The organism is Caproicibacterium lactatifermentans, assembly GCF_013315815.1.
Classification (GTDB): domain Bacteria; phylum Bacillota; class Clostridia; order Oscillospirales; family Acutalibacteraceae; genus Caproicibacterium; species Caproicibacterium lactatifermentans.
This window is the reverse complement of sequence record NZ_CP046051.1, coordinates 1,716,753-1,774,423: the sequence shown is the minus strand read 5'-3', so window position 1 is coordinate 1,774,423 and position 57,671 is coordinate 1,716,753. Positions and strand designations below refer to the sequence as shown.

Genomic DNA, 57,671 nt, shown 5'->3' with positions numbered 1-57,671 from the left:
GAAGAAAGAGAACTCTGCAGCTGCCGGACGGGCACAGCCCAGCAGAGAGGCACCCAAAATAGTAGAACCGGAACGGGAAGTGCCGGGAATCAGCGAAAGGCACTGGAATAAGCCGATTTTTAGGGAAGTTCGGTTGTCAATGGCGTCCGAGGTGCGAAAACGCAGCTTTCTGTGGTGGTTTTCGATAACGATAAAAAGAATGCCGTATATAATTAGGGCAATGGCGACGACAACCGCATTGTAAAGATGTTCATGCAGAAAGTCGTCGAGCAGTACTCCGACAATGCCAGCCGGAATCGTACCAATGATAACTTTCAGCCAAAGCGACCAAGTGCTCTTTTTCTGCTGTGGTGTTTTGCGCCTGCTGAAAGGATTCAAGCGGTGCCGGTACAGCACAAGCACCGCCAAAATAGAGCCAAACTGAATGACGACCAGGAAAAGGTCTATAAATTTCTGTCCGCCGTGGTACATGGCAGGGTCCATCGGCCAGAAAGAATCAAACAGAATCATGTGTCCTGTGCTGCTGACAGGGAGCCATTCGGTAATCCCTTGGATAATGCCTAGAATGATTGCCTTGAAAATTTCAAGTATCTGCATAATGTTTCCTTTCTGCTGTGAATTCGGCAGCTTTAGGGAGCAGCCGGAAGCAATAAAGCGGTTTTATTATAGCATACTGAAAAGAAAAAGAAAATGCCTTTTGTATACCCCCCATGTTGTTTTTATGGTGTGTACAATAATATGTATATTTGTTTGGCCGTAGGACAGCCACTACAGAAAAGCAGAAAAAAGGCCAGCGCCCACAAAGGACGCTGACCTTTTTCTGTACGATATACAACAGGTATCGAAAGTTTCGTTTTTGAAACCGGATTTACATGAGAGCCGGTGCAATGCCTTTGAAGAGGCCAACAAGCAGGCAGGCAAGAACCAGAAGCAGTATGCACCATTTGAAGATACCCTTGAGCAGCTTGCTGTCCTGACCAGCCAAACCAACAGCTGCAACTGCAGTTGCGATGCACTGTGGCGACATAATCTTGCCGATGCCAGCGCCCAGGGAGTTCGCAGCAGCCAGCCAATATGCAAGAGCTGTGGAGCCTGGAGCAAGTGTCTTTGCAGCCTGTACCTGCAGGGAACCAAGCAGAACCTCTGTGTTGGTGCCGCTGCCGGTAACGAACGCACCGATTGCTGCAATGATAGGAGCAACGAACGGATAGAACTGACCGGTCAATGTGACAAACAGGTTAGCCATATCTTTAATCATGCCAGAGTAGGTCATGATTTTTGCCATAGCCATAACGGACATGATAGTGATAATGGTCTTAACCATTTGTTTGCAGGTAGCGCCCAGTGTAGAAACCATGTCGTGACCGGAAACATGCTGTACAATACCACCGATGATAGCAGCGATGAAGATAAGCACACCAGGAGTGTTAATCCAGCTGAAGGATGTCGGTGTTTTTGCCATGGTGCTAATCATGACGGAAGTCTTGAACTGGCCGAGGAAATGGTTAATCGGCGGAACCAATTTGGATGTGAAGAGAAGAAATACGAAAATCAGGATGAAAGGAAGCCATGCGACAATCGGCTTCATAGTGGACACTTTTTCAGCCACTGCACCGCCTTTGCCTTTTTCGGCGTTCATATCATATTCGGCAGGAATAGGCTTGTCTTTACGGGCACGAGCCATCAGAATGGTGCAGGCCAGAGAAACGATGCAGCCAACGATAACAGTCAATTCCGGGCCAACGAATTTGGAAACAATCAGTTCCGGAATAACAAAGCTGATGCCGGAAACCAGCGTAATGCCGACCACGCCTTTCAGGGCTTTCGGTCCGCCGCCGCCGACAATGACCATCAGGAACGGAATCAAAATCATGAACGGAAGCATCTGAGCGATTGTTATGAAGGAAATGGTGGTCGGAATCATGCCGGCGCCGCCAAAAGCGGCTGCAGTAGAGCTGATCAGTGTTGTGGTTGGGATACCAACGGAACCAAAGGCTGTCGGGAATGCGTTTGCCAGCATACATACCAAACAAGCAATGACGGGGTTCATGCCCATGCCGGCCAACATGCTTGCTGGAATTGCAATAGCGGTGCCAAAACCAGCCATACCCTCGAGGAAGCCGCCGAAGCACCAGCCGATAAGCAGGATAATAATACGCCTATCTGCGGAGATGCCGGTCAGCATCTTCTTAATAACATCCATAGCCCCACTGCGCAGCGACAAATTATATGTAAAGATTGCTGCGATGATGACTAGGATGATAGGCCATAGCGCGGAAAGGAAACCTTCCAACGCGGAAGAAGCCATGCCGACAACGGGCATCTTCCACATGGCCAGCGAAAGCACTATGGCAATAAACATGGCGCTTACGCACGCCCAGTGACCGGGCATTTTCAGCGCGGTCAGAGCTACGATGATCCATATAATAGGAACTAGAGCTATGATGGATTGTAACATAGAAATCAGGACCTCCTTAAACTCCTCTGTGGCAGCATCATATGCTGCCAAAATTTATTTTCGCTAGTATCAAATACTACTAGCAATATACATAAAAAAGTTGTATAATGGGTTTGCAAAAGTTCACAATGAAGCGAATGGAATATATTCGACTTTTTTCTCGCCCCATACCATACTTGTCAGAATGGATAAAAATGAATGTTCGTAAAAGCTCGCTTTTGCTGTAACCGACAGTTTTTCAATAACGTTATTATATGCCCATGCTGTGAAAATGTCCATAATTTTCTGCAAGATATATATTTTTTTTACTATATACACAAACACGGGCCTTTAAAATTGTGAGAAAGTGAGAAATTCCAGTTTAGGGATTGCATTTGAGCGTATTTGTGATAAAGTTTTAGGGAAGCCAGCAAGTGGTTTGACCAATCCTTTGGAAGATTCACCGCTTGCTGAACGACTGGAACCATTGTTACATCATTAATTAACGCACCATTCAAAAAATCCGGAAGAATCCGGAACAAGCAGGAAGAAGCATGACGCTTCTTACCGAAATGGAGGGAAAAAAAGAGATGAATACAATTAAGATTCCCTTTGGAAAATCTGGCATGACGCTTCATACGGATCTGTCAAAGGCCGAAGTCCTTACTTCTCACATTGGTGAGATGAAGGCTACCGGTTCGGAGGACAACCTGGTACAGGAAGCAATGGCTCATCCGATTGGCTCCCCACGCCTGTGCGAACTGGCTAAGGGAAAAAAGACCTGCACAATCATTATCAGTGACCATACCCGTCCAGTGCCCAGCAAGCATATCATTCCCTTTATGCTGAAAGAACTGCGGGAGGGAAATCCGGATATTGACATCACTTTGTTGGTGGCAACCGGTTTCCACCGCCCTACAACAAAGGATGAAATGGTGGCAAAACTTGGCCAGGATATTGTGGACCATGAGAAGATTGTTATTCATGACAGCCGCAACCCCGATGCCAATATAAAGATTGGTGTGCTGCCGTCCGGAGCTCCCTGTGTGGTTGACAAAGTCGCTGCAAATGCGGACCTGCTGGTGTCCGAGGGCTTCATTGAAACGCATTTCTTCGCTGGCTTCTCCGGCGGCCGCAAGAGTGTGCTTCCCGGTGTCAGTGACCAGGTTACGGTTTTGGGCAACCACTGCTCCAAGTTCATCGCTTCTCCGTATGCTCGTACAGGTGTGCTGGAAGGCAATCCCCTACATGAGGATATGTTGGAAGCAGCAAGACTTGCCAACCTGAAGTATATCGTCAATGTTATCATTGATGAAGACAAAAAGGTCGTTGCAGCATTTGCCGGTGATTCCGTTCAGGCACATCAGGCTGGCTGCAACCTGCTCAGCAAGTACTGCAAAGTCAGCCCGAAGCAGAAAGGCGACATCGTCATTTCCAGCAACGGCGGCTATCCGCTGGACCAGAACATTTACCAGAGCGTTAAGGGACTGACTGCTGCTGAAGCAGCAGCCGCCGACAACGCGGTGCTGCTTATGGTTGCAAAGTGCAACGACGGTCACGGCGGTGAGGGCTTCTACAATGCGCTGAAGAATTGTTCTTCTCCTGAAGCACTGGCCAAAGAAATTCTTGCTACTCCACAGAACAAGACAAAACCGGATCAGTGGGAATATCAGATTCTCTGCCGCATCCTTTGCCATTATCATGTCATTTACATTACTGACCCGGCACAGCGTCAGGTCATTGAGGACATGAAGATGGAGTGGGCACCGGACATTGACACAGCACTGGCACGTGCCCGTGAGATTAAGGGCCAGGATGCGCATCTGGTAGTTATTCCGGATGGTATTTCTGTTATGGTTCTGTAACAGAAATAACGAATATTGACTTTTATTTTAGCAAATAAGACTTACTTTTATAAATTTTTTAAGAATTAACACGAAAGAGCAACAATTATACTTGATAATTATTGTTTTAAGAATTATCCTTAAGGAGGAGCTGTTATGGCTAACTACAATTCCGTCACACCCGAGATTATTGCTGAACTGGAAAAAGCTGCACATGGTCATGTTGTTACCGGTGCGGATGTCAACCCAGACTACGCAAAGGACGAGATGCCGATTTACGGCAGCCGTATGCCTGACGTATCTATTGATGCAACCAGCACAGAAGAAGTTTCGGCTATCATGAAGGTCTGCTATGAGAACAACATTCCGGTAACTACACGTGGTGCAGGTACTGGTCTGGCTGGCGCCTGCGTCCCGATTTGCGGCGGCGTTGTCATCTGCACGACCAAAATGAACAAGATCCTTTCCTATGACCTGGACAACTTTGCTGTTACCGTACAGCCTGGCGTTCTGCTGCAGACACTGGCTGATGATGCCCTAAAGCATGGCTGCATGTATCCGCCGGATCCGGGCGAGAAACTGGCTACTTTGGGTGGCAACGTTTCCACCAACGCTGGTGGTATGCGTGCTGTTAAGTATGGCGCTACCCGTGATTATGTCCGTGCTATGACTGTTGTTCTGCCGACTGGTGAAATTGTCCACTTCGGCGCAACTGTTTCCAAAACAAGCTCCGGTTACAGCATGACCAACCTGATGTGCGGTTCCGAAGGCACTCTGGGCATTATCACAGAAATGACACTGAAGCTGATTCCGGCTCCGCAGGCAACCATCAGCCTGATGGCTCCGTTTGAGGATCTGGCAGCCTGCATTTCTACTGTTCCGAAGTTCTTTAAGCGCCACTTCCATCCGCAGGCACTGGAATTCTTCGAGAAAGAAATCCTTGTTTCTTCTGAAGAGTATCTGGGCAAGCAGGTGTTCCCGCGTAAGATTGAGGGCACCGATGTAGGCGCTTATCTGCTGGTAACCTTCGATGGCGACACACAGGATGAGCTGGATCCAATCGTTGAGAAGGCTGCAGAAATGCTGCTGGAGGATGGCGCACTGGATGTTTTCGTTGCTGATACAGCACCGAAGCTGAAAGATATCTGGGCTGCTCGTTCTTCCTTCCTCGACGGCATTGAAGAGCAGACAAAGCTGCTGGACGAATGCGATGTGGTTGTGCCTGTCAATGCAATTGCTGAATATGTTGGCTTTGTTGCAGATGTTAAGAAGAAGTTCGACTTCTCCGTTAAGTACTTCGGCCATGCTGGCGACGGCAACCTGCACATCTATGCTTGCTCCAATGATATGGATCCTAAGGAATTCAACAAGCAGGTTGATGAGTTCATGAGCGCTATCTATAAGAAGGCTATGGAACTGGGTGGCCAGATTTCCGGCGAGCACGGCATTGGCCTTGGCAAGACAAAATACCTGGCAGAGGCACTTGGCCCGGTCAACATCCGTCTCCAGCAGGGTATTAAGAAAGTATTCGATCCTAAGCTGATTCTGAACCCGGGTAAGGTCTGCTACAGACTGTAATCCGCTTTTCACGTTGGCTTTTGTAAGCAAATAGTTAGGAGTGTTGTTATGAATATTTTGGTATGTGTTAAGCAGGTACCGGACACCACTGAAATCAAAATTGATCCTAAGACCAATACTTTGATTCGTGACGGCGTACCCAGCATCGTAAATCCATTCGACGGGTATGCACTGGAAGCTGCCGCCCGCATCAAAGACAAGAACCCCGACACTAAGATCGTGGTTATGTCTATGGGACCGAGTCAGGCAGAAGCTGCTCTGCGTGACTGTTTGGCTATTGCGGCCGATAAGGCTTATTTAGTAAGCGACCGCGCTTTTGGCGGTTCCGATACACTGGCCACCAGCTATATCCTCAGTTCTGCAGTTAAGAAGATTGAAGAACTGGAAGGCAAATTTGACGCTGTCTTCTGCGGCAAGCAGGCTATTGATGGCGATACTGCACAGGTTGGCCCGGAGCTGGCTGAACATCTGGGCTATCCGCAGGTTACCTATGGCCTGGAGGTTTCCCTGGAAGATGACAGCCTTCATGTACTGCGTGAAGCTGAGGACGGCACCGAAATTATCGGTGTTAAGTTGCCCTGCGTGGTAACATTTACCAAACCGAGCTTTGACCCTCGTTTCCCCACCATTAAGCGTAAAATGGCCGCTCGCAGAGCAAAAATTGAGCAGCTGTCTGCGGCAGATCTGACAACAATTGACCTTACCCGTGCTGGTTTGAAGGGCTCTCCGACTAAAGTTAAAAAGTCCTTTGTTCCGCCGCGCAAAGAGGCTGGTGTCGTCATCAAGGAGGCAACTCCTGAGGACTCCGCCCACAAACTGTTCCAGACGCTTAACGATGCACACGTCATTTAAGGAGGGCCATACATGGAAGCTAAGAGCAAAGACCTTTGGGTTTTTATTGAAACAAAGGAAGACGGTTCTGCCAAGAACGTTGGTATCGAGCTGTTAAATCCTGGCCGCGAACTGGCAAATAAACAGGGCGGCAAGCTGGTGGCAGTTGTCGTCGGCTATAATACAAAAGCAGCTGTTGAAGAAGCAGGCAAACATGGTGCAGACCAGATTATTGTGGTAGACGGCGAAGAGTACAAAGTTTTCTCCACCGATGCGTACAAGCTTGCTATGCTGCATGTCATTGAGAAGTATGCACCGACCACCATTTTGATTGGTGCTACACCGGAAGGCCGCGACTTTGCGCCGCGCCTGTCCTGCAACTTGAAGACTGGTCTGACTGCAGACTGCACCGGCCTCGACATTGATGACGAGACTGGCAACATGATCTGGACTCGTCCAACATTCGGCGGCAACCTGATGGCTTGCATCATGTGCCCGGACAACCGTCCTCAGATGGGCACGGTGCGTCCTGGCGTGTTCAAAAAGCCTGCTGAAACCGAAAACAAGGCAGAAGTTATCACAGAAGATTTCCATGTCACTCCTGACCAGATTCGTACAGAAGTCCTGAAAGTTATGAAGGAATCTGCAGCTGACTTTGTTGACCTCGAGGGTGCGGACATCATCGTATCCGGCGGCCGCGGTGTTGGCGGTGCAGATGGCTTTAAGATACTGAAGGATTTGGCAGATGCTCTGGGCGGCGTTGTTGGCGCTTCCCGTGCAGCTGTTGATGAGGGCTGGATCTCTCACTCCCATCAGGTTGGCCAGACTGGCAAAACAGTTGGCCCGAAGCTGTATATTGCCTGCGGTATTTCCGGTGCGATTCAGCATGCGGCTGGTATCACCGGTTCTGATGTGATTGTAGCAATCAACAAGGATGCAGACGCACCGATTTTTGATATAGCTGATTACGGTGTTGTTGGCAACCTGTTTGATATTGTCCCAGTCTTCACTGAAGAGGTTAAGAAGCTGAAAGGCTGATTCCATTTAGAAAAGGGGTACTGTATAATGAATTTTAAGTTCACCGATGAAGAAAAAGACATCTTACAGATGGTACACGATTTCTGCGTCAAGAAAGTTGGCCCTCGTGCCGGCGAAATTGATGAGCAGGAGAAGTTCCCGGAAGAAACCTGGCATGAACTGGCTGAGATGGGCATGACTGGCCTGCCTTATCCGGAAGAGTACGGCGGTGCAGGTATGAGTTATCTGTGCTACATCGCTGCAATTGAGGAAATCTCCAAGTTCTGCGCAACAACCGGTACTGTCCTTTCTGCACATACTTCTCTGTGCACATGGCCTATCTTCACCTATGGCACCGAAGAGCAGAAGAAGAAATATCTGTCTGATCTGTGCACCGGCAAAAAGCTGGGCGCATTTGCTCTAACTGAAGCGAATGCTGGTACAGATTCTGCTATGCAGAAGACCGTTGCAGAAGACAAAGGTGACTACTGGCTGCTGAACGGCAACAAGGTATTCATTACCAACTCTGGCTATGCAAATGTCTTTGTGGTATTTGCAATGACTGATAAGAGCAAAGGTACCCATGGCATTTCTGCCTTCATCGTCGACCGTGACACTCCTGGTTTCACCGTTGGCGCACATGAGAAGAAGATGGGCATCCGCGGTTCTTCTACCAGCGAGTTGATTTTCAACGACGCAAAGGTCCCGAAGGAGAACCTGCTGGGCGGAATCGGCAAGGGCTTCAAGGTCGCTATGACGACTCTGGACGGCGGCCGTGTAGGCATCGGCGCTCAGGCTGTTGGTATTGCACAGGGCGATATCGACCAGACAATTCCTTACATCAGCGCTCGTATGCAGTTTGGCAGACGTATCAGCCAGTTCCAGAACACACAGTTCCAGATGGCTGGTCTGCAGACTGCTACTGATGCAGCTCGCCTGCTGGTTTATCGTGCAGCACAGGCTAAGCAGGACGGCGAGCCTTACAGTGAGTTGGCTGCTATGGCGAAGCTGGCAGCTTCTAAGGTTGCGGGCGACGTTACTCGTGAATGCCTGCAGCTGGTCGGCGGCTATGGTTACACTCGTGACTATCCGTTCGAGCGTGCAATGCGTGATGCTAAGATTACTGAAATCTACGAGGGCACTTCTGAAGTGCAGCGTATGGTTATTGCAAAATGGATGGGTGTTAATTAAGATTCATTCCCTGAAAGTTGCATAAAGGAAGGCCGTCGGCAGCAGTGATGCCGTCGGCAGCCTTTTTGTATGTTCCTGTAAAATAAAAAGGGTAGGCCCTAAAAAATAGGACCTGCCTTTTTTATTTTGAGGGAACTTCATTATCCAGATAAATTTTGGAACCGGTTGCTCCGCGCTGTCCTTGATATTTTCCGTGATAAGGGTGCTCGGCCTCATTATCCAGTTGCTCCAGTACCAGCTGGCCGATGCGGCGGCCGCTTTGCAGCTCAATCGCGCATTTGTTGGCATTGAACAGCTCCAGCGTGATTTCTCCTTTAAATCCGGGGTCTACCCAACCGGCATTCTGAATGAAAAGTCCCAGTCGCCCAATAGAACTGCGCCCTTCTACAAAAGCGGTCAAATTATTTGGCAGGCAAATGTATTCTAATGTGGTAGCCAGCACAAACTGACCAGGGAGAAGAATATATCGGTCCGCTTGGATTGTTTTGTACGAAACGGCTTTGGTCATCTGCACGATTGGCTCACTTACGTCTTCTACAACCGTAAAAGTATTGCCAAGCCGAATATCCACACTCGCGGGCTGCACCTGTTCCTTTTCCAGCGGTGATATCTTTAAGGCGTTGTCCTTCAACAGCCGCCGTATGCTTCTGTCAGAAAGTATCATTATACCCCTCTTTTTCACTTTTCTCAGTTCTTATTATACAGGATTTTAAACCTATTTGTAAATGTGTAATCAATCAGTCACCAAAAATTTTCTCGAATATGTCCAATGATGTGTGGGACAACTTGTAAATCAGTTCATGATTTGCAGGACAAAACGAATATTGCTTCAGCTTATCCGGCGGTACCCACAGCAACTTATTATGGACATACGTCTGTTCCTTGCCGCATACCTTTTTTACAAAGAAGAAAATAAGGCGAACGGTGCGGTCAGGATATGCGTAAACAGTCCGGTAGCAGACAGAGAGAGGCTTGACAACAATGCCGAGTTCTTCGCGGCATTCCCGAACTACGCACCTTTCAGCCGTTTCGTTTGATTCCTGCTTTCCACCGGGAAATTCCCAGAGCAGTGGGCAGGAGTCGCCGGCCTTTCGCTGGCTGATTAGAAGCTTTTGGTGTTGATAAAGAATTGCTGCGGAAACACTGCACATAAGAGCCTTCCTTTCAAGGTGGTTCGTTGATTGCTGATAAGTTTTAGAATTTTTAACTTTCTTCTTAATGATAGTACAGAATTAACAAAATGGAAAGAACCGTTTTGGAACAATATACGAAAAATGGGAATCGCTTTTCATTTTACGACAATAGTTCTGATAAACAACTAAAGTCCGTCGTTTTCTTTAAAACCGGCGCTTTAAATATTAAAATATTGTGCTATAATTATAAATGGTCTGATATGAAGAACTTACCAACATTTTTCATAAAAGTTTTACAGGGATGGGGCGTGATTATTTTTGGCGAAAGAAACAATCGATGCCATACGAAACGTTGAGATGCAGGCGGAGCAGGCGGAAAAGGATGCAAAAACAAAGGCAGAACAGATTGTCCTGCAGGCAAAGAAAAATGCGGCAGACCTGCTGAAAAGCACAGAGCAGTCGGAAAAAGCCAAGGAGGCACAGACACTGCAAATCCTGAAGACGCAGGAGGCAGGCATGCTGCAGGAACAGATGAAGGAAACAGAAAAACAAACCGCCGCTCTGCGGCTGGCAGCAAAGGATAAAGAGAAGCAGGCGGTTCAGACGGTCCTAAGTATGCTGGCCGACTGAGAGAAACTGCCCCAAGAAGAGGAGTGATGCACTTATGGCTGTGCTGCCGATGAAGCGGGTGCTCATCTGCGCACTGAATCAGGACCGAAAGCCAATTTTGGAACAGCTGCAGCGGCAGGGCGTTGTACAAATCGAGGACAGCGCGCTGGAAGATGACATCTTTACAAAACAGGACCGGTCAGAAGCGCAGACAGCTTTCCGAAAGAACGCAGATATGGCCGCAAGGGCGCTGGCAGTGCTTGACAAATACGCGCCGCAGAAAAAAGACCTGAAAACATTGATGAACGGCAGACGAAAAATGCCTGTAAAGGTGTACGAAGAACATGTACAGAAGCGGGACCAGACCATGCAGGTATGCCGAAAGATTTTATCACTGGAAAAGGAGCGTGCAGAAAATGCGGCGGCGCTGCCAAAACTGAAGACACAGATGGTGGCGCTGGAATCGTGGCTTTCCTATGACCTGCCGCTGGATTACGATGGGACAAAAGCAACAACTGTTTTTGCAGGCACGCTTCCCAGTGCAGTGACATTAGAAAATATTTATCGCCAGCTGGCGGAAGATGCGCCGCAGGCCGAAAAGGTGGATGTGCAAATTATCAGCACCAGTCAAGTGCAGACCTGTATTTTTGTTGTCTGCTCAAACAGCGATGCCGCGGCAGTGCAGGACGCACTGCGCAGAAGGAATTTCTCCAAGCCTCCGGCTACTTCTGTCAATCCAGCAGAGGCAATGAAAGAACTGCAGCAGAAAAGCCAGCAGCTGCAAAGCACTTCTGTGGAACTGGAAAAGCAGCTGAAAGAAAATGCGGTAAACCGCAAAGAAATTGAGTTTGCTGTGGATTATTACCATATGCGTGCGGATAAATACGAAGTGATTGGCAGGCTGTCACAGTCTAAACGGACCTTTGTCCTGCAGGGATATATCCCGGCGAAGAATGCACAGAGACTGGAGAACTGGCTGGAGTCACAGTTCGATGTCATTGTGGAATACACCGAACCCGGTGAGAAAGATGATATCCCTATTTTACTGCAGAATAACGGTTTTGCCGAAGCAGTGGAACCGGTTGTGGAAAGCTATTCGCTGCCGGGAAAAGGCGAGATGGACCCCTCCATGCTGGTGGCATGTTCCTATTATATTCTGTTTGGTATGATGCTTTCCGACGCAGCGTATGGACTGATTATGTTGATTGGCAGCGGGATTGCTTTAAAAAAGCTGAAGGATATGTCAGAGGGACTGCGCAAAACGTTGAAGATGTTCTTTTTCTGTGGCATTTCCACCACCGTCTTTGGATTTTTATTCGGTTCTTTTTTCGGGGATGCAGTCAATGTGATTGCCACTACGTTCTTCAACCGGCCGGATATTCGTTTGCCGGCTTTGTGGTTCGAGCCACTGAACCGACCGATGAAAATGCTGGTATTCTGTTTTGCGGTCGGCATTCTGCATTTGTTTGTCGGTTTGGGTGCCAAATTTTATATGTATGTTAAAAACGGGGAAATCTGGGACGGCATTTGCGATGTCATCTTCTGGTATATGATGGTTGGAGGTGCGATTGCATTTCTGTTGTCCCTGCCGCAGTTCACTTCCATGATGGGCCTGACCTTTACGCTTTCGGCGCAGGCAGGAAAAATCGTTGGAATGATTGCACTGGCAGGTATGTTCGGTATTATCCTGACCGGTGGCAGAGAGTCACGCAACTGGGGCAAGCGGATACTCAAAGGTCTGTACGGCGTGTATGGCATTACTGGATACCTGAGTGATATTCTTTCCTATTCCCGTTTGCTGGCTCTAGGCCTTGCCACCAGCGTGATTGCGACCGTCTTTAATAAGATGGGCAGCATGCTCGGAAACAGCGTGGGCGGCGTCATTGTTTTTATTGTCGTCTTTATTATTGGCCATACGATGAATCTGGCAATCAATGCACTGGGTGCGTATGTACACACCAACCGCTTGGAATTTGTGGAGTTCTTCGGTAAATTTTATGATGGCGGCGGCCGTCCCTTTGAGCCGTTTGCCGTTCATACGAAATATTACAAAATTGAGGAGGACGATTCAGAATGAATAACATGGGAGTTTTCTTTGCACTGCTGGGTGCGGTTTTGGCTGCACTGCTGTCCGGCATTGGCAGTGCGAAAGGTGTAGGAATGGCTGGCCAAGCGGCCGCAGGAGTCTGCACAGAGGACCCGTCCAAATTCAGTAAAGTTTTGATTTTGCAGCTGCTGCCGGGCACACAGGGCATCTACGGCCTGCTGATTGCGTTCCTGACCATGACACAGATTGGCATTATGGGCGGCAGTGCCAATATTTCTCTGGTGAAAGGTCTGCTGTACTTTGCAGCCTGCCTGCCGATGATTATTGTCGGGCCGATTTCAGCAATTCATCAGGCAAGGACAGCCGTTGCATCGATTGAAATGGTGGCAAAGAAACCAGACCAGTTTGGCAAGGCCATGATTTTCCCGGCAATGGTCGAAACATACGCAATTCTGGCACTGTTGATTTCCATTCTTGCTATTTTCGGAATTTCTGGTCTGAAAATGTAAAAACACAGCAGAATATCATCCCGTACACCTTATAAAACGCAATATAACTTTTGCAGAATGGGTATGAGTCATGACTGGTTTAGAGAAAATTTTAGAAGATATTCAACAGCAGTCCAGCAGGGGAATTTCCAAAATGCTGGACGAAGCGCAGAAACAGGCGGACGCGATTATGAGGGAAGCCGATGCCAAGGCAGAACAGATTCGGCGGAAATACTGGAGGGAAACCGAAGAGAAAACGGTGGACAGCCGGGCTAGGTCAAAATCCGCCGCACAGCTGCGGCGGCGGCAGGCTTTACTTGCCTGTAAACAGCAGCTGATTTCTGCAGTGTTGGAAAAAGCACTGCAAACCGCCGATACACTGCCATCAGAACAGTATTTTACTGTCATTGTAAAAATGGCTGCCAAAGCTGCACACACGGGCAAGGGCGAGATTTGCTTCAGCCAGAAAGATTTGGACCGCCTGCCGGAAAAATTTGAAGAAACACTGAATGCAGCACTGCCGCAGGGCGCTAGTCTGACGGTTTCACAGCAGCCAGTCAAAATGAAAAACGGGTTCCTGCTTTCTTACAATGGAATTGAAGAGAATGGCTCCTTTGAGGCAGTCCTTGCAGCAAGGCACGAGGAACTGCAGGATAAAGTACGGAGCGTTCTGTTTTCATGACAGCGGAGAACACTAGAAGAAAAGGAGGAACCGGCGATGTCTGAAAACAGCTATATCTATGCAGTTGCGCGCATTCGCACCAAAGAGATGCAGCTGCTGAATGCCTCCTTTCTGGAACAGCTGCTGGCCGCGCCGGACGAGGCACAGTGTCTGCGCCTGCTGCAGGAGCGCGGCTGGGGCAGCGGCAGCGCGGAAGAAGTGCTGACACAGGAGCACCAGAAAACGTGGGACCTGATTGCTGAGCTGGTGGGGGATATGTCCGTATTTGATGTATTCCTGTACCAAAATGATTATCATAATTTGAAGGCAGCCGTTAAAGAGGCCTGTACAGCGGGAAAGCATCCGGGCATTTATATGCAGCAGGGAACCGTCCCGTATACGCGGATACAAAAAGCGGTGGAGGGACGGAACTTTTCCCTGCTGCCGGAGAGGATGCGCGTTGTGGCGGAAAAAGCAATGAACACATTGCTTCATACACGTGACGGCCAGCTGTGTGACTGCATCATTGATAAAGCTGCCTTGGAGGCAATCGAGCAGGCAGGCAAAGATTCCAAAGAGGAGCTGCTGGCTCTGTATGGAGAACTGGTAGTGGTTACGGCGGATATAAAGACCGCTGTCCGTGCACAGAAAACCGGAAAAGACCGCGCCTTTTTGGAACGGTCGCTGGCATCCTGTGACACGTTGGATATCGTTGCTTTGACGGATGCTGCCCTAACAGGGTTCAGTGCCATCTGCAGCTATCTGGAAAAGACGCCCTACGCGGAAGCGGTCCCGGAGCTGAAAGTTTCCGCGGCGGCTTTTGAGCGCTGGTGTGACAACCTGCTGATTCACCGCATTCATCCGCAGCTGCACAATCCCTTTGGCATAGGTCCGCTGGCAGCCTATATTCTTGCGCGGGAAAGCGAGATTAAGACGGTGCGCATCATCCTTTCCGGAAAGCGCAACGACCTTTCGGAAGCATCTATTCGGGAAAGGGTGAGAGAAACGTATGTATAAAGTGGCGGTCATGGGTGACTGGGACAGCATTTACGGATTTGGCGCGTTGGGGCTGGACACTTTTCGCTTTACCGTGCAGGAAAGTGAGCAGGCGGCAAAAACGCTGCGGAAGCTGGCCGGTGAGAACTATGCGGTTATTTATGTGACAGAAGCACTGGCAGCGCAGATGACACGCGAGATTGCGTACTATAAAAGCATGCCGAAACCAGCCATTATTCTGATTCCCGGAATTTTCGGCAATACAGGCGAGGGCCTTGCCGCCGTGAAAAAATCGGTGGAACAGGCAGTCGGTTCGGATATCCTGTTTCAGGAGAAGTAGCACACAGAACATACAAAAGCCAACAATCCGCGGTGTTCTTTTCAGAAGGCGAAAGACTGCATCCTGCGGAAAGAAAGGACAGCTGTTCAATGAGTGAAGGTACGATTAAAAAAGTTGCCGGGCCTTTGGTCGTCGCTAGGGGTATGCGCGACGCAAACATGTTTGATGTGGTGCATGTCAGTGACCAAAAGCTAATCGGCGAAATTATAGAGATTCGCGGGGACGAAGCGTCCATTCAGGTATATGAGGAAACTTCCGGTCTGGCACCGGGGACACCGGTTGTATCGACAGGTGCACCGATGAGCGTGGAACTTGGTCCCGGGCTGATTGGCAGCATTTATGACGGCATTCAGCGCCCGCTGGATGATATTATGAAGGTAACGGGCAGCAACCTTCTGCACAGAGGGGTAGATGTGCCCTCCTTAAAGCGTGACCATGTGTGGCACTTTGTCCCGGACAAAAAGGCGGGGGACCGGGTGTCTTCCGGCGATATCATTGGCCATGTACAGGAAACGCGTATTGTCATGCAGAAAATCATGCTTCCGCCGGGTGTTTCCGGTACACTAAAGGAGATAACAGAGGGCGACTACCGTGTGACGGATACCGTGGCCGTACTGACACAGGCGGATGGCAGTGATAAACCAATTACACTGATGCAGAAATGGCCGGTCCGCCGCGGCCGTCCTTATCAGAAAAAGCTGTCGCCGAACCGCCCGTTGGTGACCGGACAGCGCATTATTGACACGCTATTCCCCATTGCAAAGGGCGGTGTGGCGGCAGTTCCGGGACCTTTTGGTTCCGGTAAAACAGTGGTGCAGCATCAGCTGGCCAAGTGGGCAGATGCCGACATCGTTGTCTATATCGGCTGCGGAGAACGCGGCAACGAAATGACAGATGTTCTGAACGAGTTTCCGGAACTAAAGGACCCAAAGACCGGATATTCCCTGATGGAACGCACAGTATTGATTGCGAATACCTCTGATATGCCGGTTGCCGCACGTGAGGCTTCCATTTATACCGGTATTACCATAGCGGAATATTTTCGGGATATGGGTTATTCTGTTGCACTGATGGCAGATTCCACCTCCCGCTGGGCAGAGGCACTGCGTGAGATGAGCGGACGTTTGGAAGAGATGCCGGGCGAAGAAGGATACCCGGCGTATCTGTCCTCCCGTCTGGCACAGTTTTACGAACGTGCAGGCCGTGTGATTACACTGGGCAGCGGCGACCGTGAGGGCACGCTGTCCGTTATCGGCGCTGTGTCGCCGGCTGGCGGCGATATTTCCGAACCGGTTACACAGGCTACCCTGCGTATCGTCAAAGTTTTCTGGAGCTTGGACGCAAACCTTGCCTATAAGCGGCATTTTCCGGCTATCAACTGGCTGACTAGCTACTCGCTGTATCTTGATTCTTTGGGGGACTGGTTTAATCAGAACGCCGGAGAGGACTGGATGCAGATGCGCGGGGACATCATGCGCCTGCTGCACGATGAATCGGAACTGAATGAAATGGTGCAGCTGGTTGGCATGGATGCCCTTTCCGCGCCTGACCGCCTGAAAATGGAGGCCGCCCGCTCGATTCGTGAAGATTATCTGCAGCAGAATGCTTTCCACGAAGTGGATACGTATGCTTCCCTGCACAAACAATATTTGATGATGCAGATGGTTCTGTCCTACTATAAGCTTTCTAAGCAGGCATTGGAGCAGGGCGCTTCCGTCGATAAGCTGGTCAGCATGCCGGTTCGTGAAAAAATCGGCCGCTTTAAGTATACACCGGAGGACGGGGCAGACGCGTCCAGCCGGCAGGTCATGCGGGAACTGCATATAGAAATTGGGGATATCACGGCGGCAAAGGAGGACTTTTAAATGCCCAAAGAATACAGAACGATTCAAGAAGTTGCCGGTCCTCTGATGCTGGTCCGCGGCGTGGAAGGTGTTTCGTACAATGAGCTTGGCGAAATCGAGCTGGCGGACGGTGAAAAACGCCGCTGCAAGGTGCTGGAAATCGATGACGGCAACGCTTTGGTGCAGCTGTTTGAAGCTTCCACCGGCATTAACCTGGAAAGCAGCAAGGTGCGCTTTTTGGGCCGCAGCATGGAGCTGGGTGTGTCGGAAGACATCCTTTCCCGTGTGTTTGACGGATTGGGGCGCCCCATAGACGACGGTCCAGAAATTCTTCCGGAAGAACGCCGTGACATCAACGGTTTGCCGATGAACCCCGCAGCCCGCAGCTATCCGCAGGAATTTATTCAAACCGGTGTTTCCGCGATTGATGGCCTGAACACACTGGTCCGTGGCCAGAAACTGCCGATTTTTTCCGCTTCTGGTCTGCCGCACGCCCAGCTTGCCGCGCAGATTGCACGTCAGGCAAAGGTCGTTGGCACCAGCGAACCGTTTGCCGTTGTCTTCGCTGCTATGGGCATTACGTTTGAGGAAGCAAATTTCTTTATTCAAAGTTTTCAGGAAACCGGCGCTATTGACCGTACAGTCCTGTTCATCAATCTGGCAAACGACCCCGCAGTCGAACGAATCGCCACACCGCGGATGGCACTGACCGCCGCGGAATATCTGGCATTCCAAAAAGATATGCACGTGCTGGTCATTATGACGGACATCACCAACTACGCGGATGCCCTGCGTGAGATTTCCGCGGCACGAAAAGAAGTTCCCGGCCGCCGTGGCTATCCGGGTTATATGTATACGGACCTGGCTTCTTTGTATGAACGTGCCGGCCGCCAAAAAGGCAAGAAAGGCTCCATTACGCTGATACCGATTTTGACCATGCCGGAAGATGATAAAACACACCCGATTCCTGACCTGACCGGATACATTACAGAGGGCCAGATTATTTTAAGCCGTGACCTGTACCGCAAGGGGGTTCAGCCGCCGATTGATGTGCTGCCGTCTTTGTCCCGCCTGAAGGATAAGGGTATTGGCAAAGGGAAAACGCGGGAAGACCACGCGGACCTGATGAACCAGCTGTTTGCGGCATATGCCCGCGGCAAAGACGCTAAAGAGCTGATGACCATTCTGGGTGAAGCGGCCCTGACCGATGTGGATAAGCTGTATGCCAAATTCGCGGACGAATTTGAAGAAGAGTACATTTCGCAGGGATACCGCACCAACCGCAGTATTGAAGAAACGCTGAACCTCGGCTGGAAGCTGTTGCGGATTCTGCCGCGTTCCGAACTGAAACGGATTAAGGACAAATATCTGGACGAATATTATGAAGAAAAACCTGCCGATAACAAGCTGCAGGAAAAAGCATAAGCTGTATCTTTTATAAAAACAACTGGTACAGCCGCTGTAAAAAGGGGGTACCGCTTTGCCGGCAACCAATGTTAACCCTACACGAATGGAATTGACGCGCCTGAAAAAGAAGCTTGTCACCGCGCTGCGCGGCCATAAGCTCCTGAAAGATAAACGGGATGAACTGATGCGGCAGTTCCTGGATTTGGTGCGTGAAAATATGGCACTGCGGAAAACAGTGGAACAGGGGATACGGGAGGCAAACCGGAACCTTGTGCTGGCGCGCTCCTCTATGTCCGATGAAGCGGTGCGTGTTGCTTTTATGGCACCAAAACAGGAAGTTTCCCTGTCCATTGCAACCAGGAACGTGATGAGTGTTGAAATTCCGGTTTACACGGCACATACCCGCACCTCAGACAGCAATGACATTTATTCCTACGGCTACGCCTTTACTTCCAGTGACCTGGATGATGCCGTTAAGAAGCTGGCGGATTTGCTGCCGGATATGCTGAAACTGGCCCAGAGTGAAAAATCCTGTCAGCTGCTGGCTTCAGAAATTGAGAAAACACGCCGGCGCGTAAATGCACTGGAGCACGTGCTGATTCCACGGATGGAAACAGACATCAAATATATTACGATGAAACTGGACGAAAACGAGCGCAGTTCACAGGTCCGCCTGATGAAAGTGAAAGATATGATGCTGGAAGAAACACATCATTACAAAGAACGTCAGGCATCCCTTTAATAGGACAACACTCCATTTTTAAGACCGTCTGCACTATTTGGTGCAGGCGGTCTTTTTCACTGCCTTGTATTTTATTCGGTAAAGCGGTAGGATGATTTTATTCACATACTATAAAAATAAACGGGAGGAATTTTTATGAACCTGCAGATTGAACAGGGCGATATTACTACTTATGCAGTGGATGCGATTGTTAACGCGGCGAATACCACACTGCTGGGCGGCGGCGGTGTGGACGGTGCCATTCATCGGGCTGCCGGGCCGCAGCTGCTGACGGAATGCCGGGCACTGCACGGCTGCCGGACCGGACAGGCAAAGCTGACAAAGGGTTACCGCCTGCCCGCAAAGTATGTGATTCACACACCCGGTCCCATTTGGCAGGGCGGCACAGCGGAGGAAGAGGAGCTGCTGGCCTCCTGCTACCGCTGCTGTCTGCAGCTTGCGGAAGAAAAGAAATGCCGCACGGTGGCGTTTCCGTCCATCAGCACCGGTGTTTACCACTTTCCGCTGGAATGTGCCGCAAAAATCGCGGTGCGGGAAATCGCCGCTTTTTTGCAGACAGCCGCCTGTGTACAAAAGGTAACCATGGTCTGCTTTGACGGCCGCACCAAGGCAGCCTACGATAACGCGCTGGCAGAGCAGTAGAAGGCCGATACACCGTCGGCTGGACAATAATATTAGTGTACAACAGAAAGAATAATTAAAAGGGCCTGCAGTGCAGCTGAGAAAATAAGAATGGCAATGTTAAATCGGCGGTTGATGACCATGACCGCCAGATATTCACGCAGAACCGCATTTGGGAAATAGTACGGTGCAGTCTTGCAGCCAAGGCCGCGTGCTTTTTTCAGACCGGCTTTTTTGGCATAATAGACCGCCCGATAAATGTGATAATTGTTGCTGATAACCAGACAGGGCAGCTTGGAGGCACTGGTGCCTGTACGTTGTTCCAGTACTTCCCGGGAAAACCGCAGGTTTTCCTCCGTATTTTTGGACTGCGTTTCTTTCAGCAGACGGTCCTCCGGAATGCCGTGTGCCTGTGCATAGCGGTACATGGCTTCGCCCTCCGGCAATGCTTCATCGGCTCCCTGTCCGCCGGAAAGCAGCACGAATGGTTGGCATCCCTTTCTTTCTGCCCGCCGATAATAGCGGATGGCCCGGTCAATTCTGCCAGCAAGCATAGGGGAAACATCGCTGCCATGCAGAAGACCACACCCCAAAACAATTAAACAGCGCACTTTTCTGTATCGGGGTGCGTGGGCGTGCAGCAGGACCAATACGGTCAGAAAGCTAATCATGGTAAGCAGTAAGTAAAATTCACCGATAAAGACAAACGAAAACAAAATAGAAGGGATCGTCTGCTGATAGATTTTCCACCCGAATAGACCACCGGCGATAATCTGCGCAAAAATACCGATTATCAAAAGCAGGGAAAGCATATTGGGCAGGGTGTGCCGTTCTTTGCGCAGCATTTGAATGGCACTGGTAAATAGATAAATACATACAATGGAAATGCCAAACAGAAGCAATAGAGCCAGACCGAGAGCAAGCACAATGCCAACGGCGGCCACCGCTTTTTGCGGGGAGGTCTGCATCCAAAGTAACAGCCCAACCACTGTGCTGTCTAAGAAAAGGTCGAATAAGAAACCGTTTCTCAGCCTGGCTGCTGGTGATAACAGACAAGAAAAAAGGTTAGCAAGACGGCGGCAACTCCGCCGAAGCATGCGGCCAGCATAATCATTTTTAGTTCCTCCTGTTTTTCGGAAACGGTCCCTATAAAGGATCTGCCTCCTCTTTCCTTTTAGTGTACCATATTCTGCCGAAACACGAAACCTTTTTGCAGCTAGTATTCTTTTTCAAGACCATATGTAAAAATGACTAAAAAGTGATTGCTATTTTTACAAATGTGTACTATACTGTTCCATGGCTCTTGGCTTTCTTTTCTTTTTTCTGGCGGTATCCTTTGGAGCTGTACAGAATGCAGGCGGTATCTTTTATAAAAGAACTGCACGAAAAGAAATGTTTTCTCTGCAAAACGGTGGAAAGTCCGGAAACCTTTTTATAATCTGCTTTGATCCTCTGTGACAAAGACTGCATGAATTTGAATGAATGTCTTTTTCATCTGTAACAGGATGTCTGCGCCTTTTTGTGCGCAGACGGCAGGTGGAGAAGACTTTTTTGCGTCTTTGGGGAATAAACGGCGAATGGGAGATGAGAAAACTGAAAATCGGATTTATCGGTGCGGGAAAAGTTGGACAGGCACTGGGCCTATACTTTGTTCATCATGGGCTGACACTGTCCGGGTACAGCAGTCGGACAGCGGCATCCGCACAGGAGGCAGCTGCCTTAACCGGCGGTAAATGGTTCTACCGCATGGAGGATGTCGCCAAAGAAAGCAGCGTCTTATTTTTGACGACACCGGACCATGCACTGCCGGCGGTGGACGAAGAGGCGGCGGCACTGCTGTCCACACATTCGGACTGGCAGGACAAAGTTTGGCTGCACGTCAGCGGTGCGCACGCTTCCACCTGCCTTGCATGCCTTTCCGCCGCAGGCTGTCCTGTCGGCAGCCTGCACCCGCTGCAGAGCTTTGGAAATCCGGAAATCAGTGCGGAAATGCTGGAGAAAACGCATTTCAGCGCAGAGGGCACGCCAAAGGCACTGCAGGCGGTCCGGCAGATTTTAGGGCAGACGGGCGGAAGCTGCAGCAAAATCTCAACGCGTGACAAACCCCTTTACCACACGGGTGCCTGTGTGATTTCCAACTATCTGGTTACTTTGCTGAACAGTGGAATGCGCTTTATGCAGGCGGCCGGCATGGACCAGGATACCCTTTTTGAGGCGGTGCTGCCGCTGATTGACGGTACCCTGAAAAACATTCGTGAAAAAGGGACCCTGCAGGCGCTGACCGGTCCTATTGTACGCGCAGATTATGACACAGTCGCGGCACACTGCCGCGCGATACAGCACGCCATGCCGCAGGACGCGGCATGGTACCGGGCGCTGGCGGAGAAAACGGTTGCATTTGCGGAAGAAGGAGAAAGACTGAGCCACGAACAGGCGGAAACTTTTCGCCGAATTTTAAAAGGAGGTGGCAGCAATGAATAGTAGATTCACCGTAAAATCATTTCAGAAAGCGAAAGAGAACAAGGAAAGAATCAGTATGCTGACCGCGTACGACTATTCCATGGCAAAAATCGTGGATGCCGGCGGTGTGGATGCAATTCTCGTAGGGGACTCACTTGGCATGGTCATGCAGGGCAACGACTCCACACTTCCGGTTACAGTGGACCAGATGGTCTACCACTGCCGGTGCGTGTCCCGCGGGGTAAAGCGGGCAATGGTGGTAGGCGATATGCCGTTCCTTTCGTATCAAATCAGTACAGAAGAGGCTGTACGCAATGCGGGACGGCTGGTGCAGGAGGGCGGTGCCGACGTGGTAAAGCTGGAAGGCGGCCGCGACATGGTGCCGGTCGTCCGTGCAATTATTCACGCACAAATCCCGGTGATGGGCCATATCGGTCTAACGCCGCAGTCTGTCAACCTTTTCGGCGGCTTTAAAGTACAGGGCAAAGAGGAAGCCGCGGCAAGGAATATGATTGCCGATGCACAAGCACTGGAAGAGGCCGGCGTTTTTGCCATTGTACTGGAGTCCGTGCCGGAGGGGCTGGCAAAGCTGATTACAGAAAAAGTCCATGTGCCGACGATTGGCATCGGTGCGGGCCGCTGCTGTGACGGACAGATTTTGGTTGTCAATGATATGCTGGGCATGTTTGACGATTTTGTACCGAAATTTGTGAAGCAGTATGCCCACATGAAAGAGAGTATGTCTGGCGCGATTGCCCAGTATGTCAGTGATGTACAGGAGCAGCGTTTTCCGGAAAGGAAGAATACCTTTACCATGGACGATGCCGTTTTGGAAAAGCTGCAGAATGCGGTGGGAAACAGGGAGTGAGAAAAATGAAACTGGTAACAACGATTGCACAGCTGCGGCAGGAACTGAAAGCACTCGGCCGAAAAGACAAGACACTCGGTCTTGTCCCAACCATGGGATATCTGCATGAGGGACATCAGTCTCTTATCCGTAAAGCAAAAGAACAGAATGACTTGGTCGTCGTCAGTGACTTTGTCAATCCAACACAGTTTGGCTCCAATGAAGATTATGACAAATATCCGCGGGACATTGACCGTGACTGCAAAGCTGCCGAAGAGGCGGGTGCCGATATTGTCTTTCACCCGGATGCGAGTGAAATTTATGTGCCGGGTGCTTCTACGGAGGTGGAAGTCAAGGGAGAAACCACCCATAAACTCTGCGGTGCTTCCCGCCCAATTCACTTTAAGGGAGTTACCACCATTGTCTGCACACTGTTCCATATCGTACAGCCGGACCGCGCCTATTTCGGACAGAAGGACGCACAGCAGGTTGTTGTTGTTAAAAAAATGGTGCGTGATTTACACATCCCGGTCAAAATTGTTCCCTGCCCCATTGTTCGGGAAGCGGATGGCTTGGCAAAAAGCTCGCGTAACATTTACTTGACACCAGAGCAGCACCAGCAGGCGCTTTCTTTAAGCCGCGGCCTGCAGAAAGCACGTGACTTTTTCGCCGGCAGTACGGCGGACCACACTTCGGCAGAAAAGCTGAAGAAAGTTATTCGGCAGGAGATTTCCGCGCAGCCACTGTCTGACATTGAGTATGTGGAAGTGGTGGACACCGACACATTGGATAAAATAGAAAAAATAGAGCCGGGGAAACGGGCACTGGCAGCGGTCGCTGTCCGTTTTGGAAGCACACGGCTGATTGATAATACCATTTTGGGTGGAAAGGAGAACGTATAACATGGAGCTGCATATGCTGAAAGCAAAAATTCACCGCGCGACCGTCACGCAGGCGGATATCAACTATGTCGGCAGTATTACCATTGACAAAAGCCTGATGGACGCTGCCGGTATCCGAGAATATGAGCAGGTACAGATTGCCGATATCGACAACGGAAACCGGCTGGTGACTTATGTCATTGCCGGAAAGCAAGGAAGCGGCATCATCTGCATTAACGGTGCGGGCGCTAAACTAATGAACCGCGGTGACAAGGTCATTATTATGTGCTACTGCCAGATGAGTGAGCAGGAAGCGGAGAACTTTACACCAAAGGTTGTTTTTGTCAACAGCAGCAATGCTGTCTGCAGCCGTGAAAACTGCGACTGACTGACCTTTTTATAAAAAGCATTTCACGAAAAACAGCACCCGATTTTTCGGCGGAAGGTTCGCCGGAATATGTCGAGTGCTGTTCTTTATGTAAGGATGTTCTGTTCAGCAGATGCGGGGCAGCAGCTCGCCGCCTGGCTGAGGCAGCAGTGTCTGCAAACCAATTTCTGTTTTCATTACCACTTTGCCGGGCATATCGGCGGTTACTTCGCCGATAACAGCAGCATTTTTGGAATACGGGCACTGATGCAGGGTATCCACCACCGCCTGTGCCTGCTCTTTCGGCACAAAGACCACTAAGCGGCCCTCACAGGCAAGGTAGAGCGGCTCCAGCCCCAACATACCGCATACACCGGAAACCTCCCCGGCGACCGGAATCTTTTGGGCATCCAGCTGAATGCCAACATGGCTTTGGTCGGCAATTTCATACAGCACGGTGCCTACGCCGCCGCGGGTTGCGTCGCGGACAACATGGATTTGGTCGGTGGTGTCGAACATCTTTTTTACGGTGCCCCACAGCGGTGCGCAGTCGCTGGTGACGTCCGCATCAATGCCAAACTCGTTGCGTGCCAGCAGAATGGCACAGCCATGGCGGCCAATGTCACCAGTGACAATAACAGCATCGCCAGGCTTTGCATATTTTCCGGAAGTATGCGCGCAGTCCATCAGGCGACCAATGCCTGTGGTGGTGATAAAGATATGATCCACCTGTCCTTTTCCGGCAACTTTTGTGTCACCAGCTACAATGCGGACGCCCGCTTCCTTTGCGGTCTTTTCCATAGCGGCGGCGATTTCCTCCAGCTTATCCAGTGGGAATCCCTCCTCAATCACAAAGGAGCAGGCAAGATACAGCGGCTTTGCGCCCATGCAGGACAAGTCGTTAACTGTGCCGCAGATGCTCAGCTTGCCAATGTTTCCACCCGGAAATTCGTAGGGGGAAACAATAAAGCCATCGGTTGTAAAGGCGAGGCGGCCGCTGTCCACCTGCAGAACAGCGGCGTCATCTGCGGTAAAGTCCGGATTTGCAAAATGTGCTTTGAAAACGCTGTCTATCAGCTGAGAAGTCTGCTTTCCGCCGGCACCGTGTGCCAGTGTAACTGTATTATCCATTTTCTGTTCCTCCGTATTGATAGTATGCCGAGCAGGCGCCTTCATTGGAAACCATGCAAGCGCCAATGGGGTGCTGCGGTGTGCAGCCCGTGCCGAACACTTTGCAGTCATTGGGGCGACACTTTCCCTGTAACACTTCGCCGCAGCGGCACAGCAGGCTGCTGTGTCCCGTAATTTTCGGCAGTGCATAGCGCAGCCGTGCGTCAAAGCTGTGGTAGGGTTCCCGCAGCCGCAGGCCGGAACCCCTGATAATGCCCAGCCCACGCCATTCCGTGTCGCATGGTTCCATTACTTCCCGCATAACGGCCTGTGCAGCGGGGTTTCCATCTGGCCGAACAACACGCGGGTAGCAGTTACGGAAAAACGGCTTTCCAGCGGCGGAAAGCTTTAAGATTACGGCCAGAGCTGTCAGCAGTTCCCCAGCTGTAAAGCCCGTGACAACGCCGGAAATGCCCTCCTTTACCAGTTCTTCACACACAGCGGTTCCCGCAATGGCATTGACATGGCCGGGGTACAGGAAAGCGTCAGCGCTGTCCTTTAGGGCCAGGTAGGCGTTTGGCATGGTTTTGTTTGCTACCAGCAGGGAATAATTTTGAAGGCCATCTTTCCGGGCCTTTTTCACGGCTAGACACGCCGCCGGTGTAGTGGTTTCAAAACCGACCGCAAGGAAAACCACGTTCTTTTCCGGGTGTTCCTTGGAATATTCTTCCGAGTCGAGCGGGGAATAGACCATTTTAATTTCCGCGCCCTGCTGCCGGGCACCAGCAAGGCTCATCTCACTGCCTGGCACGCGGATAAGGTCGCCGAATGTGCAAATGACGGCGTGATGCTTGAGCGCTAGCAGAATTGCTTCATCAATATAGCCGACCGGTGTAACGCATACCGGACAGCCCGGGCCGGAAATCAGACGAATGCTTTCCGGCAGCAGCTTGCGGATACCCAGCCGAAAAATTTCATGGGTATGGGTGCCGCACACCTCCATAATGCGCAGATTCGGTCCATGGTAGGAGGTGATGATGTCCTTTGCTTCTGAAACAGAGTTTTCCATTACAGCTTCTCCATGATTTTGTTTGTTTCGTCCTGGTCGCTGTCTGTGATTTTTGCAATGGCAATGCCGGCATGCACCATGACATAGTCACCCGGCTCCAGGTCATCAATCAGTTCCGCGGAGATTCTGCGTTTGGCGCCGGAAGCGTCAATCAGTGCAGTTCCGTCATTTACGTCTATGACTCTTGCAGATAAACCAACACACATAGAAAATATCCTCCTATTTATCATTTCGTTCTTTATTTAACAGATACATGGCGGCAGTCGCCTGGCCCAACGCAAGGCCGCCGTCATTTGGCGGAACCATACTGTGCAGCAAAACCCGAAACCCAGCATCGCGCAGGCGGGTGGCACAAAGACCGGTCAATAGGCGGTTTTGGAACACACCACCGCTTAGGGCACATATGGAAAGTTCCGTATCCTGCCGGATTTTTCGGCACCCTTGGCAGACCATATCTGCCAGCAGAATATGAAAAGCATACGCAAGTTTTCCAGTATCTTCCCCGGCAAGCCGCTGTTGTGTCAGCCAGCCTACCAGCCGGTCGGTACACAACACAAATCCTTTTTGCGTGCTGCGCAGCAGCGGTTCAGAATAAGAAAAGCTGTCAGCAGACAGCCGCAGATGCTGTTTTTGGTACGCTTCCGCGGAAAATTCCAGTGCGCAGGAGGCTTCTCCCTCAAAAGTGGAAGATGTGCGAATACCCAAAATGGCGCTAACCGCGTCAAACAGACGGCCCGTACTGGTGGACGGCACGCTGTTGAGGTTTTGGTCAGCCATGCGCATAACGACCTGCGCCTGCTGTGCACTGCAAAGGCCGAGTGCCTGTATGCGGCGGGGGGTATCTTCCGGGAAAAGATGGTGCAGCATGGAAACGGCAATGCGCCAGCCTTCCCGCGCGGAAGCATCGCCGCCAACCTGCAGAAAAGGCTGGATACATCCCAGCCGTGTAAATCCACCGTAAGAGGCGCGCAGAAACTCGCCGCCCCAGATGGTTCCGTCTGTCCCGTAACCGGTGCCGTCAAAGGAAACGCCGATGACTTCATCCGAGCAGTCATTTTCCGCCAGGCAGGAAACAATATGGGCAAAATGGTGCTGTACCCGCATGACCGGCAAACCCATTTCTTCTGCCATACGAACGGTATTGTACTTGGGGTGCAGGTCGCACGCGACCACCTGCGGGGAAGCCTCCAGCAGTGTTTCCATACGGGAAATAGACTCTTTTAGGGCTTCCACCGTGCGGATGTCCGCCATATCACCGACATATGCTGAGGGATAAAAGAGGCTGTTTTTCCCAATGCAGAACGTGTTTTTCAGTTCGCCGCCAATGCCGAGCACCTGCCCATGAAGCGGAGCAGAGAGCAGAAACGGCAGGGGAGCGTATCCGCGGGAACGCCGTATCATGTAGGGCTTGTCCTCCAGAAAATCCATAACGGAATCGTCCGCCCGCGTGAGAATATCGCGGTTATGGGACAGTATGACATCACAAAAGCCGGACAGTTCGGCGGCGGCGTCCGCGTCACATTTGCAGATGGGCGCTCCCGAAACATTTCCGCTGGTCATAATCAGGCTGTCCGTCATGGCAACGCCGTCCGGATAAGTAAACAGCAGCAGCTGCAGCGGTGCATAGGGGAGCATGGAGCCTATCCGGGGATTGCCCGGTGCCGTCTGCTTGGTAAGCGTGCTTTCCGGTTTTCGGTCCAGCAGGAGAATCGGTTTTTGACAGCCGTCCAAAATGTCAGCCTGCTTTGGCGAAATACAGCAGTTCTCCTTTGCCGCGGAAAGGTCACGGAACATAACGGCAAACGGCTTTGCGGGGCGGTGCTTCAGCTGCCGCAGACGGCGGACAGCCGTTTCATTTTTAGCGTCACAGCACAGGTGAAAACCGCCGATTCCCTTTACCGCCGCAATTTTTCCGTCCATAATGGCACGGCGAGTCTGTATAATGGCGTCTGCGCCGCGTTCAGGCCTGCCCATTAGGTACACCTGCGGACCGCAGTCATTGCAGCATACCGGCTGGGCATCATATCGTCTGGTTTGCGGGTGGGTGTATTCTTGCTCACATTTTTTACACATCGGGAATTTTCCCATGCTGGTGCGTTCCCGGTCGTACGGCATGATGTCCAGAATGGTCAGCCGGGGACCGCAGGCGGTGCAGTTAATAAACGGGTGTAAATAGCGGCGGTTGTGTTTGTCAAACAGTTCCTTGCTGCACGTTTTGCACACGGCAATATCCGGCGGTACAAAAATGTCGCTGGATTCTTTAGCACTGCTGATAATCTCAAAGCTGCTTTCCGGCAGTGCGGAGGAAGCGGTCACTTCTATTTTCAAAATGTCGGACCGTTCCGGTGCGTCCTGCCGCAGACAGCGCAGAAACGCCTGCAATGCTTCTTTGGTGCCATGGGCCTGTATTTCCACGAAAGAACCTTTGTTGGTGACGCTGCCGGTAATGCCCACCCGCCGCGCGGTACGGCTGACAAAGGGGCGGAACCCAACGCCTTGTACCACACCGAATACACGAATCCGCTGGGAAAGAATCTCTGCTTTTTGTTTCATGTTATCAGCCTTCCCGATACGGCAAAATGCGGCAGGTCTATCCAGCTCCCTGTGTACGCGGGCAATGCGCGCCGCAGAACACGGTCGCCGAAAATGACGTCATAGCCGCCCTGCATCACGGTTTCCTGGAACTGCTGTTCATCGGTGAAAAAGAGGTCCTGCTTTTCCCGCAGAGAATCGTCCATCATGAACCAGGAGGCAGCCGTTACATCCGCGTCTGTCGCCTTCCGGATATTGTCCCGCAAAGTGTTTGCCAGTACCTGCTGGTGGATAATCAGCACACGCTTGCCGTGCAGGGAGGAAAGGTTTTCCGGGTGTGTGCATGGCAGCGGACAGCATACTGTGTAAGGTGTACCAAATGTTTTTTGAAGGTATTGGGCGGCTTTTCGTCCGGCAGGGGAAACAACCAAGTTTCGCTCCACGGCGGAAGCATGGCATACCGCGTCAAAACCGCTGCCCATTCCGTAGCAGTGTACCTTCTGCCAGTCTTTTTGCCGGCAGGCATCCATCAGCTGCTCCGCGGCAGACAGACTGCTGAGGTCCAGCGGCGTAGCGCCCAGAACACCGAGCATGCCCTTTTCCACGGGGAAGGCGCTGACGGCAAAGGTTTGGAACAGCTGCAGCAGGGCTGCTTCCTCACCGGTGTCATACAGCCCCGTGCCGGTTGTTTCGACTGTCAAAACCGGCAGGCCGGTCTGTCTTTCTCCCATGCGTTTCAGTGCCCGAAAATCCGTACCGATAACAGCAGGAACAGGAGTGCCGATGACAGCGGCGAAATGGGCCTGCATGTCCGCGGCGACGGCGCTTAGTTTGGCAATCAGTTTGTCGTCCCGGCCAAGGATAGCGTCCATATCCCGCAGACCGGCGCTGAAAACAGCGCTTTTTTTCTGGAACCAGCGCGGTTCATCGAATCCGCAGATGTTTCCCGTGCAGCCGCCCGCGTCACAGATGACGATAAGGCCGCCAAGCTCATAGAGCGCCGCCACGGCACCAGACTGGTCCGGCGCAAACGGTGACAGCACTTTTAATAGTCCTTTCATTTGGTCCTCCCTTCCACAGCATGGGAAAGCGCCTGGAACAGGCCGCGTACCCCGGCATATCCAAAGGGCTGCACCTCACTGCACCATAGGACGTGCGGACACTCCGGGTGGTAGTAGGCGGCATCTTTGCCGATGGCAATATCCGCTTCAGCCGGTGTGGGTCGATAAAACAGCATGGTTGGTGAAAGATTGGAGTACACTTTGGTATTGGGACTGCGTTCTGCAATTTTTTGAATGAAACGAAAATTCACTTTGTTGATGGTTCCGTAAATTTCTGATACCGAAAATCCATACCGCAGAAGTGCCAGCGAAAGCTCAAACGGGTCCGCGTTTGCAATCTCCCCAACGGTGAATACCGCAGGGCCGTAGTTTTGCCGGAAGCGGTGGATTTCCGCCTGTGAGGCGTCCTTGTCCGGCCCGTCTTCCCACGGAATTTCCAGGGCCTGTGCTAGCAGATGATACTGTGTTTCAATTTTGTCCAGCTGGTACATACGGGTTAACTCAATGGAGGGAATCTGCAGGGACTGCTCCATCCATTGGGCGGCTGGCCGCGCTTCCGAATTCAGCACAAGGTTAAAGTTAGCCTGTGCCATAGACAGATACGCATCAAAACTCGGACAGCGGGAAATTTCACGGATATGATGAACACCGGCTTTCCGGAACAGGCGGTACAGTTCACAGTCATCACGAAGCGGTGCGAAAAAGCCCAAAATGTTCATGGCGTCCGCTTTTTTGGGCAGAGGTTTTAATAGGGAATACACGGATTTGCGCACAGCAGTCATGGGCGGGTGCCGGCCATCCCGGGTCAGTGCGTACATGTAACACGGCACGACCGGTACATGTGCGGCTTCCTCCGCCCTGCGGCAGACACGCTCCATATCAGTGCCGAGCAGAGCGTCTACACAGGTGATGCACAGCATGACCGCGGACGGCTTTGTGCGGCAGGACGCACATACTTCCTGCACGGCCGCCGGTATTTTAGAAAGATGCCGACCGGTAACAATATCGGCTTCGTCCAGCAGCAGGTAAAACATGCGGTCACCGCCGCTTCCCGCTGGACCAAGTGCGATGGTGTTCCGTCCGCAGCAGCCGGGCGAAACCAGCAGCATAACCGAACCGGGAATAGCCAGCCCCGCGCGCTTGACACCGAACCCCTGCGCACCCGGTGAGTTAAACGCCAGCGTGGCGGGGGAGCTGTAAATCAAATGCTTTACGGATTGAAATTCCTGCGGAAGAGCGCCGTAGCCGCCGGACACCAGCTGTGCCGCGGTACGGTAAAATGCTTCAGCCATTTGTTTCATCCTCCAACAGCCGCTGTGCCAGCGCAAAGAATTTTTGGCTGACCGGTAGTTTTGGCCCGCCTTCCACGACGGTCTTTCCCATATCCTCAAAGTGCAGAATCTCTTTGCTGCGCGGAATATCGGCCAGTATGGGCAGACCGGCATTCTGGGCGAAGGCATGGACCTTTTCTTCCTCGTTTTCTACATTTCTGCGATTCAGCAGAATGCCGCGGACTTTGGCATAGCTGCGGTCGGCAAAATTTTGTACCGCTTTGCGTATATTCTCAGCTGCGTACAGTGCCATTTTTTCGCCGGAGGTTACAATCAGCACTTCCTCCGCGTACCCCTCACGAATCGGGGCCGCAAAACCGCCGCACACTACGTCGCCGAGTACATCGTACAGGACAACGTCCGGCCGATATGTTTCAAACAGCTTTAAATCCTTCAGCAGCTGAAACGTAGTAATAATACCGCGGCCGGCACAGCCAAGCCCCGGCGTAGGACCGCCGGTTTCAATACAGAGTATGTGATTAAAGCCCTCTTTGGCGATTTCTTCAATTTGTGTTGGTTCGCGGTCGTATTCCCGCAGGTAGTCCATAACGGGCTGTACGGGTTTGCCGCCTAATAGGTTAATTGTAGAGTCCGCCTTTGGGTCACAGCCTATTTGAATCACCCGTTTCCCAAGGGAGGCAAAGGCGGAGGCGAGGTTGCTGGTCATCGTGGATTTGCCGATACCGCCTTTGCCGTATACTGCCAGTTTTATCATAATATCCTCTTTAGCTTATGGTTTATCAGGTTTGGTGTACGCCGCTGGAAGCACCTGCCGGAAAAGGCTGTGTGCGGCAGCGGATAAAATGAAACATCGGTTGGACAGATGGGGGAAAACAGCGGGTCAGCAATGATGCCCGCGGCCTGCGGAAACAGACGAATCAGGTCATCCTCCTCCGGTGCGGTTTGGTCACCCTGTTTCAGCAGCTCCGGATCGGTTTCCAGTGTACACAGAACGTGCGCCGGTCTGCCGGTTTCCAGCTCTATGGCACAGGCCAAAGAACCTGCCGAAACGCTTTCTCCCACGACTGCCAGTCCCGCCGCATGGCCGCTGCGGTGTGTGCAGGCAGTACAGCAGCGGCCGCTTTGCGCAGCGGCTTTCAGTTCCGCCGCAAGCGCCGCGGCATACGCTTCGCCAAACGGAACGCCGACGACATAGGGTGTTCCGAAACGCCGGCGCAGAACTTTGGCGGCAGCAAGCCCACTGAAAGACACCACCAGATTGACGCTGGCACTGCCGGCCTGCGCGATTTCTTCTAATGTACTGCCCATGGCAAAGCAGGACACCAGCCGGAAGCCGTTTTGGCGCAGCCATTGTTTCATGGAGGGCACACTGCCATTTACGGAAAAGTCAAGCGGTGTTGCACCAAGGAGATTTACGGACAGGTCCGCGGACTTTTCCACGTCTGCCAGGCAGACGGTTTCCGCCAAAACACGAAACGCGTCGGAAGCGCCGACCAGATAAGAGTGCATGCCGTCCGCTCGAAAGCTGAAACAGGGAATACCGGTCCGCTTTTGCAGAAGAGAAGCAATGGCGGGAAAGTCGGTGCCGGTCATCGCAGGAATCGGTGAACTGCACAAGGCGATGAACGCGGGGTGCAACTTTGCGGAGGTTTCCGCAATATCGGTTATCAGTTTTTCGTCGTCGCCTAAGATAGCGTCCATTTCGGTCAGCCCGGAAATATAAATCATGCTCGGCATATCGTACCACCGGGGTTCGTCATGTGTTGTGTAGGTAGAGTTGCAGCCGGAGGCGTCGTGAATGACGGTCATGCCGCCCAGTTCGTACAGGGCAGAGCAGATACCGGCGTTATCAGCCGCATAAATAGGAATCATTCCCGCAGTGTGTTTCATAGACAGCATGCACACCCCAATCCTTTTTTCTGTATTACGGTACGCGTATCTTTTTTGTGGTGGTAAGCGTCCAGCATTTGTTCCGCCAGACGGGCAATGCCATCAAAGCCATACATTCCGCCGCCGGAAACGATATTTACAAAATGTGCGGTCCCGCTGAAATAGGCGGCTTTCTGTCCAATGGCCAGAATCTCGGCATTTGTTCTCGGCTGGTAAAACCGCAGCGAGGGGTGTATGGTCGCACAAATGCGCAGGGTAGGAGCGTGCTGCTGCAGCCAGTGAAAATCGGTTCCTTCTTCGTCGGAGAAACTGTCCGCATAAACCGCCGATACACAAAAGCCATGTTCCAAAAGCATACGGACAAGGCTTAACGGGCGTGGAACGGCTGTGTAATCAATGGTTACCGGCATATTGCCGATTTCACGGCGGACTTTATCCAGTGCGTCTTCGGTCTTTTGCATGATATTGGAGAAATCGGGCAGAGAAAGGCCAAGTGTGTCGGCAAGGACTTTGTAGTTTTGCAGCAGGTCTTCCCGCCGGTAGCACAGCGGCAGGTAAAGGTGCTTTTGTCCAAGGCGCTGCTGCAGGGCATCACCTGCCGCCGCAGCGGTGGGCAGGTAGGTAATATTCCATGCGCTCTCTGCCATTTGCTGATATTCGTCATAGGTTTTACATTGGGTGATATCCCGTACCCGGAATCCGGACTGCCGAAGAATCTGCAGCAGTTCACTGGACGCGTCCGTTGGCCGGTCATTGCCGATAAGGTTGACGTTTTTGAGGTCCCGTGCAGCGGGCCGCAGCAGGCTGTACAGCTGGCGGCGCATCAGCTGATCGGGTGTCAGCCCGCTTTTGCGCATGGTTGGATTCATGTAGCAGTCAGCAAAATCCACATCGGGAAAGCGGCTGCGCAGTGTGCGGAGAACCAGCGGAAAATCACACCCTACAAACTGCTGAATGCAGCTGATAAATAAGAGAACCGCCGGCGGAAGCGGGTGCAGCTTTTGCAGAATGTTCGCAACGCCGTCAATCATCAGCTGCTCCATATTGCCGCCGATAATGTCCTCTTCACACAAGGATACCCATGACATGCGGTCCATGGCGTTCATTTCCGCCGCGGTCAGAATAACGCCGCGCAGGCAGCCCTGCGCACATACAAAGATTTGATGGGCCTGCGGCAGCAGCATACCGGTGTGTACAATATTCCATGGGCCGCGTGCCGGCGGATTGTATTCCAGACCGGATGCAAACGGGGTGGGAAACTGCGCACTGCCAATCTGCATTTCGGTACAGTCGGCGGGGGCGGGGGACAAAGGTTTCAGCATAATGTTCCCCCGCAGGTGTGCAGAATGGTTTCTGTCAGTACACGGTACTGCTGTGCCATTTCGCTGTTTGGAAAAGCTTCCAGCACGGTTTTGTTCAGCGGTTCTGCCGCCTGCACGGTTTCGCTCCAGTCGAGGCTTCCCAAAAGGCCAGTGTGCAGGTCTTCGGCAAGCTCTCGGACTTTTTGGTCCTCGTCCCTGACGTTTCGACGGTTTAAAATCAGCCCACCCAGCTCGGCGTAGTTTCTGCCGTGAAAGTGCTCCACGGCCATGCCAATGTTTGCCGCTGCGTGCAGGGACATATTTTCACCGGAAGTGAGGATCAGTACTTTATCCGCATAGCCGCTGCGCATAGGCATGGTAAAGCCGCCGCAGACCACGTCACCCAGCACGTCATACAGGACGACGTCCGGTTTGTAGGTTTCGTAGGCACCTTTTTGATTCAGCTTTTCCAGTGCAGCGATAATGCCGCGGCCGGCACAGCCCTGCCCGGGCAGGGGGCCGCCCGCTTCCACACAGATAACGCCGTCGTAGCCTTCACAGACCATTGCATGCAGCGGAAAGTCATTGCCGTACTTCCGAATCAGGCTTAAAACAGTGGGGATTTTCGTGCCGCCGTGCAGGCTGGCGGTGGAATCCGCTTTGGGGTCACAGCCAATCTGCATGACGCACAGCCCTTTTTCTGCCATAGCGGCTGATAGGTTGGAAACCGTTGTGGATTTCCCAATGCCGCCCTTTCCATACACTGCCAGTTTTATCATTTTGCCGCAGTCCCCTCTTTATGACTTGGTTCCGATTTTGTGATCACATTGGAGTAAAGCGTTTTGGCACTTACGCCCGGCAGCCTTCCGATTTTTCCGGAAAGAGCGCTGATGATATCCTGCGGTGCGTCAATCACTACGCTGATGATATTCACATGCTTTTCGTGGTAAGGCAGGCCCATTCGCCCAATGATGTATGGACTGCACCCGTGCAGCAGGCTGTTAAAACGGCTGATGCTTTCCTCGTTTTCAATTATAACGGCGATAACAGCAACTCTGGTTTCCATAAGTCCTCCTTGTTATTATCCAAGAAAAAAAGACTGCGCCTTGTAAAAAGACGCAGCCAGACCATACCGGTTAAAAAGCAGAGCAGTTCCGTCCCTGCTTTGACTCGTCTTTCACCTCAAAATTATTTCGGCGTCAGAACATTTTTGGTCGTTATTTAAAAAGTTCAAAGAATAATTTTATTATACTATGCCCACAGCAGTAAATCAATCTTTTATCCTGTTTCCTTTTGAACCGGAAAACGCAAAAAGCTGCCTCAGCAATCAAGCAGGGGCAGCCTTTTGAATCGGATGACTATCGGTTTAGCCGACGATGATTTTTCCTTCCGGAAGGACACTGTCTGTGTGAATATGTCCGTGTTTAATGGATACAGCCAGGCCCAGTGATACCGGTCCTACGCGGCCGATATACATGGTCAATATAATGGCAATGCGGGAAATCGGCGAGAGCCGCGGCGTTACGCCGGCTGTCAGGCCAACGGTGCCAAACGCACTGGTGGCTTCATACAGGGCATCTACACCGTTGACATTTGGTGTAGTAGAAGTAATAATGCCGGTTACAATAAGGACGACCAGCATGCCGACACCGCAGATGGCTAATGCACGGTAAACGGTGAATTTGTCGATACGGCGATGGTGGAAAATGGCCTCCGGCTGCCCGCGGAGAACCGAGTGCACACAGCACAGCAGCACCAGCATGGTGGTTGTCTTAATGCCGCCGCCGGTAGAGCCCGGCGCCGCACCGATAAACATAAGCAGCACGGTGAAGATTTTAGTAAAGTCGTATTCTTTCGATAGGTCAACAGACGCAAAGCCGGCGGTACGCGGTGAAACAGACTGCAAAAGTGCTGCGTTCAGTTTGGCGCCAAAGTTCGGCAGGCTGGCGAGCGTGTTTTTATACTCCAGTACCATAAAGACAATAGTCCCCAGTATAATAAGGAGGATTGCCATAGATAGGACAATGCGGGAATGAAAGCCAAGGCTGTGACGGTGCTGACCGTGCAGGGTGGGCTGCAGTTTAGAGTGGCAAATATCCGCAATCACCACAAAGCCAAGACCACCGACTATAATCAGCATGTCGATTGTCAGACAGACAAGCGGGTCTGCCGCATAGGGAATCAGATTGCCATTTTCCATAACACTGCCCAAAATATCGAAGCCTGCGTTGCAGTAGGCGGAAACCGCAAGAAATACAGAAACCCAAATACCGTGTGCGCCCATCTGCGGCAGAAAACGAATCATTAGGATAAGGGCGCCAATGCCTTCACAGGAGAAGGTGAACTTCAAAATCATACGGACCAGGCTGCCGATGTCTCCGCTGTCGCCGTTGGTGTTCTCTACCGCCAGCTCCATGTTGCGCAGGCCAAGCTTTTTACGCATCAGCAGGGTAAAACCGGTGGTGAATGTCACCAGCCCTAAACCGCCGACTTGAATCAGCATCAAGATAAAGACCTGCCCGAGGGTGGTCCAGTGACGGTAAGTATCAAACAGCGTCAGGCCAGTTACACAGGTTGCCGAACCAGCGGTAAACAGGGCGTCCAGGTAAGAAGTGCTTTTTCCCGGGCGGGTGCAGGCCGGCAGGCACAGTAGCAAAGAACCGGTCAGGATAATAATTGCAAAACTGACGACAATGATACGTCCCGGTGGTTCCTTATGTAACCACATTTTTAAATTTGCCAGCATGACATAACGTACCTCCAGACTCCACTATAAATATGCTAATCACCACATTTTAGCACAAACATTGTCTTTCGTACAGTCCATTTCTTGCTTTTCTGCAAAAGCCTTTGGAGGGGTTTAGGGGAGTAGCGCGGCGAAGAGAAAAAATGCCGGAACGGCAGCCGAAACCGTTCCTCCTGTTCTGCAACAAAAGATTTTGACAAATAGGAGAAAAAGTCTTGATTTTTTAAGGAAAACGGGTACAATATATTATACACTAATTTAGTACATATTAAGTTATTAGATATGATGATTATCTTGCATTTTTGCAAAACATGAGGGGTGTTCAGGAACATGGCACAGAAATTACTGGAAGTATACGACCTGCACGCAAGTGTGGATGGAAAAAATATATTGAACGGGCTCAATCTTTCTGTTGCTCCCGGCGAAACACACGTTATTATGGGGCCAAACGGTGCCGGCAAGTCGACTTTGGGCAATGTGATTCTTGGCAACCCGGAATATCATGTGGATTCCGGTTCGATTACCTTTAATGGGGCGGACATTACACATGAGCCGACCGATGCGCGTGCCCGCCGCGGTATTTTCCTTTCTTTTCAGAGTCCGGAAGAAGTTCCCGGCGTTACTCTGGAAGATTTTTTGCGTGTCAGCAAGTCGGCCGTTACCGGAAAACCGCTGAAAGTATTTGCTTTTCAGAAAGAACTGAAAAAGACCATGGAGGCGCTGAACATGGACGCTTCCTATGCACGCCGCGACCTAAATGTGGGCTTTTCCGGCGGCGAAAAGAAGAAAGCTGAAATTTTGCAGATGCTGATGCTGCAGCCGAAGCTGGCCATTTTGGACGAAACGGATTCCGGCCTGGATGTGGACGCCGTCCGCATTGTTTCGGAGGGTATCCGCCGCTATAAGAATAAAGACAACGCGTTGCTTATCATTACGCATAATGCCAAGATTTTGGAGAACCTGACCGTTGACTATGCCCATGTGCTGGTTGACGGACGCATTGTCCGCACCGGTGGTTCGGAACTGGTGGACGAGATTGAGAATGAGGGCTTTCGCCATATGGAAGAAGGTGTCGCCGAATGAGCAGTCCGGTCAAAAAGACACAGGTGCAGGAGGTAGACCGCAGCCTGTACGATTTTAAAGATGCAGTCCATCCGTCCTATGAGGCGGATGCCGGCCTGACACCCGAGATTGTGGAACAAATCAGCCGTGAAAAGGGCGACCCCGACTGGATGCGGGACTTCCGCCTAAAATCACTGGGAATTTATAATCAGATGTCCGTGCCGGACTGGGGACCGCCTATTGACGGATTGGACATGAAAAACATTGTCACTTATGTGCGCCCCGATACCCCTATGCGCGGCAAATGGAGCGAAGTGCCGAAAGACATTAAAAATACGTTTGAGCGTCTGGGTATTCCGGAAGCAGAACGCAAGTCGCTGGCTGGTGTCGGTGCACAGTACGATTCCGAAGTGGTTTACCACAATGTCCGCAAAGAAGTTGCCGCGCAGGGCGTTGTTTACACCGATATGGAAAGTGCCCTGAAGGGCGAGTATGCGGATATGGTGCGGGAGCACTTTATGAAGCTTGTTCCGCCAACCGACCACAAGTTTGCAGCCCTGCACGGTGCCGTTTGGTCCGGCGGTTCCTTTGTTTATGTACCGCCGAAGGTTTCAGTTGAAATTCCGCTGCAGTCCTACTTCCGGCTGAACGCACCAGGCGCGGGCCAGTTTGAGCATACACTGATTATTGTGGATAAGGGCGCTTATCTGCACTTTATCGAAGGCTGCTCCGCACCGAAGTACAACGTGGCAAACCTGCACGCCGGCTGTGTGGAACTGTATGTCGCCGAGGGCGCACGCCTGCGTTACTCCACGATTGAAAACTGGTCTAAAAATATGTACAACCTCAACACCAAGCGTGCGCTGGTCGAAAAGGGCGGCACCATGGAGTGGGTTTCCGGTTCCTTTGGCTCCCACACTTCCTACCTGTACCCCATGACCGTCTTAAAGGGTGAAAATTCTCGCATGGAGTTTACGGGCATCACCTTTGCCGGCAAGGGCCAGCAGCTGGATACCGGCGCAAAGGTCGTTCATGCCGCACCGCACACCAGTTCTCATATTACGACCAAGTCCATTTCCAAGGACGGTGGCGAGTGCACTTACCGCAGCGCCGTTACCATTCAGAAAAACGCAGTGAGCAGTAAATCCTCCGTTTCCTGCGAGTCCCTTATGCTGGACAGCCGTTCCCGCTCCGATACCATTCCGGCTATGGATATACAAAATGATGACTCCGATGTGGGGCATGAGGCAAAAATCGGCCGCATCAGCGACGACGCGGTGTTTTACCTGATGAGCCGCGGCATCAGCGAGGAAGACGCACGCTCCATGATTGTCAGCGGCTTTGCGGAACCAATTGCAAAGGAACTGCCGGTGGAGTACGCGGTGGAAATGAACAACCTTATCAAGCTGGAAATGGATGGCAGCATCGGCTGAAAACGCACGTGAATTTTCTGGCTGAACTGCGGTACAGCGGAACTTTGGAGGAACACAATGGAACAGCAGCTTAATCATATCAATACACTTCCGGCGCTGACATGGAACTGGCTGAAGGTCAACCGCTCTGCCTTTCTGGCACAGCGTCCGGAAAAAGCCGCTCCGGCTGAAATGCCGCCGGCGTTTGCAGAAATAGAAACCGGTATGGGAAAAGAAGCAGCAGACTTTGCCGCGCAGTACTGCACGGATTATCACACCGTGGATGTACCGGAAAATGCAGAAGAAAAAGATGCCGAGACTTTTCAGTATGTACTGTCTGCTGAAAAGCCGGTGGTTGATGTTAACTTGATTCATGCCCGCAAGGGCAGCCGAGTAACCGTGCTGGAGTCCTATACAGCGGGCGATAACACAGCCTGTTTTCACGGTGGCCTGACGAAGATTTTGGCCGATGAGGGTGCCGAAGTGCGCCTGGTGCAGGTGCAGCTTTTAAGCGACACCAGCCGCCACTTTAATGATGTAGGTATACGGCTGGGGGACAACGCCCATGTAGAAGTGATACAGGCTGAGCTGGGCGGTGCGCGCGCTTTCTCCGGCTGCCTGGCACTGCTGCAGGGCTACCGCAGCAACTTTAATGCGAACACCGTCTATTTCGGCGATGAAAAGCGCAAGCTTGATTTCAACTACATTGCCCGTCACACCGGCCGCAAAACGACCAGTGAAATGCATGCGGCAGGTGCTCTGCTGGGGCAGAGTGACAAAATTTACCGCGGCACCATTGACTTTATCCACGGTGCTTCCGGTTCTGTCGGCCACGAGGCCGAAGAAACACTGCTCTTCAGCCCACAGGCACGCAACCGCACAGTGCCGCTGATTCTGTGCAGTGAGGAAGATGTGGATGGCCAGCACGCCGCAACCATTGGCCGCATCAATGCGGCACGGCTTTTTTACCTCAAATCCCGCGGCCTGACAGAGGCACAAGCCAAACAGCTGATTATAGAAGCACAGTTTGCGCCAGTTATCAGCAAGGTGCCGGACGCGGCTCTACAGGAAGCGGTAAGGGAATACTTGGGAAGGAGAATGCAACTTGACTGACGAAATCATTGCACAGTTCCCACTTCTGCAGAAACAGCAGGACGGCAAACGGATGGTCTATTTGGATAGCGGCGCAACTTCCCAGCGTCCGCAGGCCGTGCTGGATGCGGTCAGTCGCTTTTACAAGGAAGACAACGCCAATCCCCACCGCGGCGTTTATGCACTGGGGGAACGGGCCACTGCGGCATACGAATCCGCTCGTGACACCGTAGCGGAATTTCTGCATGCCAAGCGGGAAGAAGTCATTTTCACCCGCAACGCGACAGAAGCGCTGAACCTGGTCGCATACAGCTGGGGTCTGCATAACCTGAAAGCAGGGGACCGCGTAGTTGTCTCCATCCTGGAACACCACAGCAACTTAATTCCGTGGCAGCAGGTCTGCCGCGCGACCGGTGCTGAGCTGACTTTCCTGTATACTGACCAGCGGGGCGTTATTTCAGATGAAGAAATCGAAAAAAAAATCACCAAAGGTGTAAAATTAGTGGCCATTACACACGTTTCCAACGTGCTGGGGCTGGTTTCACCGGTACAGAAAGTGGTTGACCGGGCACACGCAGTGAATGCTGTCTGTGTACTGGACGCTGCACAGAGTGCGCCGCATCTGCAGCTGGACGTCACAAAGCTGGGTGTTGATTTTCTGGCTTTTTCCGGTCATAAGCTGTATGCCCCGCTTGGAATCGGCGTACTGTGGGGACGGAAAGAACTGCTGGACGATATGCCGCCGTTCTTAACCGGCGGCGACATGATTGAGTCTGTGCGGGAACAGGACGCCACATGGGCCGAACTGCCGCAGAAGTTTGAAGCCGGTACCCAAAATGCCGGCGGCGCGGTCGGTTTGGCGGCGGCCATTCACTGGATGCAGGGTGTTGGCTATGACACCATTGCACGTAGGGAAAACGACGTGTATCAGTATGCATGGCAGGTACTGTCCCAGCTGCCGCACGTTACATTGTACGGCACAGCACAGGGGCAGCACTGCGGAGCTATCTCCTTTAATGTGGAGGATGTCCATCCACATGATGTTGCGACAATTCTGGACGCGGACGCGGTTTGTGTGCGCGCGGGACATCACTGCGCACAGCCGCTGCTGCATCATTTGGGGCTGAATTCCTGCTGCCGGGCAAGCTTCGCCGTATACAACACCCGTGAGGATGTGGACGCACTGGCAGCAAGTTTACAAAAAGTGAGGAAATGGTTAGGCTATGGGTCTTGAACAAATTTATACACAGATTATAACAGAGAACAGCCGCTCCACCGAGCATAAGTATCAGGTGCAGGGCCCTACCCAGGTTGTAGAGGGTGTGAACCCTTCCTGCGGGGACGACATAACCCTGCAGCTGCGGGTGAAGGACGGCGTCATTGAGGATGCAGCGTTTTTGGGTGACGGCTGTGCTATTTCACAGGCTTCCGCGTCCATTATGATTGACCTTATCAAAGGGAAAACGCTGGAAGAGGCACAGCATTTATCCGAAGTATTCCTCGGTATGATTAAAGGAACCGTGAAAGATGAAGACCAGCTGGACCAGCTGGAAGATGCACAGGCCTTTAAGGATATTTCTCATATGCCAGCACGCGTAAAGTGCGCGGTGCTGGGCTGGCACACGCTTCAGGACGCTGTTGCCAAGGCAGATAAATCCACAAAAGCTGCTGCCAAATAAATTTTTTATAAAAACAGCAAAAAGCACGGCTGCTTTTTGCTACCACCGGTGCGGGGAAGTTCCCTGTGCCGGCTTTTGTTTGTCTTTAAAATATGCTATACTTTTTTATATTGCAGAAATAGGTAGGAGGAAAAACATGAAACAAACCCCGTATGTGCTCGGCGTAGCGGGAGGGACAGGCTCTGGAAAGACAACATTGGCCAATCATCTGTTGGAGGCATTCCCGGAAGAGGCACTGATTCTCTCGTATGACTATTATTATCTTCCGCACGATGAGATGCCGTTGGAAGAGCGCAAAAAACTGAACTATGACCACCCAAATGCATTTGAAACGGACCTGATGATTCGTGATGTGCAGAAGTTGCGTGCGTACTGTCCTATTGACCGGCCGGTTTACTCGTTTGTTACGCATACCCGGCTGCCGCAAACCGTGCACGTGGAGCCAAAGCCGCTGATTATCCTGGAGGGCATTTTGCTGTTTGAAAACCAGGCACTGCTGGACCTGATGGACATGAAAGTGTATGTGGACACCGACGCGGACATTCGGCTGATTCGCCGATTGGAGCGTGACGTGAAAGAGCGCGGCCGCAGCCTTGATTCCGTTATCAGTCAGTATATAAATACAGTCAAGCCTATGCATGAGCAGTTTGTAGAGCCCAGCAAGAAAAAGGCAGACATTATTATTCCAGACGGCGGAGAAAATCAGGTGGCCCTGCAGATGCTGACCGACCGGCTGGAAGCCGAACTGCACCGCTCCGCCGTGTAAAAAATAATCCGCACACCTCCAGTGACTGGCCCGTCACACCGCGGGTTCTATACTGGACACCCAAATTTTTGTATAAACGTTATCATACGCCGCTGATGATTACCGAAAACGGTGCAAACCTTAACAAACAGCGGCCCTGCTTTCCAAACCGGAGAGTAGGGCCGCTGTTTGTTATTGGTTTTATACCGTTCGGCGCACAAGAATGGCTTTCATGTTGGAAGACTGATTTTGTGCGTTGACAATCAGTGATTTTTCTGCTTCTGTGCAGCCAATCAAAATTTTTATTTCCGAGTCGCGCTTCAGAAGGTCAATGGTACACAAGATAGCGTCTGCCTGGCGGTGCAGTTCGCTGCCGATCCAGACATCGATGCCGCTGCCATCCATGGAAGCAGTGCCCTTTAAATAGCCATAGTCGGCGGGATAAACAAAGTCGGGCCAATGCGGGTGAACACTGCCTTTTGGCCGGTCAACTACAATTTCTGATTCTGCCAGCAGCGTGTTCACCGCATTCCAAAAGTCAGCATCTGTTTTCATACGTTCCATTCCTTCTCTTAAAGATTTGCCGCGCCGATGATGCCGGCGTCATTTCCAAGTGCGGCGGTGCGAATCTGCGGCAGGAAAGACGCTGCCCCGCCAAAGGCGTTCTGCCGAACCAGCTTTTCCAGCGGGTCCGTCAGATAGGCGCCTTCTTTGCTGATGCCGCCCGACAGCAGAACCATTTCCGGCCGGAAAATGTTGACGGCATTTGTAATGCCCGCAGCCAAATAGGCAATATACTGTTTTACCACACGCTGTCCAGCAGCATCCCCGCTGCGGGCGGCAGTGAACGGAATGCGCCCGTCCATGCGGGAAAGGTCACCTTCGCACAGCTTTGCCAGCAGGGAATTCGGCTGGGTTTCCGCCGCTTTTTTCGCCTGCCGAATCAGTGCGGTCGCAGAAGCGTAGCTTTCCAGGCAGCCGCGCCGTCCGCAGGTGCAGCGCTCTCCGTCCATGACCAGCAGGGTGTGGCCGAATTCGGCACCGCCGGGGCCGCTGCCTTCAAACAGCCTGCCGTCCAAAACAATGCCGCTGCCGACACCGGTGCCAAGGGTTAAGAGAACAACATTTTTACAGTTCTTTGCCGCGCCGGCACGCACTTCCCCCAGCGTGGCACAGTTGGCATCGTTGCTGATGTGTACTGGAAGGGAAAAAGCTTTCTGCAAGGCTTGCGCGAGGGGAACATCTTTCCAGTGCAGATTGTTGGAGTAGACGACTGTACCGCTTTGGGCATCTATCGTTCCCGGACAGCCGACACCCAAGGAAAGACATTCTTTTTCGGTGTGCCCCGCGTCCTGCAGGGCCAGCTGTGCTGCTTTGACAATGTCCTGCGCAACAGTCTGCCAGGGACGGCCGGCATCGGTTGGCACGGCGGCGCGGCCGATGATTTCATTTTCCTGATTTACGGTGCCAGCTTTAATACTGGTGCCGCCGATATCGATACCCAGCCGGCGGCTGGCAGCCGGTGATGTAGAGTGATTGGACATTTTGCAGCCTCCCTGTTTGTTATTCTGTGGCCGGAGGTACGGTGGTGCGGATGATTTCACAGTGGCCGGTTACGCTGTACACGCCGCTGTCTGCGGGCAGGAACAGGCTGTCACCCTGCTGGAAGGTGACAGTTTCGTTTCCGCAGGTCACACTGCCTTCTCCTTTTGTTACCAGCAGGGAGTGGAACGTACTGCCGTCCGTGCGGGCTGTTAGGGTGGAACCGTTTAGTTTCAGCAGGTCCGTTACAAAGGAGTCACAGCAGCCGAGATGACCGCCAAAGTCATAGTCTGTACGTGGTGGCGTCAGCCGGGTGACATCCAGTGCCTTTTGAACGTGCAGCTGACGCGGCTTGCCGTCGGTGCCCAGACGGTTGTAGTCGAACACGCGGTAAGTTATGTTGGAATTCTGCTGGATTTCAGCAATGACAATGCCCTTGCCAATGGCGTGAATGGTGCCGGACTCAATGAAGAACACGCTGCCTGGCTTTACCGACGCGGCGTTCAATACTTCGGTCAGTGTACCGTTTTGGATACGGGTGCGGAATTCCTCTTTGGTGATTTCCTTCTGGAAACCGTAGTACAAAAATGCGCCGGGATCGCAGTCCACAACATACCACATCTCAGTTTTGCCAAACTGTCCCTCGTTTTTCAGCGCGTAGGCGTTGTCGGGGTGAACCTGAATCGACAGGTCCCGCTTGGCATCAATCAGCTTAATCAGAACTGGAAAGTCACGGAAGCGGGCACAGTTGATACCGGCAGCGGCAGGCACAGCCTGCAAATATTCCGGCAGCGTTTTTCCCGCATACGGCCCATCTGCAACGGTGCTGGGGCCGTCCGGATGGCAGGAAAGTTCCCACGTTTCAGCCAAAATGTCTCCATCAAAATGCTTATGGTAGTCAGCTTTCAGCTTTTGGCCGCCCCACAGGTAAGATTTACAGGCAGGGTTCAGTTTTATAATAGACACTTCTTATGCCTTCTCTTTTCCAAAGTTTTCAATTATCTGGGACATGGCTTTGCGGTAGGATTTACAGGAAGCGTCTGCGGCCTGCATGGTCGGTGCCACAGCGGCACAGTACAGTTTCAGCTTGGGTTCCGTGCCGGAGGGGCGCACTGTCAGGCAGGTGCCATCGTCCAGCACATACTGCAGTACATCGCTGCTGGGCAGGTTCGGGAACTGCGCCGGTTTTCCAGGCGCCTGCAGGTAATCTTTAACCAGTGCGACCGCATGGCCGCACAGTTCTTTTGGCGGATTTTTCCGCAGATAAGTCATAAAGTCCTGCATGATATGGAAGCCGGTTTCTCCCTCAAACGCGAAGGAGTCCAAACTGTTCTTATAGCAGCCGTAGGTTTGATACAGTGCGTTCATGGCATCCAGCAGGGACATTCCTTTTGCCTTGTAGTCCGCGGCCATATCGCACAGCAGCAGGCAGGCATTTACCGCATCTTTGTCCCGCACGTGGGTACCGGAAAGATAGCCGTAGCTTTCCTCAAAGCCAAAGATGTAGCGGTCCGCTTCACCGGCTTTTTCAAGAAAACCAATCTGTTCGCCGATATATTTGAATCCGGTCAGAACATCACGCAGCTCTACGCCGTAATGCTCCGCAACTTTCGTGGCCATTTCCGTGGTGACGATGGTTTTGACAGCAACCGGATTTTTTGGCATTTGGTTGAGTGCCAAACGGCGGCGGCACACATAATCCAGCAGGAGGACACCCACTTCATTGCCGGATAAAAGCTGGCAGGTATCTCCATGACGCACCGCAATGCCCATTCGGTCGCAGTCGGGGTCCGTTGCCAGTAGCAGGTCAGCTTTTTGTGTGCAGCACAGTTTGATGCCCTCCGCCATTGCCTCGGGAATTTCCGGATTCGGGTACGGACAGGTGGGGAAGTTGCCGTCCGGTTTTTCCTGTGCGGGTACGACGGTAATGTCCTGATAGCCGGCACGCTTCAATACAGTGGTAACCGGAACCAGACCAGTGCCGTTCAGCGGAGAGTAGATGAGTTTCAGCGGCGCCGGTACACGGCTTTCCAGCCGCTGTGCCAGCACTGCCTGATAAAAGTCCTCAAAAACACTCTGAGGGACTTCCTGTACAGTTGTGCTGCTGCCGTTCGGCAGTGCATCAAAGTAACCGATGGACTGAATGCAGGCGGTGATTTCTTCGGCCGCACGGGTGGTAATCTGGCAGCCGTCCGGGCCGTATACTTTATAGCCGTTGTATTTGGCGGGATTGTGGCTCGCGGTAATCATGATACCAGCGGAACAGTACAGCCGGCGTACCGCGAAGGACAGCGCCGGCGTCGGCATTAGCTGCGGGTACAGGTAAACTTTCACACCGCAGGCGGCAAAGGTGCGTGCGGCCTCTTCGGCAAAGCGGCGGGACTTAATACGGCTGTCATAGGAAATGGCGGCACTTGGTTTTTCCTGTGTCTGCAGCCATTTGGCAATGCCGCGAGTGGCACGGCGCACAGTATAGATGTTCATTCGGTTGGTGCCAGCGCCAATCACGCCGCGCAAACCGCCGGTGCCAAAGGCGAGGTCACGGTAAAAGCGGTCCTCTATTTCGTCGGGCTTTGTTTTCACGGCGGCCAGTTCTGCCGGAATGTCCGGGTCCTCAGCGGCTTTTTCTGCCCACTGCCGGTACTTGTCCTGAATATCCAAAGTAATCCCTCCATTTAGCCAAAATAATAGATATTTACTTAATGTATGGTGACGATGTTGGAAAAGGCTGTCAATCACACAATCTTGATAATTATATCATTTTGTTGGTCGGTTCGCAATTTTGGCGTGCAGATGAAAATTCAGCTGGATGAACACGTATGAACGTGCTTAAATAATAGAAAAGTTACTTTACCGGACTAACCTTTAAGAAGAGGAATTCGTGCGTATGCCGATTTATCATTTTTCATCATTTGTCCATAGGAAACACTGAAACGTCTTGGCTGCAGATTAGACGGCTGCCAGTGGCCGCTGTTTGTGCGGGAAATTGTGTGTATCTATGTGGAAAAAGAAAAAAGTCCTGATAACGCAGTTTGGTACATATCATATCTCTTATCCGTTGGCAAAAGGTGTACAAAAGATGCATACTAAAAGTGCAAATTTATGGAAAAACCTTATCGTTAATTGCTGCTTTTTCATCACTTATCGATTTACCCTTGAAAGCGGTATCATTATCCATTACACTAGTATTTGTTATTCCATCTCAGTTGTTTGTTTACAAAAAGCTGTATAGAACTCCTATAGACAAATTAGGGGCTGTACGGTGTTGACGCCGGGAAATATGATAAGGTCATCTACTGGTTTCAAATGGATTGTGCAGTCAAAAATATAAAAGATTACCCGTCTTTTTCTTCCTTTCTTTTTACATTGCGTGCAGTATTTTGCAGATAGCCCCTGCAGGATATGTCAATCGCATGTATGCACAGTCGCTGATTTTCACTTGGCCCGGCAAATATAAAAGAGGGACAGCTGTCCGTACCAGCTGTCCCTCTTTTATATTAGAAAATCTGCCACAGTGCAGCAAAGTAGGGCGGAAGGTCTGTGCCGCCCCCAAAGTCATGCACGCTTCCGGTAATCAAATCACGCGCACGGCCTGCACCAGCATCAAAGTCAACATGTACAGGCGTGTCGCCGGCATTGACGGCGACCAGTACGCGGTCCGTTTCTGTTTTGCGTTCAAAAATGCAGTATTGGTTCTGCAGCACCAAACTGCGGAAGCTGCCATAGCGGAGAGCGTCACTTTCACGATGTGCGTGGGCGCAGGCGGCAATCCAATTGGTCAGCTCGTTTTCCTGCGGGGAGTCAAAGCAGACACGCAGGGCGGGGTCACCGTCCTCTTTGCGTCCCTTGGCACCCCACTCACTGCCATAATAAATGCACGGAATACCCGGCATACCGAACAGGACAGCATAAATAAGCGGCAAATGTTTTGGATTGGTTAGAATAGATGCAATCCGTGTTACATCGTGGTTATCAACAAAGGAAAGCGGGTGGGTGCCGCGGTAAAGTGCCCAGTCTTCCGGACCAAACTGCCGTAACAGAGAGTGAACAATTTCAAACAGATTGAGACTGTTGAAACTGGAGTACAGACCCTTGTAGCATTCATAATTTGTCACGCTGTGGCACATTTGCTCGTTCATTGTCTGGCGGTAGTTGCCGCCCAAAACTTCTCCCAACAGGAAAAAGTCCGGTTTACAGCCGAAAGTAAAGCTGTGCAGCTGCTTTAAAAAGTCACGGTCCAGCAGATAGGCTACATCCAGACGCAGGCCATCAATGTCGAACGCGTCTATCCATTCCCGCGCACACGAAAGCAGATACTGCACGACCGCCGGATTCTGCAGGTTCAGCTTTACCAATTCATAGTGGCCTTCCCAGCCCTCGTACCATAGTCCATCATTATAGCCGTTGTTTCCGCCAAACTGAATATAGAACCAGTCCCTATAAGCGGAGCATTCCCGATTTTGCAGGACATCCTGAAAGGCCCAGAAACCACGGCCCACATGATTGAAGACACCATCAAGAACCACGCGGATGCCGGCCTTGTGCAGTGCCGTGCAGACTGCAGCAAAGTCCTCATTTGTGCCGAGCCGGCAGTCAATCTTGCGGTAGTCGCGTGTATCGTAGCCGTGTGCATCACTGTCAAAGACCGGGCCAAAATAAACCGCATTGCACCCGAGCTTTTGGATATGAGGAATCCAGTTGAGAACTTTCCGGATACGAGGCTTTGTAATGCCGTCGTTTTTCAGAGGAGCGCCGCAGAAACCCAGCGGATAGATTTGGTAAAAAACAGAGTCGTATGCCCACATAGAAATTCCCTCCAATTTATAGTAATGATGCTGCCGCAGATAAAGACAGGCGGTATTGTCTGCATTATAGCATTCACAGCCGTGTGTTACAAACAAAGTTAACCGAAAAAAGGCTTCTGCAGGTTTTTCTGCAGAAGCCATTGGATTATTGTTTACTTTTTTCGTCTTTCAGGTATTTTTCGGTATGCTCCTGAATTTTTTGAAAGGTGGTGTCGCTTAGGTCATGCTCTATCCGGCAGGCATCTGCGGCCGCGGTCTCGTCGTCAACACCTAGGTAAACCAGAAGTCTGGTCAGCACCTTATGTCGGGTATAAATACGCTGCGCAATGGCCAGCCCTGCGTCGGTCAGGCTGATGAACCCTTCCCGGTCCATTGTAATGTATCCATTTTCCCTTAGGTGTTTCATAGCCACACTGATGCTAGGCTTGGAGTAGCCGGTTTTATTGACAACGTCAATCGACCGCACCATGCCCTGCTTCTCTTTCAGCATTAGGATAGATTCCAGATAATCTTCTGCCGATTCATGAATTTTCATAAAAACTGCCTCCAATATCAAGAGTAACATAAATGCAAAAAAAGTCAAGATAATCTGCAGCGGTGCGCCGATTATGTGTTCCTCGATTGAAGACTGGCGAAATGAATATAACGACCTTCGGCCTTACAATTCTCTGGATAATTTGACACCGGAAGAATACGCTATGAAAATTTTCGAGAATGTGCTGAAGGATTCGCTTTAACTTTTTCTGATTAAAGAAATATAACAGCAGATTCAAGTGGTGGAATGCGCTATCATTTTATTCTGAAAAGTGGACGGAAGCTTATTTAGACAAATGAATCATATTCTGGCACTCGGCCTGCATATCTTTCAGTGCCTGTGCTGGTGTTACGGTACCCGCTGCGGCGGCATTTAAATGTTTTCCGACAATATCCTGAAGTTCAGCATACTGCGAAATAACTGGAGGAGCTACAGAATAATCAAGGCTTTTAAAAACAGCCTGACGATTTGCCGGAGGTGTTTTGGCTGTGTATTGTGCAATGATGGATTTATCATTGACGGGTGGCAATTCCCAACCTGCATCCAGACGTATCTGAGTAGCCTCTTTGTTTGATGAAATAAAGGCAATAAATTTTGCTGCCTCATCAGCCACTTTGCTGTTTTTATTGATAACATAACCGTTAGAGAAAAAGTGTGTGGCTTTTTGTTTATGGCCTGGTTCTACGGTAACATCCCATTTAAATTTGCAGTCATGTGCGAAATCCGGGAAAGCCCAACAACCGGTAACAATCATACCGAGACGTCCGGATTTGAACAGATCCCAATCAGCGTTAGATACGCGCTCAAGTTGTGTAGGAGTAGGCATTACGTTACTTTTGTTCTGCATATCTACCATATACTGCAAAGCTTCCACATTAGTCGGGGTATCCATTGTGAAAGATTTTCCGTCAGCGCTGATCAGACTCCCGCCATTTTGCTTGGAAACTTTGTAAAATTCGTTGTAGGAAAGTGGATGATAATAACCATAAATATCTTTTCCAAGTGCGCGTATTTTTTTGGCGGCATTCATGGCATCTTCCCATTTCCAATCATCGGTTGGATAGGCGATTTTTGCTTTGTCAAACAAATCCTTATTATAAATCAGCAACGCGGTGGAAAAGCTGTCCGGGACGCCATATTGCTTTCCATCGGTATTGAAAGATTTCAGAGCTGTCTGATTATATATGGAGGTGTCAATACCCTGTGACTTAATGATATCGTTCAGCGGCATAAGAGCGCCTTTTTTAGCGTAGGAAACAAAATTTTCATAGTTTAGCTCAAACACATCCGCAGCTTGGCCACCTGCGACCTTGGTTGTCAGTTGAGTGAAATAATCGTTATAACCATAAGACTGCATCCGAATGGTAACATTCGGATGTTTCTTTTTGTAGGCGTCAATCATTTTTTGCAGATACTTTTCATTGTCACCAGATCCAGAAAATTGGTCAAAGGTAATGACGACTGGTTTGGTGGATGCGGAATCTGCGCTGTTAGATGCCGTACTTGAGGCGGGTGCGGTAGAGCAGGCACTGATAGTAAGCATCGAGGCCAAAACAAGGCTAACAATGGATAGTCGTTTTTTCAAGGTAATTCCTCCCAATCTGATTTATGCTAATTTTTGGGCGCTTTTCATTTACAACAATTACAACAATATAAATGAAAAGGGCAGCAGTCATTGTTTACCCTTTTACAAAGGTTGCACATGCTTTGCCAGCGTGCGACCTTTTTTATATCACCTCCTTTTCCGCAGAATCGTTCAAATCCTTTACGGAGCCACGTTCTATGATGTTCACGGGCATGATTTCCTCTTGCTTTGTAAGTTTTGGATTTTGAATACTGTTGAACAGTAAATCCATGGCCCGCTCACCCTTACGGGATATATCTTGATGCACGGTGGTTAATCCGGGCGTCAAATACTTTGTAATTTGCAGATCATCGAAACCTATAATAGAAATATCGTCGGGTACATGAATCCCATGTTTATAAAAGGCTTTCATGGCACTGATTGCGAGAATGTCAGCTGTCGTTACCACAGCTGTGGCTTTTATATCCGATTTACATAATGCTTCCGCAAGTTTAATACCATCTTCATAATCAATTTTTCCTTCAAATACATTTTTTGTGTTAAAGGTAAGCCCTTGCTCTTCCATTGCCTCACGATAACCCTGCAAGCGCTGTTTCATAACACCGTTTTCTTTTATCTCACCGCAAAAGAATGCAATATTGCGGTGGCCATGGTCAATCATATATTTTGTGGCGAGGTAACTGCCATAGGCATCGTCAATGCGGATACTATGGTAGTAATGGTCATTGCAGTAACTATCCACCAACACAATTGGAATTTGGGACTCTTTCATTTCCTGATAAAAACTGTTGGGATATATTCCAATAACGATGATACCATCGAGGTTGCGTTCTTTGGCAAGTGTCAAATAATTTTCATTGGTATCTGACGCTGAAATCAAAACATGGTAGCCCCGCAATCGCGCACGGTACTCGATACTGCTTACAATTTCACTGTAAAAATTATTTTCAAACATCAGACGGTTGCCTTTTTCCGTCTGTGGCACTACTACACCAATCAGTTTCGAATTACCGGCAATCAAGCTGCGAGCGGATAAATCGGGCACGTAGTCAAGTTCCGAGACTGTATTCCAAACACGTTGTTTGGTGTTCTCGGAAATAGATTTTTTCTTGTTAAGTACATAGGATACCGTGGCAGGAGAGACCCCTGCTTTTTGGGCCACTTCTTTAATTGTAACTTTGTTTTTCATATTCATTCGCCTCATTTAATCGGTTAAACATTCAACAGCTCTATAATAGCGGCTGCTATAGATAAAGTCAAGTAATTTAGTACAAAAATATTCATATACAATAAAAACTATTGACATATTATGATTTTTGAGATATATTTTACTTGAAATCTATTGAAACGATTAAACAATTAAAGGAGGATTATATTTGATACATGCAAGGAATATGCCAGTTGGGAATCAAGTGGTTTCCCTGCCACAGATTCAGGAAACAACAGCTGGAATACAGGATTTGACCTTTTTACACATGGGATACAAAGGATTGATTGATATTCGAGGGGATGAAAATGAGCCGCTTATCCATCCTTTTTTACAGATAGGCGATACGCAAATTCCATTTAAATCCCTTGTGTGGAACCGGTTGGGAAATTGGATTCCCTGTTTTTCTTTCCAGACAGAGGAGCTGACTTTGCGCGGAATTATTCTCACGCCCGTAGAAGAACGCGGGTTTTTAGTGAAGCTTGAAATTACCAATCGCTCATCAAAACCAGTAAATTTTACTTATGGTTTATGCGGGCGCTGGGCGTCAAGCTGGCACTGCGTTAATGAGGACAAAATGCTTAGCGGAGAAAAACATTGTTATCAAAGCAAGTGGAATCATGGCATTGTATTTGATATGCGCTGTGGTACACCAATGTTTGCCTTTGCGCCTATGGCAGATCAAGAGTGCAAATCAACCTTTGAAACAACTAAAGATATGGTCGATTACCGTTTGGCTCGATCGGAATCATTGGCGACGGGGCAAAATTGTTCGTTGACAGTGTATTGGGGAATTGGTTTTGAGGAAGTGGCCGCTGTAACCAGCGCGAAAGAAATGTTGCGGCAGGGCTATGATTACGAATTAAGCCGGACTCTAAAGTGGCTTGATGAACGCGCATTGAAGTTTAAAGACGAAAAACTTACCAGACTATACAATACAAACTTGTTTTTTTGCATTTTCTTTTCTACAGGCATTACGTTAGATACGGAAGAATTGGTGCTTGTTACTAGCCGTAGCCCACGCTATTACGTAAGTGCGGCCTATTGGGATCGCGACAGCCTATTATGGAGTTTTCCCGCAGTTTTGGATGCCGACCATAACCTGGCATATGACATGCTGTTATATGTTTTTGGCCGCCAGCAAAGAAATTTTGGGATTCATTCACGATACATAGACGGCACTGTGCTGGAGCCAGGTTTTGAACTCGATGAGCTGATGGCGCCGGTGCTTGCGCTCGAACGGTATGTGGACTCGACAGGTGACAGGAGCATATTGAAAAAACCTGATGTAAGAGATGGAGTCAGTAGAATTCTGGATTGTCTGAAAAAGCACCGGCATGCAGCAGTAGCTTTGTACAATACGTTTCTGCAGCCTACGGATGACGAACATGTCTATCCATATCTCACATATGACAATGTTTTGGTATGGAAAGGAATGCGCGCGTTGGCACACTTGTATCCCGATTATAGAGAACTGGAACAAACTGCCCAGAAAATCAAATCGGCAATTGAGATGTACTGTGTCAAAGAGGAAAACGGAAAACGCTTTTATGCGTGGTCGGTAGATTTAAACGGTAATTATGACATCTATGATGAACCGCCCGGCAGTTTACAGCTCCTTCCGTATATCGGATTCTGTACGGTAGACGATGAAGTATATCAGAATACCGTCAACATGATACGCTCTCCCCGATATCAGTATAGCTTTTCTGAAAGCCGGTTTGCGGAAATCGGATGTCCTCACGCACCACACCCGTGGATTCTCAGCGTCGCGAACAGTCTTCTGTGTGGGCGTGCAGCACACTGTGCGAAATTTTTGCACGATGTCAAAATGGACGATTTGATTGCTTGCGAGAGTGTGGATGAGAATACCGGGGAATGCACTACTGGCGCAGCGTTTGCAACATGCGCGGGATTTTTATGCCATGCGATGAAGGAAAGTAAGGAAGGATTGGATCAGGTCTATGAGGAATGATGTGAAACTTGACAAATGGAGTATATCAGCGGAAAGCAAAGGCTGGACCGATGATTTTCTGGAAAGCGTTTTTTTTACTGGAAACGGCCGAATGGGTGCGCGCGGCCATCTTACCTTTGAGCCTCATGCGCGGCCTGAGAAAACAGGGTTGTTTATTGCCGGAATATTTGGTGAATTGAAATCAGGAATTACTGATTTTGTGAATTTGCCCACTCCGCTTTACGCATGGGTAAACATAGATGGCCACACAATATGCGAGGATGATGTGCATGTCTATCGCACACTCGATTTACACAATGGACTGTTTACGGCGGAATACGTTCTCCATTGTGCCGGAAAATCTCTTCAGGTCCGCGAAGAACGTTTTTTTTCGCTATCCAATACAGGATTGCTGGTACAAAGGGTCACATTGACGCCCTGTGAAAAAATGGATTTGGAACTTTTCAGCGGAGTTCATACCAATTGCTGCAACCTTCCAATTCCAGATGATCAGACGCAGGAAAACACGCAAACCGTACAGTTAACTGAAGTAAGACAAAAAGAATTTTCTGATAATGGCTTTTCGCTGCATTTGCTTACCAAAGGTACCAAAATTAAAATCAGCGAAAACATGACGTATCATATGGAAAATCTACAGTGCCGCAGTACTTTTGAAAATGACAAAGGCACAGGATTCGTTTTTGCCGGCTCGGTATCCGCAAAAGTACCTTTTGTGATAGAGCAGTGTGTATTTCTATCTACCAGTCGTGACAAAGACCCTCGCATACATAAAGTGGGCTCAGATTGGAATTTTGATACGCTTTTGTGGGAGAGTGAATCGGCGTGGTCGCAGCGTTGGCAATCAGCAAACATTGAAGTCGAGGGCGACAGGCAGGCTGATGCCGCCCTGCGTTATGTGATCTTTGAGTTGATTGCCAACAATTCAGCAAAAGACTCTTCGGTAAATATCGGTGCCCGCGGCCTGACCCATACCCGGTACAAAGGATGCTATTTTTGGGACACTGATATGTTTATGATGCCGTTCTACCTTTATACGGCTCCGGAAGCGGCTCGAAATCTAATGCAGTACCGCACGGATGCGTTGCCGCAGGCAAAAAAGCACGCTCAAGAGATGAACTGCCTCGGGGCACGTTATCCTTGGATGGCTGCTTATGATGGAAGCGAACAATGCGAAAGTTGGGATATTGGCGCTTCGGAACTTCATGTGACAGCGGATGTCGTGCATGCGCTCAACCAATATGTGCAGACGACAGGCGATGAGGAATTTTACATACATGAAGCGGCAGAGGTTTATATTGAGACGGCGCGATTCTGGCAGAGCCGCTATACGCCGGAACCCGGAACCGGAAAAGTCAACTTACTGTTCTGCAAAGGGCCAGACGAGTACTGCGGCATCACCAGCAACAATCTGTATACCAATGTGCTGGTAAAAGAAAATTTGAAACTTGCTAAGGATGCAGCGGACTATCTGTACCAACATGACAGGCCTGTCTATCTTCGCCTTGGAATCACGGCAGAAGAAGTGGAATGTTGGAACAAGCTGGAACATTCCATCAAGTTACCCAAAGACCCAGTTTCAGGACATTGGCGGCAGGACGACACCTTCCATCTGCTGGAGCCAATTCAGCTTTCCAATTTAAAACAGGGGGATGCAGCCAGTTACAAATGTGTTTGCTTTGATCGCCTACAACGATATCGGGTCATCAAGCAGGCGGATGTGTTGCTGTTGATGAGCCGCCTGCCAAACATGTTCACATCTAAGGAAAAACTGGCTGCATGGAAAGACTTTGAACCGCTGTGCCTACATGACTCTACCCTGAGCTTTGCCTCGCATGCGCTGTTTGCGGCGCAGAACGGTCTTATGGACGCAGCACAGTCTTACTTCGGGAAAGCCGCTTTTCTGGACCTTCGTAATGTAATGGGGAATACAGGAACAGAGGGATTGCATCTTGCCTGTCTTGGAGAAACCTGGCAGGCAGCGGTCATTGGATTTGGCGGTTTATCTTTTCGAAACGGGGTTCCCGAATTGAAGCCGCACTTGCCGCCAAACTGGGAAAGCATGCATTTCCGCTTCTTTTATCGTGGTAAGCAGTATGAAGCTGATCTTAGGCAGGATCACAATTTGCTTCGGGAAGTTCAGTGCAATGAGGAAAGTACTACATAATACAAAAGAATTGGGAGGAATTGATATGAAACATTCGCATACATCAGGATTTCGCGTGGCACTGCCGTTCCTGCTTCCCAGCCTCGTAGGATTTTTGATTTTCAGCATTTTACCGATAATCGCCACTTTGTTTATCAGTATGACAAACTGGGACGGTCTAAGCCAGTTGACCTTAGCAAGTGATTTTCAGGGTTTCATGAAACAACATTTCGTTGGTTTGCAAAATTATCAGGAAATTTTCAGTAACGCTGAGTTTTATCAGGTGTTGTCAAACACTCTAAAGTTTGTGGTACTTTATATTCCGCTCATGCTTATCGTATCGCTCTGTGTCGCCGGTATTTTGAACAGTAAGGCGCATGGGGTAGGCATTTTCCGTGTGGTTTATTATATCCCCGTGATTACTTCGTGGGTAGCAGGCTCTTTAATCTGGAAATGGGTATTGAACCCTCAATACGGAATTTTAAATTCCATATTATCGGCGATTGGCATACAAGGGCCTCAATGGTTACAAAGCCCACAATGGGCG

Annotated in this window: 53 protein-coding genes (2 of these 53 cut by a window edge); 28 read left to right on the top strand and 25 right to left on the bottom strand. The window is 50.6% G+C overall.

The genetic code is table 11. The annotated features are described in order from the left end of the window. Both GJQ69_RS08685 and GJQ69_RS08680 read right to left on the bottom strand, forming a co-directional pair. Window positions 1-597 carry the 5' portion of an undecaprenyl-diphosphate phosphatase gene (locus GJQ69_RS08685; RefSeq protein ID WP_086035127.1) on the bottom strand. 264 nt of this gene lie to the left of the window's left edge, so the window shows 597 of its 861 coding nt (coding positions 1-597); it begins with the start codon at window positions 595-597; its stop codon lies off the left edge, out of view. A 271-nt stretch (window positions 598-868) separates the two neighbouring features. After that, window positions 869-2,458: an L-lactate permease gene (locus tag GJQ69_RS08680; RefSeq protein ID WP_236849684.1), complete on the bottom strand. Its 1,590-nt coding sequence runs from the start codon at window positions 2,456-2,458 to the stop codon at window positions 869-871. 569 nt (window positions 2,459-3,027) lie between these two features. Here GJQ69_RS08680 and larA point away from each other — a divergent pair. From larA to GJQ69_RS08655, 5 genes are all read left to right on the top strand, one after another. After that, complete coding sequence (gene larA, locus GJQ69_RS08675) at window positions 3,028-4,302, top strand: nickel-dependent lactate racemase (RefSeq protein WP_174193516.1); 1,275 nt, start codon at window positions 3,028-3,030, stop codon at window positions 4,300-4,302. Window positions 4,303-4,437: 135 nt separating this feature from the next. Next, a complete protein-coding gene (locus tag GJQ69_RS08670; RefSeq protein WP_174193514.1) occupies window positions 4,438-5,859 on the top strand; it encodes an FAD-binding oxidoreductase in 1,422 nt (473 codons plus the stop codon). A gap of 48 nt (window positions 5,860-5,907) precedes the next feature. Then, on the top strand, window positions 5,908-6,711 hold the full coding sequence (locus tag GJQ69_RS08665) for an electron transfer flavoprotein subunit beta/FixA family protein (RefSeq protein ID WP_086035131.1): 804 nt from the start codon (window positions 5,908-5,910) through the stop codon (window positions 6,709-6,711). Between the two features lie 12 nt (window positions 6,712-6,723). After that, window positions 6,724-7,728 carry an electron transfer flavoprotein subunit alpha/FixB family protein gene (locus tag GJQ69_RS08660; RefSeq protein ID WP_086035132.1) on the top strand — a complete coding sequence of 335 codons (1,005 nt, stop codon included), beginning with the start codon at window positions 6,724-6,726 and terminating at the stop codon, window positions 7,726-7,728. 27 nt (window positions 7,729-7,755) lie between these two features. Beyond that, window positions 7,756-8,898 (top strand): acyl-CoA dehydrogenase, encoded by a 1,143-nt coding sequence (locus tag GJQ69_RS08655; RefSeq protein WP_086035133.1) that lies wholly within the window; start codon window positions 7,756-7,758, stop codon window positions 8,896-8,898. Window positions 8,899-9,019: 121 nt separating this feature from the next. Here GJQ69_RS08655 and dcd read toward each other — a convergent pair whose 3' ends face one another. Both dcd and GJQ69_RS08645 read right to left on the bottom strand, forming a co-directional pair. After that, window positions 9,020-9,562 carry a dCTP deaminase gene (gene dcd / locus GJQ69_RS08650; protein WP_086035134.1) on the bottom strand — a complete coding sequence of 181 codons (543 nt, stop codon included), beginning with the start codon at window positions 9,560-9,562 and terminating at the stop codon, window positions 9,020-9,022. Between the two features lie 73 nt (window positions 9,563-9,635). Further along, a complete protein-coding gene (locus GJQ69_RS08645; RefSeq protein ID WP_174193512.1) occupies window positions 9,636-10,049 on the bottom strand; it encodes a (deoxy)nucleoside triphosphate pyrophosphohydrolase in 414 nt (137 codons plus the stop codon). 300 nt (window positions 10,050-10,349) lie between these two features. On the opposite strand from GJQ69_RS08645, the gene GJQ69_RS08640 reads away from it, so the two are divergent. The 10 genes from GJQ69_RS08640 (at window position 10,350) to GJQ69_RS08595 (ending at window position 19,807) form a co-directional block, all read left to right on the top strand. Then, the gene (locus GJQ69_RS08640) at window positions 10,350-10,661 is read left to right on the top strand and encodes a hypothetical protein (protein ID WP_086035136.1); all 312 of its coding nucleotides are present in this window, start codon (window positions 10,350-10,352) and stop codon (window positions 10,659-10,661) included. Between the two features lie 34 nt (window positions 10,662-10,695). Next, entirely contained in the window at window positions 10,696-12,717 is a 2,022-nt protein-coding gene (locus tag GJQ69_RS08635) for a V-type ATP synthase subunit I (RefSeq protein ID WP_086035137.1), read from the top strand. Continuing rightward, window positions 12,714-13,196 (top strand): V-type ATP synthase subunit K, encoded by a 483-nt coding sequence (locus GJQ69_RS08630; protein WP_086035138.1) that lies wholly within the window; start codon window positions 12,714-12,716, stop codon window positions 13,194-13,196. The genes GJQ69_RS08635 and GJQ69_RS08630 overlap by 4 nt, the downstream gene beginning before the upstream one ends. A 70-nt stretch (window positions 13,197-13,266) precedes the next feature. Continuing rightward, window positions 13,267-13,857: a V-type ATP synthase subunit E gene (locus GJQ69_RS08625; protein ID WP_086035139.1), complete on the top strand. Its 591-nt coding sequence runs from the start codon at window positions 13,267-13,269 to the stop codon at window positions 13,855-13,857. Between the two features lie 36 nt (window positions 13,858-13,893). Further along, entirely contained in the window at window positions 13,894-14,853 is a 960-nt protein-coding gene (locus GJQ69_RS08620; protein WP_086035140.1) for a V-type ATPase subunit, read from the top strand. Beyond that, window positions 14,846-15,172, top strand: a complete 327-nt coding sequence (locus tag GJQ69_RS08615; protein ID WP_086035141.1) for a V-type ATP synthase subunit F — start codon at window positions 14,846-14,848, stop codon at window positions 15,170-15,172. The genes GJQ69_RS08620 and GJQ69_RS08615 overlap by 8 nt, the downstream gene beginning before the upstream one ends. Before the next feature lie 89 nt (window positions 15,173-15,261). Further along, window positions 15,262-17,037: a V-type ATP synthase subunit A gene (locus GJQ69_RS08610; RefSeq protein ID WP_086035142.1), complete on the top strand. Its 1,776-nt coding sequence runs from the start codon at window positions 15,262-15,264 to the stop codon at window positions 17,035-17,037. Beyond that, complete coding sequence (locus GJQ69_RS08605) at window positions 17,038-18,441, top strand: V-type ATP synthase subunit B (protein ID WP_174193510.1); 1,404 nt, start codon at window positions 17,038-17,040, stop codon at window positions 18,439-18,441. 55 nt (window positions 18,442-18,496) lie between these two features. Beyond that, entirely contained in the window at window positions 18,497-19,165 is a 669-nt protein-coding gene (locus GJQ69_RS08600; protein ID WP_086035144.1) for a V-type ATP synthase subunit D, read from the top strand. A gap of 135 nt (window positions 19,166-19,300) precedes the next feature. Next, complete coding sequence (locus GJQ69_RS08595) at window positions 19,301-19,807, top strand: O-acetyl-ADP-ribose deacetylase (protein ID WP_086035145.1); 507 nt, start codon at window positions 19,301-19,303, stop codon at window positions 19,805-19,807. Between the two features lie 32 nt (window positions 19,808-19,839). On the opposite strand, the gene GJQ69_RS08590 is transcribed toward GJQ69_RS08595, so the two are convergent. Then, entirely contained in the window at window positions 19,840-20,754 is a 915-nt protein-coding gene (locus GJQ69_RS08590; RefSeq protein WP_157658888.1) for a YdcF family protein, read from the bottom strand. Window positions 20,755-21,370: 616 nt separating this feature from the next. Here GJQ69_RS08590 and GJQ69_RS08585 point away from each other — a divergent pair. From GJQ69_RS08585 to panD, 4 genes are read left to right on the top strand one after another with little or no spacing between them, the layout of a single operon-like run. Then, window positions 21,371-22,267, top strand: a complete 897-nt coding sequence (locus GJQ69_RS08585) for a Rossmann-like and DUF2520 domain-containing protein (protein ID WP_174193508.1) — start codon at window positions 21,371-21,373, stop codon at window positions 22,265-22,267. Then, window positions 22,260-23,114, top strand: a complete 855-nt coding sequence (gene panB / locus GJQ69_RS08580; protein WP_086035149.1) for a 3-methyl-2-oxobutanoate hydroxymethyltransferase — start codon at window positions 22,260-22,262, stop codon at window positions 23,112-23,114. The genes GJQ69_RS08585 and panB overlap by 8 nt, the downstream gene beginning before the upstream one ends. 5 nt (window positions 23,115-23,119) lie before the next feature. Further along, entirely contained in the window at window positions 23,120-23,995 is an 876-nt protein-coding gene (gene panC, locus GJQ69_RS08575) for a pantoate--beta-alanine ligase (protein ID WP_174193506.1), read from the top strand. Between the two features lies 1 nt (window position 23,996). Beyond that, window positions 23,997-24,362, top strand: a complete 366-nt coding sequence (gene panD, locus GJQ69_RS08570; RefSeq protein ID WP_086035151.1) for an aspartate 1-decarboxylase — start codon at window positions 23,997-23,999, stop codon at window positions 24,360-24,362. A gap of 105 nt (window positions 24,363-24,467) precedes the next feature. Here the strand turns inward: panD and hypE are convergent, their stop codons facing one another. The 12 genes from hypE to GJQ69_RS08510 form a co-directional block, all read right to left on the bottom strand. Further along, window positions 24,468-25,472: a hydrogenase expression/formation protein HypE gene (hypE, locus tag GJQ69_RS08565; RefSeq protein ID WP_086035152.1), complete on the bottom strand. Its 1,005-nt coding sequence runs from the start codon at window positions 25,470-25,472 to the stop codon at window positions 24,468-24,470. Continuing rightward, window positions 25,465-26,520: a hydrogenase formation protein HypD gene (gene hypD / locus GJQ69_RS08560; RefSeq protein ID WP_086035153.1), complete on the bottom strand. Its 1,056-nt coding sequence runs from the start codon at window positions 26,518-26,520 to the stop codon at window positions 25,465-25,467. Before hypD ends, hypE begins: the two co-directional genes overlap by 8 nt. Then, window positions 26,520-26,726: a HypC/HybG/HupF family hydrogenase formation chaperone gene (locus tag GJQ69_RS08555; protein WP_086035154.1), complete on the bottom strand. Its 207-nt coding sequence runs from the start codon at window positions 26,724-26,726 to the stop codon at window positions 26,520-26,522. The genes hypD and GJQ69_RS08555 overlap by 1 nt, the downstream gene beginning before the upstream one ends. 13 nt (window positions 26,727-26,739) lie before the next feature. After that, window positions 26,740-29,073 carry a carbamoyltransferase HypF gene (hypF, locus tag GJQ69_RS08550; RefSeq protein ID WP_174193504.1) on the bottom strand — a complete coding sequence of 778 codons (2,334 nt, stop codon included), beginning with the start codon at window positions 29,071-29,073 and terminating at the stop codon, window positions 26,740-26,742. Then, complete coding sequence (locus GJQ69_RS08545) at window positions 29,070-30,113, bottom strand: nitrogenase component 1 (RefSeq protein ID WP_086035156.1); 1,044 nt, start codon at window positions 30,111-30,113, stop codon at window positions 29,070-29,072. Before GJQ69_RS08545 ends, hypF begins: the two co-directional genes overlap by 4 nt. Beyond that, on the bottom strand, window positions 30,110-31,405 hold the full coding sequence (locus GJQ69_RS08540) for a nitrogenase component 1 (RefSeq protein WP_236849683.1): 1,296 nt from the start codon (window positions 31,403-31,405) through the stop codon (window positions 30,110-30,112). Before GJQ69_RS08540 ends, GJQ69_RS08545 begins: the two co-directional genes overlap by 4 nt. Then, entirely contained in the window at window positions 31,398-32,159 is a 762-nt protein-coding gene (locus tag GJQ69_RS08535) for a nucleotide-binding protein (RefSeq protein ID WP_086035158.1), read from the bottom strand. The genes GJQ69_RS08540 and GJQ69_RS08535 overlap by 8 nt, the downstream gene beginning before the upstream one ends. Continuing rightward, complete coding sequence (locus tag GJQ69_RS08530) at window positions 32,156-33,304, bottom strand: nitrogenase component 1 (protein WP_236849682.1); 1,149 nt, start codon at window positions 33,302-33,304, stop codon at window positions 32,156-32,158. The genes GJQ69_RS08535 and GJQ69_RS08530 overlap by 4 nt, the downstream gene beginning before the upstream one ends. Continuing rightward, entirely contained in the window at window positions 33,292-34,617 is a 1,326-nt protein-coding gene (locus GJQ69_RS08525; RefSeq protein WP_086035159.1) for a nitrogenase component 1, read from the bottom strand. Before GJQ69_RS08525 ends, GJQ69_RS08530 begins: the two co-directional genes overlap by 13 nt. Then, entirely contained in the window at window positions 34,611-35,375 is a 765-nt protein-coding gene (locus GJQ69_RS08520; protein WP_086035160.1) for a nitrogenase iron protein NifH, read from the bottom strand. The genes GJQ69_RS08525 and GJQ69_RS08520 overlap by 7 nt, the downstream gene beginning before the upstream one ends. Further along, complete coding sequence (locus tag GJQ69_RS08515) at window positions 35,372-35,662, bottom strand: TM1266 family iron-only hydrogenase system putative regulator (RefSeq protein ID WP_174193502.1); 291 nt, start codon at window positions 35,660-35,662, stop codon at window positions 35,372-35,374. Before GJQ69_RS08515 ends, GJQ69_RS08520 begins: the two co-directional genes overlap by 4 nt. A 300-nt stretch (window positions 35,663-35,962) precedes the next feature. Beyond that, the gene (locus GJQ69_RS08510) at window positions 35,963-37,342 is read right to left on the bottom strand and encodes a TrkH family potassium uptake protein (RefSeq protein ID WP_174193500.1); all 1,380 of its coding nucleotides are present in this window, start codon (window positions 37,340-37,342) and stop codon (window positions 35,963-35,965) included. A 330-nt stretch (window positions 37,343-37,672) separates the two neighbouring features. Here GJQ69_RS08510 and sufC point away from each other — a divergent pair, with 330 nt between their 5' ends. The 6 genes from sufC to udk all read left to right on the top strand — a co-directional run bounded on the left by sufC (window position 37,673) and on the right by udk (window position 43,353). Beyond that, window positions 37,673-38,425, top strand: coding sequence for a Fe-S cluster assembly ATPase SufC (gene sufC / locus GJQ69_RS08505; RefSeq protein WP_086035163.1), 753 nt, complete (start codon window positions 37,673-37,675; stop codon window positions 38,423-38,425). Then, window positions 38,422-39,837, top strand: a complete 1,416-nt coding sequence (gene sufB / locus GJQ69_RS08500) for a Fe-S cluster assembly protein SufB (protein ID WP_086035164.1) — start codon at window positions 38,422-38,424, stop codon at window positions 39,835-39,837. Before sufC ends, sufB begins: the two co-directional genes overlap by 4 nt. A gap of 57 nt (window positions 39,838-39,894) precedes the next feature. Then, a complete protein-coding gene (locus tag GJQ69_RS08495) occupies window positions 39,895-40,929 on the top strand; it encodes a SufB/SufD family protein (protein WP_086035165.1) in 1,035 nt (344 codons plus the stop codon). Then, window positions 40,922-42,142, top strand: coding sequence for an aminotransferase class V-fold PLP-dependent enzyme (locus GJQ69_RS08490; RefSeq protein WP_086035166.1), 1,221 nt, complete (start codon window positions 40,922-40,924; stop codon window positions 42,140-42,142). Before GJQ69_RS08495 ends, GJQ69_RS08490 begins: the two co-directional genes overlap by 8 nt. Then, window positions 42,132-42,587: a Fe-S cluster assembly sulfur transfer protein SufU gene (gene sufU / locus GJQ69_RS08485; protein ID WP_086035167.1), complete on the top strand. Its 456-nt coding sequence runs from the start codon at window positions 42,132-42,134 to the stop codon at window positions 42,585-42,587. The genes GJQ69_RS08490 and sufU overlap by 11 nt, the downstream gene beginning before the upstream one ends. A 136-nt stretch (window positions 42,588-42,723) precedes the next feature. Beyond that, window positions 42,724-43,353, top strand: a complete 630-nt coding sequence (udk, locus tag GJQ69_RS08480) for a uridine kinase (protein ID WP_086035168.1) — start codon at window positions 42,724-42,726, stop codon at window positions 43,351-43,353. Window positions 43,354-43,533: 180 nt separating this feature from the next. Here udk and GJQ69_RS08475 read toward each other — a convergent pair whose 3' ends face one another. The 8 genes from GJQ69_RS08475 to GJQ69_RS08440 form a co-directional block, all read right to left on the bottom strand. Next, complete coding sequence (locus tag GJQ69_RS08475) at window positions 43,534-43,887, bottom strand: inorganic diphosphatase (RefSeq protein ID WP_086035169.1); 354 nt, start codon at window positions 43,885-43,887, stop codon at window positions 43,534-43,536. A 17-nt stretch (window positions 43,888-43,904) separates the two neighbouring features. Beyond that, entirely contained in the window at window positions 43,905-44,876 is a 972-nt protein-coding gene (locus GJQ69_RS08470) for an ROK family protein (protein WP_086035170.1), read from the bottom strand. 19 nt (window positions 44,877-44,895) lie between these two features. Next, complete coding sequence (locus GJQ69_RS08465; protein WP_086035171.1) at window positions 44,896-45,840, bottom strand: type I phosphomannose isomerase catalytic subunit; 945 nt, start codon at window positions 45,838-45,840, stop codon at window positions 44,896-44,898. A gap of 3 nt (window positions 45,841-45,843) precedes the next feature. Beyond that, complete coding sequence (locus tag GJQ69_RS08460) at window positions 45,844-47,535, bottom strand: phospho-sugar mutase (RefSeq protein ID WP_174193498.1); 1,692 nt, start codon at window positions 47,533-47,535, stop codon at window positions 45,844-45,846. A gap of 836 nt (window positions 47,536-48,371) precedes the next feature. Next, window positions 48,372-49,679: an alpha-amylase family glycosyl hydrolase gene (locus GJQ69_RS08455; protein ID WP_086036797.1), complete on the bottom strand. Its 1,308-nt coding sequence runs from the start codon at window positions 49,677-49,679 to the stop codon at window positions 48,372-48,374. A gap of 145 nt (window positions 49,680-49,824) precedes the next feature. Continuing rightward, window positions 49,825-50,214 (bottom strand): metal-dependent transcriptional regulator, encoded by a 390-nt coding sequence (locus GJQ69_RS08450; RefSeq protein WP_086035173.1) that lies wholly within the window; start codon window positions 50,212-50,214, stop codon window positions 49,825-49,827. Between the two features lie 283 nt (window positions 50,215-50,497). Continuing rightward, window positions 50,498-51,799, bottom strand: a complete 1,302-nt coding sequence (locus GJQ69_RS08445; RefSeq protein WP_174193496.1) for an ABC transporter substrate-binding protein — start codon at window positions 51,797-51,799, stop codon at window positions 50,498-50,500. Between the two features lie 142 nt (window positions 51,800-51,941). Continuing rightward, the gene (locus tag GJQ69_RS08440; RefSeq protein WP_174193494.1) at window positions 51,942-52,988 is read right to left on the bottom strand and encodes a LacI family DNA-binding transcriptional regulator; all 1,047 of its coding nucleotides are present in this window, start codon (window positions 52,986-52,988) and stop codon (window positions 51,942-51,944) included. Between the two features lie 187 nt (window positions 52,989-53,175). Between GJQ69_RS08440 and GJQ69_RS08435 the strand changes: the two genes are divergently transcribed. The 3 genes in view from GJQ69_RS08435 to GJQ69_RS08425 are tightly spaced (at most 25 nt apart) and all read left to right on the top strand, a layout consistent with a single transcriptional unit that may run on beyond the window. Next, entirely contained in the window at window positions 53,176-54,981 is a 1,806-nt protein-coding gene (locus GJQ69_RS08435) for a glycoside hydrolase family 125 protein (RefSeq protein WP_236849681.1), read from the top strand. Window position 54,982: 1 nt separating this feature from the next. Next, window positions 54,983-57,145: a glycosyl hydrolase family 65 domain-containing protein gene (locus tag GJQ69_RS08430; protein WP_236849680.1), complete on the top strand. Its 2,163-nt coding sequence runs from the start codon at window positions 54,983-54,985 to the stop codon at window positions 57,143-57,145. 25 nt (window positions 57,146-57,170) lie between these two features. Further along, window positions 57,171-57,671, top strand: partial view of a carbohydrate ABC transporter permease gene (locus GJQ69_RS08425; protein WP_086035177.1) — the 5' portion only. The gene runs 420 nt beyond the window's last position; 501 of the gene's 921 nt are visible here — the first part of the coding sequence; the start codon lies at window positions 57,171-57,173; its stop codon lies beyond the right edge, outside the window.

Excerpts from the sequence above, each read along its gene's own strand:
- GJQ69_RS08680 (WP_236849684.1), bottom strand. The coding sequence starts at position 2,458 with ATGTTACAATCCATCATAGCTCTAGTTCCTATTATATGGATCATCGTA.
- larA (WP_174193516.1), top strand. The coding sequence starts at position 3,028 with ATGAATACAATTAAGATTCCCTTTGGAAAATCTGGCATGACGCTTCAT.
- GJQ69_RS08670 (WP_174193514.1), top strand. The coding sequence starts at position 4,438 with ATGGCTAACTACAATTCCGTCACACCCGAGATTATTGCTGAACTGGAA.
- GJQ69_RS08665 (WP_086035131.1), top strand. The coding sequence starts at position 5,908 with ATGAATATTTTGGTATGTGTTAAGCAGGTACCGGACACCACTGAAATC.
- GJQ69_RS08660 (WP_086035132.1), top strand. The coding sequence starts at position 6,724 with ATGGAAGCTAAGAGCAAAGACCTTTGGGTTTTTATTGAAACAAAGGAA.
- GJQ69_RS08655 (WP_086035133.1), top strand. The coding sequence starts at position 7,756 with ATGAATTTTAAGTTCACCGATGAAGAAAAAGACATCTTACAGATGGTA.
- dcd (WP_086035134.1), bottom strand. The coding sequence starts at position 9,562 with ATGATACTTTCTGACAGAAGCATACGGCGGCTGTTGAAGGACAACGCC.
- GJQ69_RS08645 (WP_174193512.1), bottom strand. The coding sequence starts at position 10,049 with ATGTGCAGTGTTTCCGCAGCAATTCTTTATCAACACCAAAAGCTTCTA.
- GJQ69_RS08635 (WP_086035137.1), top strand. The coding sequence starts at position 10,696 with ATGGCTGTGCTGCCGATGAAGCGGGTGCTCATCTGCGCACTGAATCAG.
- GJQ69_RS08630 (WP_086035138.1), top strand. The coding sequence starts at position 12,714 with ATGAATAACATGGGAGTTTTCTTTGCACTGCTGGGTGCGGTTTTGGCT.
- GJQ69_RS08625 (WP_086035139.1), top strand. The coding sequence starts at position 13,267 with ATGACTGGTTTAGAGAAAATTTTAGAAGATATTCAACAGCAGTCCAGC.
- GJQ69_RS08620 (WP_086035140.1), top strand. The coding sequence starts at position 13,894 with ATGTCTGAAAACAGCTATATCTATGCAGTTGCGCGCATTCGCACCAAA.
- GJQ69_RS08615 (WP_086035141.1), top strand. The coding sequence starts at position 14,846 with ATGTATAAAGTGGCGGTCATGGGTGACTGGGACAGCATTTACGGATTT.
- GJQ69_RS08610 (WP_086035142.1), top strand. The coding sequence starts at position 15,262 with ATGAGTGAAGGTACGATTAAAAAAGTTGCCGGGCCTTTGGTCGTCGCT.
- GJQ69_RS08605 (WP_174193510.1), top strand. The coding sequence starts at position 17,038 with ATGCCCAAAGAATACAGAACGATTCAAGAAGTTGCCGGTCCTCTGATG.
- GJQ69_RS08595 (WP_086035145.1), top strand. The coding sequence starts at position 19,301 with ATGAACCTGCAGATTGAACAGGGCGATATTACTACTTATGCAGTGGAT.
- GJQ69_RS08590 (WP_157658888.1), bottom strand. The coding sequence starts at position 20,754 with ATGCAGACCTCCCCGCAAAAAGCGGTGGCCGCCGTTGGCATTGTGCTT.
- GJQ69_RS08585 (WP_174193508.1), top strand. The coding sequence starts at position 21,371 with ATGAGAAAACTGAAAATCGGATTTATCGGTGCGGGAAAAGTTGGACAG.
- panB (WP_086035149.1), top strand. The coding sequence starts at position 22,260 with ATGAATAGTAGATTCACCGTAAAATCATTTCAGAAAGCGAAAGAGAAC.
- panC (WP_174193506.1), top strand. The coding sequence starts at position 23,120 with ATGAAACTGGTAACAACGATTGCACAGCTGCGGCAGGAACTGAAAGCA.
- panD (WP_086035151.1), top strand. The coding sequence starts at position 23,997 with ATGGAGCTGCATATGCTGAAAGCAAAAATTCACCGCGCGACCGTCACG.
- hypE (WP_086035152.1), bottom strand. The coding sequence starts at position 25,472 with ATGGATAATACAGTTACACTGGCACACGGTGCCGGCGGAAAGCAGACT.
- hypD (WP_086035153.1), bottom strand. The coding sequence starts at position 26,520 with ATGGAAAACTCTGTTTCAGAAGCAAAGGACATCATCACCTCCTACCAT.
- GJQ69_RS08555 (WP_086035154.1), bottom strand. The coding sequence starts at position 26,726 with ATGTGTGTTGGTTTATCTGCAAGAGTCATAGACGTAAATGACGGAACT.
- hypF (WP_174193504.1), bottom strand. The coding sequence starts at position 29,073 with ATGAAACAAAAAGCAGAGATTCTTTCCCAGCGGATTCGTGTATTCGGT.
- GJQ69_RS08545 (WP_086035156.1), bottom strand. The coding sequence starts at position 30,113 with ATGAAAGGACTATTAAAAGTGCTGTCACCGTTTGCGCCGGACCAGTCT.
- GJQ69_RS08540 (WP_236849683.1), bottom strand. The coding sequence starts at position 31,405 with ATGGCTGAAGCATTTTACCGTACCGCGGCACAGCTGGTGTCCGGCGGC.
- GJQ69_RS08535 (WP_086035158.1), bottom strand. The coding sequence starts at position 32,159 with ATGATAAAACTGGCAGTATACGGCAAAGGCGGTATCGGCAAATCCACG.
- GJQ69_RS08530 (WP_236849682.1), bottom strand. The coding sequence starts at position 33,304 with ATGCTGTCTATGAAACACACTGCGGGAATGATTCCTATTTATGCGGCT.
- GJQ69_RS08525 (WP_086035159.1), bottom strand. The coding sequence starts at position 34,617 with ATGCTGAAACCTTTGTCCCCCGCCCCCGCCGACTGTACCGAAATGCAG.
- GJQ69_RS08520 (WP_086035160.1), bottom strand. The coding sequence starts at position 35,375 with ATGATAAAACTGGCAGTGTATGGAAAGGGCGGCATTGGGAAATCCACA.
- GJQ69_RS08515 (WP_174193502.1), bottom strand. The coding sequence starts at position 35,662 with ATGGAAACCAGAGTTGCTGTTATCGCCGTTATAATTGAAAACGAGGAA.
- GJQ69_RS08510 (WP_174193500.1), bottom strand. The coding sequence starts at position 37,342 with ATGCTGGCAAATTTAAAAATGTGGTTACATAAGGAACCACCGGGACGT.
- sufC (WP_086035163.1), top strand. The coding sequence starts at position 37,673 with ATGGCACAGAAATTACTGGAAGTATACGACCTGCACGCAAGTGTGGAT.
- sufB (WP_086035164.1), top strand. The coding sequence starts at position 38,422 with ATGAGCAGTCCGGTCAAAAAGACACAGGTGCAGGAGGTAGACCGCAGC.
- GJQ69_RS08495 (WP_086035165.1), top strand. The coding sequence starts at position 39,895 with ATGGAACAGCAGCTTAATCATATCAATACACTTCCGGCGCTGACATGG.
- sufU (WP_086035167.1), top strand. The coding sequence starts at position 42,132 with ATGGGTCTTGAACAAATTTATACACAGATTATAACAGAGAACAGCCGC.
- udk (WP_086035168.1), top strand. The coding sequence starts at position 42,724 with ATGAAACAAACCCCGTATGTGCTCGGCGTAGCGGGAGGGACAGGCTCT.
- GJQ69_RS08475 (WP_086035169.1), bottom strand. The coding sequence starts at position 43,887 with ATGAAAACAGATGCTGACTTTTGGAATGCGGTGAACACGCTGCTGGCA.
- GJQ69_RS08470 (WP_086035170.1), bottom strand. The coding sequence starts at position 44,876 with ATGTCCAATCACTCTACATCACCGGCTGCCAGCCGCCGGCTGGGTATC.
- GJQ69_RS08455 (WP_086036797.1), bottom strand. The coding sequence starts at position 49,679 with ATGTGGGCATACGACTCTGTTTTTTACCAAATCTATCCGCTGGGTTTC.
- GJQ69_RS08450 (WP_086035173.1), bottom strand. The coding sequence starts at position 50,214 with ATGAAAATTCATGAATCGGCAGAAGATTATCTGGAATCTATCCTAATG.
- GJQ69_RS08440 (WP_174193494.1), bottom strand. The coding sequence starts at position 52,988 with ATGAAAAACAAAGTTACAATTAAAGAAGTGGCCCAAAAAGCAGGGGTC.